38 protein-coding genes, 1 tRNA gene and 4 pseudogenes (1 of these 43 cut by a window edge) are annotated in these 41,312 nt (G+C 67.6%); 21 read left to right on the top strand and 22 right to left on the bottom strand.

Annotated features, from left to right (window positions below):
- The 4 genes and pseudogenes from T336_RS27355 to mfd all read right to left on the bottom strand — a co-directional run.
- A partial coding sequence (locus tag T336_RS27355) for a hypothetical protein (RefSeq protein ID WP_035225413.1) occupies positions 1 to 402 on the bottom strand: 402 nt, incomplete at its 3' end.
- 110 nt (positions 403 to 512) lie between these two features.
- Positions 513 to 2,060, bottom strand: a pseudogene (locus T336_RS24870) (methyl-accepting chemotaxis protein).
- Positions 2,061 to 2,314: 254 nt separating this feature from the next.
- Positions 2,315 to 2,950, bottom strand: a complete 636-nt coding sequence (locus tag T336_RS0107440; protein ID WP_026432059.1) for a hypothetical protein — start codon at positions 2,948 to 2,950, stop codon at positions 2,315 to 2,317.
- Positions 2,951 to 3,032: 82 nt separating this feature from the next.
- Positions 3,033 to 6,524: a transcription-repair coupling factor gene (mfd, locus tag T336_RS0107435; RefSeq protein WP_026432058.1), complete on the bottom strand. Its 3,492-nt coding sequence runs from the start codon at positions 6,522 to 6,524 to the stop codon at positions 3,033 to 3,035.
- Between the two features lie 154 nt (positions 6,525 to 6,678).
- Here mfd and ispD point away from each other — a divergent pair, with 154 nt between their 5' ends.
- Positions 6,679 to 7,503: a 2-C-methyl-D-erythritol 4-phosphate cytidylyltransferase gene (ispD, locus tag T336_RS0107430; protein ID WP_026432057.1), complete on the top strand. Its 825-nt coding sequence runs from the start codon at positions 6,679 to 6,681 to the stop codon at positions 7,501 to 7,503.
- A 21-nt stretch (positions 7,504 to 7,524) separates the two neighbouring features.
- Entirely contained in the window at positions 7,525 to 8,022 is a 498-nt protein-coding gene (gene ispF, locus T336_RS0107425) for a 2-C-methyl-D-erythritol 2,4-cyclodiphosphate synthase (RefSeq protein ID WP_026432056.1), read from the top strand.
- On the opposite strand, the gene T336_RS0107420 is transcribed toward ispF, so the two are convergent.
- Positions 8,003 to 9,520 (bottom strand): sensor histidine kinase family protein, encoded by a 1,518-nt coding sequence (locus T336_RS0107420; RefSeq protein ID WP_019702438.1) that lies wholly within the window; start codon positions 9,518 to 9,520, stop codon positions 8,003 to 8,005. The two genes, ispF and T336_RS0107420, sit on opposite strands and share 20 nt — an antisense overlap.
- 107 nt (positions 9,521 to 9,627) lie before the next feature.
- The gene (gene ompR / locus T336_RS0107415; protein WP_011794721.1) at positions 9,628 to 10,359 is read right to left on the bottom strand and encodes an osmolarity response regulator transcription factor OmpR; all 732 of its coding nucleotides are present in this window, start codon (positions 10,357 to 10,359) and stop codon (positions 9,628 to 9,630) included.
- A gap of 234 nt (positions 10,360 to 10,593) precedes the next feature.
- Between ompR and T336_RS0107410 the strand changes: the two genes are divergently transcribed.
- Entirely contained in the window at positions 10,594 to 11,313 is a 720-nt protein-coding gene (locus T336_RS0107410; protein ID WP_026432055.1) for an SIMPL domain-containing protein, read from the top strand.
- 26 nt (positions 11,314 to 11,339) lie between these two features.
- Here T336_RS0107410 and T336_RS0107405 read toward each other — a convergent pair whose 3' ends face one another.
- Positions 11,340 to 12,125, bottom strand: coding sequence for a 3-hydroxybutyrate dehydrogenase (locus tag T336_RS0107405; RefSeq protein ID WP_026432054.1), 786 nt, complete (start codon positions 12,123 to 12,125; stop codon positions 11,340 to 11,342).
- 70 nt (positions 12,126 to 12,195) lie between these two features.
- Between T336_RS0107405 and T336_RS0107400 the strand changes: the two genes are divergently transcribed.
- The 3 genes from T336_RS0107400 to T336_RS0107390 all read left to right on the top strand — a co-directional run bounded on the left by T336_RS0107400 (position 12,196) and on the right by T336_RS0107390 (position 15,583).
- Positions 12,196 to 13,170, top strand: coding sequence for an alpha/beta fold hydrolase (locus T336_RS0107400; RefSeq protein ID WP_026432053.1), 975 nt, complete (start codon positions 12,196 to 12,198; stop codon positions 13,168 to 13,170).
- Positions 13,167 to 15,428 (top strand): RelA/SpoT family protein, encoded by a 2,262-nt coding sequence (locus T336_RS0107395; RefSeq protein WP_026432052.1) that lies wholly within the window; start codon positions 13,167 to 13,169, stop codon positions 15,426 to 15,428. Before T336_RS0107400 ends, T336_RS0107395 begins: the two co-directional genes overlap by 4 nt.
- 78 nt (positions 15,429 to 15,506) lie before the next feature.
- A tRNA-Val gene (locus tag T336_RS0107390) sits at positions 15,507 to 15,583 on the top strand.
- A 59-nt stretch (positions 15,584 to 15,642) separates the two neighbouring features.
- Here the strand turns inward: T336_RS0107390 and T336_RS26545 are convergent.
- The gene (locus T336_RS26545) at positions 15,643 to 15,795 is read right to left on the bottom strand and encodes a hypothetical protein (RefSeq protein ID WP_156957812.1); all 153 of its coding nucleotides are present in this window, start codon (positions 15,793 to 15,795) and stop codon (positions 15,643 to 15,645) included.
- Positions 15,796 to 16,269: 474 nt separating this feature from the next.
- Between T336_RS26545 and T336_RS0107380 the strand changes: the two genes are divergently transcribed.
- The 5 genes from T336_RS0107380 (at position 16,270) to T336_RS0107360 (ending at position 22,756) form a co-directional block, all read left to right on the top strand.
- A complete protein-coding gene (locus T336_RS0107380) occupies positions 16,270 to 16,806 on the top strand; it encodes an RNA polymerase sigma factor (RefSeq protein ID WP_051647076.1) in 537 nt (178 codons plus the stop codon).
- A gap of 82 nt (positions 16,807 to 16,888) precedes the next feature.
- Positions 16,889 to 17,977 carry a FecR family protein gene (locus tag T336_RS0107375; RefSeq protein WP_026432050.1) on the top strand — a complete coding sequence of 363 codons (1,089 nt, stop codon included), beginning with the start codon at positions 16,889 to 16,891 and terminating at the stop codon, positions 17,975 to 17,977.
- Between the two features lie 170 nt (positions 17,978 to 18,147).
- The gene (locus T336_RS0107370) at positions 18,148 to 20,511 is read left to right on the top strand and encodes a TonB-dependent siderophore receptor (RefSeq protein ID WP_026432049.1); all 2,364 of its coding nucleotides are present in this window, start codon (positions 18,148 to 18,150) and stop codon (positions 20,509 to 20,511) included.
- A 230-nt stretch (positions 20,512 to 20,741) separates the two neighbouring features.
- The gene (locus T336_RS0107365; protein ID WP_026432048.1) at positions 20,742 to 22,286 is read left to right on the top strand and encodes a methyl-accepting chemotaxis protein; all 1,545 of its coding nucleotides are present in this window, start codon (positions 20,742 to 20,744) and stop codon (positions 22,284 to 22,286) included.
- A 188-nt stretch (positions 22,287 to 22,474) separates the two neighbouring features.
- Positions 22,475 to 22,756, top strand: coding sequence for a hypothetical protein (locus tag T336_RS0107360; RefSeq protein WP_019703420.1), 282 nt, complete (start codon positions 22,475 to 22,477; stop codon positions 22,754 to 22,756).
- A gap of 287 nt (positions 22,757 to 23,043) precedes the next feature.
- Here T336_RS0107360 and T336_RS0107355 read toward each other — a convergent pair whose 3' ends face one another.
- From T336_RS0107355 to T336_RS0107330, 6 genes are all read right to left on the bottom strand, one after another.
- Positions 23,044 to 23,523, bottom strand: a complete 480-nt coding sequence (locus tag T336_RS0107355; RefSeq protein WP_019703421.1) for an OsmC family protein — start codon at positions 23,521 to 23,523, stop codon at positions 23,044 to 23,046.
- A gap of 89 nt (positions 23,524 to 23,612) precedes the next feature.
- On the bottom strand, positions 23,613 to 25,049 hold the full coding sequence (locus tag T336_RS0107350; RefSeq protein ID WP_244883890.1) for an IPTL-CTERM sorting domain-containing protein: 1,437 nt from the start codon (positions 25,047 to 25,049) through the stop codon (positions 23,613 to 23,615).
- A 181-nt stretch (positions 25,050 to 25,230) separates the two neighbouring features.
- Positions 25,231 to 25,761, bottom strand: coding sequence for a hypothetical protein (locus tag T336_RS25730; RefSeq protein ID WP_026432046.1), 531 nt, complete (start codon positions 25,759 to 25,761; stop codon positions 25,231 to 25,233).
- A gap of 82 nt (positions 25,762 to 25,843) precedes the next feature.
- Entirely contained in the window at positions 25,844 to 26,023 is a 180-nt protein-coding gene (locus tag T336_RS0107340; protein ID WP_026432045.1) for a hypothetical protein, read from the bottom strand.
- A 16-nt stretch (positions 26,024 to 26,039) separates the two neighbouring features.
- On the bottom strand, positions 26,040 to 26,624 hold the full coding sequence (locus T336_RS0107335) for a type 1 glutamine amidotransferase domain-containing protein (protein ID WP_026432044.1): 585 nt from the start codon (positions 26,622 to 26,624) through the stop codon (positions 26,040 to 26,042).
- A gap of 109 nt (positions 26,625 to 26,733) precedes the next feature.
- Entirely contained in the window at positions 26,734 to 27,207 is a 474-nt protein-coding gene (locus tag T336_RS0107330) for a surface-adhesin E family protein (RefSeq protein ID WP_244883889.1), read from the bottom strand.
- Between the two features lie 221 nt (positions 27,208 to 27,428).
- Between T336_RS0107330 and phaR the strand changes: the two genes are divergently transcribed.
- Complete coding sequence (gene phaR / locus T336_RS0107325; RefSeq protein WP_026432042.1) at positions 27,429 to 27,968, top strand: polyhydroxyalkanoate synthesis repressor PhaR; 540 nt, start codon at positions 27,429 to 27,431, stop codon at positions 27,966 to 27,968.
- Positions 27,969 to 27,995: 27 nt separating this feature from the next.
- Here the strand turns inward: phaR and T336_RS24860 are convergent, their stop codons facing one another.
- The 4 genes and pseudogenes from T336_RS24860 to T336_RS27350 all read right to left on the bottom strand — a co-directional run.
- On the bottom strand, positions 27,996 to 28,874 hold the full coding sequence (locus T336_RS24860; protein ID WP_026432041.1) for a hypothetical protein: 879 nt from the start codon (positions 28,872 to 28,874) through the stop codon (positions 27,996 to 27,998).
- A gap of 461 nt (positions 28,875 to 29,335) precedes the next feature.
- The gene (locus tag T336_RS0107315; RefSeq protein ID WP_026432040.1) at positions 29,336 to 30,301 is read right to left on the bottom strand and encodes a sugar kinase; all 966 of its coding nucleotides are present in this window, start codon (positions 30,299 to 30,301) and stop codon (positions 29,336 to 29,338) included.
- 18 nt (positions 30,302 to 30,319) lie between these two features.
- Positions 30,320 to 30,560 (bottom strand): annotated as a pseudogene (locus tag T336_RS0107310) (altronate dehydratase); the annotation flags it as partial.
- 3 nt (positions 30,561 to 30,563) lie between these two features.
- Positions 30,564 to 30,695 (bottom strand): annotated as a pseudogene (locus T336_RS27350) (2-keto-3-deoxygluconate permease); the annotation flags it as partial.
- A gap of 57 nt (positions 30,696 to 30,752) precedes the next feature.
- On the opposite strand from T336_RS27350, the pseudogene T336_RS24855 reads away from it, so the two are divergent.
- From T336_RS24855 to T336_RS24850, 3 genes and pseudogenes are all read left to right on the top strand, one after another.
- Positions 30,753 to 31,516 (top strand): annotated as a pseudogene (locus T336_RS24855) (SDR family oxidoreductase).
- 52 nt (positions 31,517 to 31,568) lie between these two features.
- On the top strand, positions 31,569 to 32,426 hold the full coding sequence (locus T336_RS0107300) for a fumarylacetoacetate hydrolase family protein (RefSeq protein WP_026432039.1): 858 nt from the start codon (positions 31,569 to 31,571) through the stop codon (positions 32,424 to 32,426).
- Positions 32,427 to 32,546: 120 nt separating this feature from the next.
- On the top strand, positions 32,547 to 33,146 hold the full coding sequence (locus tag T336_RS24850) for an IclR family transcriptional regulator (protein ID WP_156957811.1): 600 nt from the start codon (positions 32,547 to 32,549) through the stop codon (positions 33,144 to 33,146).
- Between the two features lie 54 nt (positions 33,147 to 33,200).
- Here T336_RS24850 and T336_RS25985 read toward each other — a convergent pair whose 3' ends face one another.
- From T336_RS25985 to T336_RS0107280, 3 genes are all read right to left on the bottom strand, one after another.
- Positions 33,201 to 33,692, bottom strand: coding sequence for a DUF4189 domain-containing protein (locus T336_RS25985; RefSeq protein ID WP_084151384.1), 492 nt, complete (start codon positions 33,690 to 33,692; stop codon positions 33,201 to 33,203).
- 151 nt (positions 33,693 to 33,843) lie between these two features.
- A complete protein-coding gene (locus T336_RS0107285; protein WP_026432038.1) occupies positions 33,844 to 34,344 on the bottom strand; it encodes a YdeI/OmpD-associated family protein in 501 nt (166 codons plus the stop codon).
- Positions 34,341 to 34,766, bottom strand: coding sequence for a winged helix-turn-helix transcriptional regulator (locus T336_RS0107280; protein ID WP_026432037.1), 426 nt, complete (start codon positions 34,764 to 34,766; stop codon positions 34,341 to 34,343). The genes T336_RS0107285 and T336_RS0107280 overlap by 4 nt, the downstream gene beginning before the upstream one ends.
- Positions 34,767 to 34,861: 95 nt before the next feature.
- Between T336_RS0107280 and T336_RS0107275 the strand changes: the two genes are divergently transcribed.
- The 5 genes from T336_RS0107275 to rimO all read left to right on the top strand — a co-directional run bounded on the left by T336_RS0107275 (position 34,862) and on the right by rimO (position 39,933).
- Positions 34,862 to 35,842, top strand: a complete 981-nt coding sequence (locus T336_RS0107275; protein ID WP_026432036.1) for an aromatic alcohol reductase — start codon at positions 34,862 to 34,864, stop codon at positions 35,840 to 35,842.
- Positions 35,843 to 35,910: 68 nt separating this feature from the next.
- Positions 35,911 to 36,813 (top strand): SDR family oxidoreductase, encoded by a 903-nt coding sequence (locus T336_RS0107270; RefSeq protein WP_026432035.1) that lies wholly within the window; start codon positions 35,911 to 35,913, stop codon positions 36,811 to 36,813.
- A gap of 302 nt (positions 36,814 to 37,115) precedes the next feature.
- Complete coding sequence (locus tag T336_RS0107265) at positions 37,116 to 37,670, top strand: hypothetical protein (protein ID WP_026432034.1); 555 nt, start codon at positions 37,116 to 37,118, stop codon at positions 37,668 to 37,670.
- 86 nt (positions 37,671 to 37,756) lie between these two features.
- Positions 37,757 to 38,245, top strand: a complete 489-nt coding sequence (locus tag T336_RS25980) for a DUF4189 domain-containing protein (protein ID WP_081483722.1) — start codon at positions 37,757 to 37,759, stop codon at positions 38,243 to 38,245.
- A gap of 296 nt (positions 38,246 to 38,541) precedes the next feature.
- Entirely contained in the window at positions 38,542 to 39,933 is a 1,392-nt protein-coding gene (gene rimO, locus T336_RS0107260; RefSeq protein WP_026432033.1) for a 30S ribosomal protein S12 methylthiotransferase RimO, read from the top strand.
- A 24-nt stretch (positions 39,934 to 39,957) separates the two neighbouring features.
- Here rimO and T336_RS0107255 read toward each other — a convergent pair whose 3' ends face one another.
- Positions 39,958 to 40,779 (bottom strand): nucleotidyltransferase domain-containing protein, encoded by an 822-nt coding sequence (locus T336_RS0107255; protein WP_026432032.1) that lies wholly within the window; start codon positions 40,777 to 40,779, stop codon positions 39,958 to 39,960.
- 106 nt (positions 40,780 to 40,885) lie between these two features.
- On the opposite strand from T336_RS0107255, the gene T336_RS0107250 reads away from it, so the two are divergent.
- Positions 40,886 to 41,312: the beginning of an Nramp family divalent metal transporter gene (locus T336_RS0107250; RefSeq protein ID WP_026432031.1), read on the top strand. It continues 896 nt past the right edge of the window; only the first 427 of its 1,323 coding nucleotides appear in the window; the start codon lies at positions 40,886 to 40,888; its stop codon lies beyond the right edge, outside the window.

Raw genomic sequence — 41,312 nt, 5'->3', positions numbered from 1 at the left:
GAAGAACTGCGAGCGATGGCTCAACACCAGCTTGCAGTTCGTCCACCTAGCGTTCCTGGTTCTCCTGATCAGGAGACTTTGAACACGTTCTAAGACGCTACGCGTCACCGCCGACGAGTCCCATCGGTGCAGCGCGCCATCTGCCGGAATTTCGAGCACATGCGTGCCTCCGAAGAGCAACATCCGACCCCGGTACGCGGAGCAGATGTGATAGGCATCGCAAGTCTCGGCGGTATGCAGTTCCATACCCGATTCGGTGCGCATGCTCGATGCGGTGATGCCGCCGATGGACGCTCCCGAACTGCTCACGTCCAGCTCGGTGCTCGGCGCGGCCACCATCTTGATCGGCACGTAGACCGCAGACAGCTTCTGCTTCGCCTCGTCCATGTCGGTGGTCTTCAAATGAAATGTCCACGACTGGCCGTTCGACGACATACCCTTCGCATCCCCAAGTCATCCATCTGCGGTGCCTGCCCTCGACTGCGCAGGGCCCGTTCCCCGGCAATACTGCGTCACCCCTTGAAGACGCTCACCGATTCCGCCAGCCGCTGCGCCTGTGCTGCCAGCGACCCCGCGGTCACTGCGGACTCCTCCACGAGCGCGGCATTCTGCTGGGTCATGTGATCGAGTTGTGATATCGCGACGTTGACTTCATCGATACCCCTGGATTGCTCCACGGTCGAATGGTTGATCTGGCCGATCAGGTCGTTCACGCGGGCGGCCTGCGTCAATATGTCGGCCATTGCGCGGCCTGCTGCATCCACTTTCAGCGCACCGCTTCCCACCTTGTCCAGACTCGCGCCGACCAGGCTCTTGATCTCCTTGGCGGACGAGGCGCAACGCTGCGCGAGATTGCGGACTTCGCTCGCGACCACTCCGAAGCCTTTGCCCAGCTCTCCCGCGCGCGCTGCCTCCACCGCGGCATTCAGGGCCAGGATATTGGTCTGGAAGGCAATGCCGTCTATCACGCCGAGGATGCTGGAGATCTGCTGGCTGGCTGCCGAGATCTCCTGCATGACCTCCACGACTTCCCGCACGATGGCGCCTCCGCTGCTGGCGGCCTGGTTCGCTCCTTCCGCAAGTTCCGCGGCCTTGCATGCGATGGCCGCATTGTTCTTGACGGTGGAGTTCATTTCCTCCATCGCCGCCGCCGTTTCCTCCAGGTTCGACGCTGCATCTTCGGTGCGCGAGTTCAGGTCGTGGTTGCCATCGGCGATTTCGGAACTGGTGGTGAGCACACCGCCGACCTGTTCGCTGACGTCGTCGACCAGCGACCGCAGATTGAGGCCTGCCTGGTTGACGGCGCGCAGGATCATGCCGATCTCGTCGACACGGTTCAGATGCTTGTTCTCGATCGGCTGACCCGCTGCCACGCTGAGTGCCTGCCGTTGTACCAAATCCAGCGGGCGTGCGATCTGCGACTCGAGCCACAGTGACAGGGCGAGCGCGGCAGTGGCTGTCCCTGCCGCATAGGTGCCCAGGGCGTCTCCGGAGAGGCCGCAACCGGCGGCCGCTGCGCAACCCAGCGCGGCGCAGGCACAAAAGCCTGATCTGATTCTCCAGCGCACAGGCATCTTCTGGAACACCGACATCCATCCCAGCCAGCCCGTGCGGATGATCAGCCCCTGGTGGAAGGCCAGTGAGCCTGCCTCTCCCCGCCTGAATTTGCGGTACAGCGATTCCGCAGCCTCGATCTCGAAGCGCGAGGGCTTCGTCCGCACCGACATGTACCCCGTCACCTGCCCTCTGCGGATCACGGGCGTGGCGTTGGCGCGCACCCAGTAGTAGTCGCCGTTCCTGCGCCGGTTCTTCACCAGGGCCGTTCACGATTTTCCGAGCTTCAAAGTGGCCCACATGTCCGCGAACGCCTGTTTCGGCATGTCGGGATGGCGGACCAGATTGTGGGGCTTCCCCATGATCTCATCACGGTCGAAGCCGCTGACGGCGATGAAGGCCGCGTTGGCGTATGTGACGTGGCTCTGCGTGTCCGTCGTAGACATCAGGGTTGCATTGGCAGGAAAGTCAAACTCTCGCTGCGTGGTGAAGACGTCTTGTCGCATAACTCTTGCTCCTCCGGGCCTTCCGCCGCACAAAGGCATCGGCGTGTTGTCGTGCGTCACGTAATCGGTAACGGCTTGGAACAACTATGACGGAAGATCTGATCGCGCTACGGGCGTCTTCATCAATTGAGCGCAATCACCATCCAGTCGGCGCAAGACATTTCACCGAAAGCCGGTTTGAATCAACTTCATACGCTTTTCCTTGACCGACGGGGTGGCTTTTAAAAGTGAAAACGTCGGAGAAACAGTGAAAGTCAAGGCTGCAGGTACAGCCGGTCCGACCAGGTTGCCAGCCACTCGGGCCGGAAGGCCACGAACACCGCGCACAGCATGCCCGTGACCACCGCGTCGCCCCAGGCCATGAGCCAGCGGGCGACCATGGCCAGGCCCGGGTCCACGCCCGGCAGGCCATGGCCGCTGCAGAGCGCAAGGCCGCTGGCCGCGAACATGCACAGGGCCGTGCCGAGGAAGGCGCGGCCCAGCACATAGACGAAGAGGTGCGTGCCGGCCAGCCGGCGCAGCAGCGCACCCAGCAGCAGCGCCAGGGTGGCGGGCACCACGCCCTGCCAGGCCGCCAGGCCCAGCGCCTCGCTCCATGACAGGGCGGGCGAGAGCAGGGCCGCCATCGCCGCCACCGTGGCCAGCACCGGCACGGCCAGCGGCCAGCCCACCATCAGCACCACGAGGCAGGCGCCCGACATCTGCAGTTGCAGCGGCATGGCGTGCAGCGTGGGCAGGGCCCATATCCAGGGCAGGAACACCAGCGTGGCCAGCAGCGGCGTGAGCAGGGGCGATAGGGGGCGAGCGGGCCCGGCCGCCAGCAGGCGCCACGGGCGGGTGGCGGCCGCGGCGGCGAGGGCGGTCAGGACGATGGCGGCTTCGAGGGGCATGGGGGCATCCGTGGGCGGCTCCGGCAAACGGCGCTTCGGGCGCCCCTGCGGTCCGCGGTGGCCATGCCCCGCAAGCGTGGCGTCAGGCCGGAGCGCCCTGCGCCGCCCCCAGCGGCTGGCCCAGGCTGCGCAGCACGTCGCGCACCATCTGCGCCCGGTCCTTCGCGTCCGGCAGTTCGCGCTCGATGCGCAGCTTTTCGTTGCCCGCGAGCTTGATGTGCCTATTCTTCTGGATCAGGTGGATGATCTGCATCGGATCCACCGGCGGCTGGGGCCGGAACGTGATGTTCGTCACGCCCGGTGCCGCATCCACCTTGATGACCCCGTAGGGCTGGGACAGCACGCGCAGCCGGTGCACGTCGATCAGCGTCTGCGCTTGCGGCGGCAGCTTGCCGAAGCGGTCCACGATCTCTTCGAGCAGGGCGTCGATCTGGTCCGCCGTCTTCGCGGTGGCGAGCTTCTTGTAGAACGACAGGCGCAGGTGCACATCGCCGCAGTAGTCGTCGGGCAGCAGGGCCGGCGCATGCAGGTTGATGTCCGTGGTGACCGACAGGGGGCTCAGCAGGTCGGGCTCCTTGCCGGCCTTGAGCGACTTCACGGCCTCGCTCAGCATCTCGTTGTAGAGCTGGAAGCCCACCTCCAGCATGTTGCCGCTCTGGTTCTCGCCCAGCACCTCGCCCGCGCCGCGGATCTCCAGGTCGTGCATGGCGAGGTAGAAGCCCGAGCCCAGTTCCTCCATCTGCTGGATCGCGTCCAGCCGCTGGGCCGCCTGCTTGGTCAGGCCGTCCACGTCCGGCACCATCAGGTAGGCATAGGCTTGGTGGTGGCTGCGGCCCACGCGGCCGCGCAACTGGTGCAGCTGCGCCAGGCCGAACTTGTCGGCGCGGCTCATGATGATGGTGTTGGCCGTGGGCACGTCGATGCCGGTCTCGATGATGGTCGAGCACAGCAGGATGTTGTAGCGCTGCGCCACGAAGTCGCGCATCACCTTCTCCAGCTCGCGCTCGGGCATCTGGCCGTGGGCCACGGCGATGCGCGCCTCGGGCAATATCTCTTCCAGCTTCTGGCGGCGGTTCTCGATCGTCTCGACCTCGTTGTGCAGGAAGTAGCACTGGCCGCCGCGCTTCAATTCGCGCAGCACCGCCTCGCGGATCACGCCCGTGCCCTCGTTGCGCACGAAGGTCTTGATCGCCAGGCGCCGCTGCGGCGCGGTGGCGATCACGCTGAGGTCGCGCAGGCCCTCCAGCGCCATGCCCAGCGTGCGCGGGATCGGCGTGGCGGTGAGCGTGAGCACGTCCACCTCGGCACGCAGGGCCTTCATCTGCTCCTTGTGGCGCACGCCGAAGCGGTGTTCCTCGTCGATGATGAGCAGGCCCAGGTTGTGGAACTTGGTGGATTCGGACAGCAGCTTGTGCGTGCCCACCACGATGTCCACCGTGCCGTCGCCGATGCCCTTGATGGCGGCCGTGATCTCCTTGCCCGAGCGGAAGCGCGAGACCTCGGCGATCTTCACCGGCCACTTGGAGAAGCGGTCCACCAGAGTCTGGTAGTGCTGCTCGGCCAGCAGCGTGGTGGGCGCGAGGAAGGCCACCTGCTTGCCGCCCGTGACGGCCACAAAGGCCGCGCGCAGCGCCACCTCGGTCTTGCCGAAGCCCACGTCGCCGCAGACCAGCCGGTCCATGGGGCGGGGCGAGATCATGTCCTGGATCACCGCGTGGATGGCGGCGTTCTGGTCGGCCGTCTCCTCGAAGCCGAAGTCGTTGGCGAACTGCTCGTAGTCCTGGGGGCTGTAGCGGAAGGCATGGCCCTCGCGCGCCGCGCGGCGGGCGTAGATGTTGAGCAGTTCGGCGGCGGAGTCGCGCACCTGCTCGGCGGCCTTGCGCTTGGCCTTTTCCCACTGGCCGCTGCCCAGCTTGTGCAGCGGCGCCTCGTCGGCGGACACGCCCGTGTAGCGGCTGATGAGCTGCAGCTGGCTCACCGGCACGTACAGCACGGCCTTGTCGGCGTATTCGAGGTGCAGGAACTCCTGCATCGCGGGCGTGCCGTCGAGGTTCTTCTGGCCCACGTCCATGTGGATCAGGCCCCGGTAGCGGCCGATGCCGTGCGCGCTGTGCACCACCGGGTCGCCGAGGGTCAGTTCCGACAGGTCCTTGATGAGCGCCTCGACATCGCTCACCTGCTCCTGCTTCTTGCGCCGGCGCGTGGTGGTGCCGGCCGCGAACAGCTCGGTCTCGGTGACGAAATCGATGCCTTCTTCCAGCCAGGCGAAGCCCGTGGCCAGGGCCGCGGTAGCGATGCCGACCCGCTCGTCGGCCTGGCCCTGGAACTCGGCCAGCGAATCGAAGGCCGGCGGATTCAGCTGCGAGGCGCGCAGGAAGTCCAACAGGCTCTCGCGCCGGCCGTCGCTCTCGGCCAGCAGCAGCACCCGGTGCTGCGTGTTGCGGATGTGGGCATGCAGGCGCGCGAGCGGATCCTCGGCGCCGCGCACCACCGACAGGTCGCCCAGCTTCTGGAAGTGCGGGTTGCCCTCCACGTCCTCCACGCCCGGCCGCAGCGCGAGCTGTGCATGCGCATTGGCCCGGGTGTAGAACTGCTCGATGCCGAGGAACAGCGATTCTGGCGGCAGCGCCGGCCGGTCGGGGTCGCCCTGCACCAGGCGGAAGCGCTCCTTTGTGTCCTGCCAGAAGCGCTGGAAGGCCGGCTCCAGGTCGCCGTGCAATACCACGGTGGCGTCTTCTCCAAGATAGTCGAAGACCGTGGCCGTCTCGTCGAAGAAGAGCGGCAGGTAGTACTCGATGCCGGCGGTGGCCACGCCGTTGCCCATGTCCTTGTAGATGCGGCTCTTGGTGGGGTCGCCCTCCAGCAGCTCGCGCCAGCGGCTGCGGAACTTGGCCCGGGCCGCGTCGTCCATGGGGAACTCGCGGCCGGGCAGGAGGCGCACCTCGGGCACGGGGTAGAGGCTGCGCTGCGTGTCCGGGTCGAAGGTGCGGATGGAGTCGATCTCGTCGTCGAACAGGTCCACCCGGTAGGGCACGGGCGATCCCATGGGGAAGAGGTCGATCAGGCCGCCGCGCACCGCATATTCGCCGGGGCCCACCACCTGCGAGACGTGGCTGTAGCCGGCCAGCGTGAGCTGGGCGCGGAACTTCGCCTCGTCCAGCTTCTGCTTGACCTTGAAATGGAAGGTGTAGGCCGCGAGGAACGAGGGCGGCGCGAGGCGGTAGAGCGCCGTGGTGGCCGGCACCAGCACCACGTCGGCGCCGGTGTCCCGGTCCTTCTGGCTGATGCGCCAGAGCGTGGCCAGGCGCTCGCTGATGAGGTCCTGGTGCGGCGAGAACGTGTCGTAGGGCAGCGTTTCCCAGTCGGGGAACAGCGCGCAGCGCAACTCGGGTGCGAAGAACGCCATCTCGTCGATCAGGCGTTGCGCGTCGGTGGCGTCGGCCGTGACGATGGCGGTGGTGCGCCGGGCGGCCTTCTCGCGCTCCGCGACGCGCGCGAGCAGCAGGGCGTCCGCGCTGCCCACGGGGCGCGGCATGGTGAAACGTTTGCCGGGGATGAGTTTGGGGAGGTCCATGGGAAAGCGGGGACTGGCTGGGCGCACCGGAGCGCCGCGGGCCGCGCGCGTGTGGCGCGGCCATGCAGGCATTCTAGGGCGGTGGCCATCCCGGCGGGGCGCCCGGGGCATGCCGGCCGGCCACGGCGCGCCGCGCTCCTACAATGGCCGCCCCATGAGCGACCTGCTGCCGCCCCGACCGACCCTTTCGCCTCCGGCCACGCCGGGCCGTTTCTGGGCCCTGCTGCCCTGTGCGGGCACCGGCGCCCGCGCCGTGGCGCCGGGCGCCGCGGCCGGCGTGCCCAAGCAGTACCAGCCGGTGGCCGGGCTGCCGCTCGTGCTGCACACCCTGGCGGCATTCGCGGGCGTGCGGCGCCTGCTGGGCACCCTGGTGGCCGTGGCGCCGGGAGATGCCTTCTTCGATGCCCATCCCTCCGGCCTGCATTTCGCCGTCGCCTGTGGCGGCGCCACGCGCGCCGATACCGTGCTCGGGGGCTTGCGTGCGCTGCGCGAGCGCGGCGCGGAGGAGGGCGACTGGGTGCTGGTGCACGACGCGGCGCGCTGCCTGGTGACCACCGCGCAGATCGACGCCCTCATCGATGCCTGCGAGCACGACAGCGTGGGCGGCCTGCTGGCCCACAAGCTGGCCGACACGCTCAAGACGGCCAGCGAAGGCCCGGGCGGCGTGCGCGTCGCCTCCACGGTGGACCGCAGCGACAAATGGCTCGCCCAGACCCCGCAGATGTTCCGCCTGGGCGCCCTCGAATCCGCGCTCGTGCGTTACGGCGCGCAGGCCACCGACGAGGCCAGCGCCATGGAAGCCATGGGCCTGCACCCGCGCCTCGTGCCGGGTGGGGCGCAGAACTTCAAGGTCACCTATCCGGACGACTTCGCCCTGGCCGAGGCCGTGCTGGCACAGCGCATGCTGCCGGCCACCCTCGAGCGCTTCGGCGGGCCGCTCGCCCAGGGCGCGCCGCTGCCGGGCAAGACTTTCTTCTGACAGACAAGGACGGAACTGCCCATGACGCTTCCCCCATTCCGCATCGGCGAGGGCTGGGACATCCATGCCCTGGTGCCGGGCCGCCGCCTGGTGATCGGCGGCGTGGACATCCCCCACACCATGGGCCTGCTCGGGCATTCCGATGCCGACGTGCTGCTGCATGCGGTGACCGACGCGCTGCTGGGCGCCGCCGGGCTGGGCGACATCGGCAGCCATTTCCCGGACACGGACGAGCGCTTCAACGGCGCCGATTCCATGGTCCTGCTGGTGGAAGCCGCACGGCGCGTGCGCGAGCGCGGCCACGAGATCGGCAACATCGACAGCACCGTGATCGCCCAGGCCCCGCGCCTCGCACCGCACATCCCCGCGATGCGCGAAGGCATGGCCCGGTCACTGGGCCTGCAGCCCGACCAGGTGAACGTGAAGGCCAAGACCGCCGAGCGCATGGGCCCCGTGGGGCAGGGCCTGGCCATGGAGGCGCGCGCGGCCGTGCTGCTGTTCAGGCCTTCGCCGGCTTGACGGGCTTGCCGCCCTTGGCGGCATCGGGCGGCAGCTGGCGCTTGATCTGCGGACGCTGCAGCCGCTGCTTGGGGTCCTTGCCGGCGGGCAACTGCGAGGCGCGCTGCAGCTGGATGTGCGCCACCAGGCCGCCGGAGCCGGAATTGGCCAGCGCGAAGATGCCGCCCATGCGCTGCACGGTCTTGTCCACGATGGCGAGGCCCAGGCCCGCGCCCGCGGCCGCCGTGCGCGCGGAGTTGCCGCGGAAGAAGGGCTTGGTCAGGTTGCTCAGCTGGTCGGGCGGCACGCCCGGGCCGTGGTCGCGCACCTTCACCAGCACCCATTTCTCGCGCCCCTTGGCGGCGATCTCCACGGAGGCCGTGCCGCTCTCGGGTGTCTTGCCGTAGCGGCGGGCGTTCTCCAGCAGGTTGGAGATCACGCGCGCCAGCTCCACCTCGTCGGCCAGCACGATCAGGTCTTCCGGCACGCTCATGGAAATCTGCAGTTCGCGGTGGTCCTGCACCGCATAGACGCAGGAAGACACCACCCCGTGCAGGTTCACCGGCGTGAGGGTGACGTGGTCCGGCCGAGCGTAGTCCAGGAACTTGTCGATGGTGGCGTCGAGCTGCACGATGTCGGCCACCATGTGCTCGCGGGCCACGTCGTCGATCACGCTCATCTCGGTTTCCAGCCGCAGCCGCGCCAGCGGCGTGCGCAGGTCGTGCGAGATGCCGGCCAGCATCACCGCCCGGTCCTGCTCGAGCTTCGCGAGCTTCTGGGCCATGCGGTTGAAGCCGATGTTCACCTCTCGGATCTCGCTGGTCACCACCTCCTCGTCGAGCTGGCTGGCCGCGAAGTCGCCGTCGCGCACGCGGTTGGCAGCGTAGGAAAGCTGCTTGAGCGGCCGGTTGATGAGCCGCGCGATCGCCGCGGCACCCGCGAGCGACAGGGCGGCTGCGGTGATGAGCCAGATCAGCCAGGTCTTGCCGCCCGCCGTGCTCAGGCGCGAGCGGTCCATCAGCAGCCAGTTGGGATCGCCGTTGATGGTGAAGCCCACCCACAGTCCGCTCTCGCCGTTCACGCTGCCGGCCACGATGGTGCCCGGGCCGAGGCGCTCGGTGAGCTCTTCGGTCAGGCGCACGCCCAGCGCGGTGTCGTCCACAAGGTCGAAGCGGTCGCTGGGCTCGCGGGGCAGGATGCGCACGCCCTCCTGGTCCGCCATGGTCTTGATGAGCGAGACGCGGGCGATGGCGTCCGCATGCACCAGCGCGGCACGGCTCAGGTTCACGAGGGAGGCGATCTGCTGCGCGGTCTGCAGGGTGCGGGGCTCGAACTCGAGCGCGCGCAGCGTCTGCAGCCAGGCCAGGATGCTGCCCACCAGCAGCAGGGCGAGCAGGAAGAAGGTGCGCCAGAAAAGGTTCAGGCCGACGCGCGTGCGCTGGGACGCACGCCGGTCCGGCGTCGTCTCCAGTGGCGCGGGGCTGGTGGCGTCCGAAGACGCATCATGGGAGGCGCTCATGTCAGGTCAGGAGAAGAGCCGGGCCGCTGCAGGCCATGGAAGGGCAGCGGGCACCGGGCTGCACAGGGTGCCGGCCGGTGCCCGCGCGCGGGGTTGCCGGTCGCGGATCAGCTCGCTCCATCCGGCACGAACACGTAGCCCACGCCCCAGACGGTCTGGATGTAGCGGGGAGCGGCGGCATCCACCTCGACCAGCTTGCGCAGGCGCGAGACCTGCACGTCCAGGCTGCGGTCGAAGGGCTCGAACTCGCGGCCGCGGGCCAGCAGGGCCAGCTTTTCGCGCGACAGCGGCTGGCGCGGGTGGCGCACCAGGGCCTTGAGCATGGCGAATTCGCCGGTGGTGAGGGGCAGCTCCTCGCCGTTCTTCTGCAGGGCGCGCGTGCCCAGGTCGAAGGTGAAGGGGCCGAAGGTCACGACCTCGTTGTCGCCCGAGGGGGCGCCCGGGGCCTCCTGCGGCGGGCGGCGGCGCAGCACGGCGTGGATGCGCGCCAGCAACTCGCGGGGATTGAAGGGCTTGCCCAGGTAGTCGTCGGCACCCACTTCCAGCCCGACGATGCGGTCCACGTCCTCGCCCTTGGCGGTGAGCATGATGATCGGGGTGCGGTCGTTGGCCGCGCGCAGGCGGCGGCAGATGGAGAGCCCGTCCTCGCCGGGCATCATGAGATCCAGAACGATCAGTTCGACCGTCTCGCGCAGCAGGATGCGGTTGAGCGCCTTGCCGTCTTCCGCCACCATGACTTCGAAGCCTTCCTGGGTCAGATAGCGGCGCAGCAAATCACGGATGCGCGCGTCGTCGTCCACCACGAGGATCTTGTCGGTACGGTTGGTTGTAGAGGCCATGAGTTTCCTGGGTCCTATTTGTAACAGAGCCGATTCTGACCACCTTGCCGCCCGAAGTTCGCGTTTTTCCGGCGGGTCTGACCAAGTGTTACAAATTTTGCGGAGGCTATCAGCGGGGTTGCCCGTGCGACATCTCCCGGGGCCGCCGCGTGCGTTACCGTGGGCGGCCTGCCCGCATGCGCGTGTCCGGCATGTAGGTTTTCACACGATTTTTTCCATACAGGGAGTCCCTTCATGAAATTCCTCGCCCCCCTGGCAGCAGCCTGCGCCATCGCCGCCGTGTCGGGCACGGCGTTTGCCCAGAACGTGGCCACGCCGGCGCCCCAGAACGTGCTGCAGCTCGCCGCGAGCGGCTCGGTGGATGTCCAGCAGGACCTGCTGGTGCTGACCCTGGCGGCCACGCGCGAGGGCGCGGATGCATCCACCGTGCAGACACAGTTGCGGCAGGCGCTGGATGCCGGCCTGGCCGAAGCCAAGCGCGCCGCGCAGCCCGAACAGATGGAGGTGCGCACCGGTCAGTTCGGCCTGTACCCGCGCTACGGCAAGGACGGCAAGATCACCGCCTGGCAGGGTCGGGCCGAACTGGTGCTGCAGGGGCGCGACTTCTCGCGCATCACCACCACGGCCGGCCGCATCCAGTCCATGCCCATCAGCCAGATCGCGTTCGACCTGTCCAAGGAGGCGCGGGCGCGTGTCCAGGCCGAGGCCCAGACCCGGGCCATCGAGGAGTTCAAGAACCGCGCGGGCGAACTGGCCAAGGGCTTCGGCTTCTCGGGCTATTCGCTGCGCGAGGTGTCGGTCAACAGCGACGAGATGTCGCCCGGGCCGCGCCCGCCCCGCATGATGGCCATGCAGGCCAAGTCGTCCATGATGTCCGCCGACGAGTCGGTGCCGGTCGAGGCCGGCAAGACCCAGGTGGTGGTCCACGTCTCCGGGTCGGTGCAACTGCGCTGACCAGCGTGGGGGAGGGCTGTCGCGGCCTACTGCGCCGCCCAGCCCCCGTCCATGTTCCAGGCCACGCCGCGCACATTGTTGGCGGCCGGCGAGCAGAAGAACACCGCCAGATCGCCCAGCTCCTCGGGCGTGGTGAACTGCATCGAGGGCTCCTTCTCGCCCAGCAGCTGGCGCGTGGCTTCCTCGTTCGAGAGGCCGTGTTCGGCGGCCCTGGCGTCCACCTGCTTCTGCACCAGCGGCGTGAGCACCCAGCCCGGGCAGATGGCATTGCAGGTCACGCCCGTGGTGGCGTTCTCCAGCGCCGTCACCTTCGTGAGGCCCACGATGCCGTGCTTGGCGGCCACGTAGGCCGACTTCTGCGCCGATCCCACCAGGCCGTGCACCGAGGCCACGTTGATGATGCGCCCCCAGTTCGCGGCCTGCATGGCCGGCAGCGCGAGGCGCGTGGTGTGGAAGGCGCTGCTCAGGTTGATGGCCAGGACCGCGTCCCACTTCTCCACCGGGAAAGCCTCCACGCGCGCGACATGCTGGATGCCCGCGTTGTTCACGAGGATGTCCACCCGGCCGAACTGGGCGGCGGCGTACTTCATCATGTCCTCGATTTCCGCCACGCTGCCCATGTCCGCGCCGTGGTAGGCCACCTGCGCGCCCGCGGCATGCCCGGCCGCCAGCACCTCCGCCCTGGGGCCGTCCACGTCGCCGAAGCCGTTGAGGACGATGTTCGCCCCTTCGCGCGCCAGGGCCTTGGCGATGCCCAGTCCGATGCCGCTGGTGGAACCCGTCACGAGCGCAGTCTTGCCAGTGAGAAGCATGCCGGTCTCTCCGAATGAATTAGGATGAACGAAGGGCCATTATCGAGCGGCCCAGAGACGATTGCCCCCCATGACAGAGCCTACGCTGAACTACGTACATTGCCCCGGTGCCGCAGCATCCCCCGGGGGCGCATCCAGGGAGGGCGAGGGCGGGCACCGCATGGCGTACTGGGAGTGGAACGGCACGGGCGACCCCGCGCACCCCCACGTGGTCGTCTGCGTGCACGGCCTCACGCGGCAGGGCCGCGACTTCGACGTGCTGGCCCGCCGCCTCGCGCGGCATGCCCGCATCGTCTGCCCGGACGTGGCCGGGCGCGGCCGCAGCGACTGGCTGGCCGATGCCTCGCATTACCAGGTCCCCGTCTATGCGGCCGACATGCTCGCGCTGCTCGGCCACCTCCATGCTTGTGCGCCCGTGCGCGTGCTGGACTGGGTCGGCACCAGCATGGGCGGGCTCATCGGCATGGCGCTGTGCGGCCAGCCGGAGCTGCCGCTGCCCGCGCCGGTGCGCCGGCTGGTGCTCAACGATGTCGGCCCCACCCTGGAATGGGCAGCACTGCAGCGCATCGGCCAGTACGTGGGCCGCGTGGTGGATTTCCCCAGCGTGGCGGCCGCGGTCGAGGGGCTGCGGGTCGTCTCCACGGGCTTCGGCCCGCACACCGCCGAGGAGTGGCAGGCGCTGTCCGAACCCCTGCTGCGCCCGCAGCCGGACGGCTCCGTGCGCCTGCACTACGACCCTGCCATCGCCGAGAACTTCCGCGGCCTGACGCCCGAGTCCGCGCGGGCCGGCGATGCCCAGCTGTGGCAGCTCTATGACGCGATCCGCGCGCAGACCCTGGTGCTGCGGGGGGCGGAATCCGACCTGCTGCTGCCCGCTACGGTGCAGGCCATGGCGCAGCGCGGGCCGCGCGCGCGGGTGGTCGAATGGGCCGGCGTGGGCCATGCGCCCACCCTCGTGGCCGCCGCCCAGGTCGATGTGGTCGAGCAGTTCCTGTTCGGCACGCCCGCCGCGGACAGCCAGGGCGCGCGGGAGGCCCGTCCATGAGAAGTGTCGCCGCGCCCCAGCCACCGCATGCCCTGTCCGGCCAGGAGGCCGTGCCCCAGCTCATCGCCGCGACCTCGCTGTCGCTGCCCGAGCAGGCCGGCGCCCTGGCGCGCGCCCGGGCGTTCGCCGAGCCGCTGCTGTCCGGTGAAACGCTGGAGACCGGGGAGAACACCTTCGCCCACGCGGAGGCCGTCGCCGCCATCCTCAAGGCCATCGGCGGCTCGGAGGCCATGCAGGCCGCCAGCTATCTCGTGCATGCCTGCTCGCACCTGAACAAGCCCGAAGAGGTCATCGCCAAGGCCTTCGGCCAGAACTTCGCCACGCTCGCCGTGGAGACCACCAAGCTCATGCGCGTGCAGCACCATGCGCGCGAGGCACAGCTCGCCGGCCACGTGGTGGACGACCCGGCCACCCACACCGAGAACGTCCGCAAGATGCTGCTGGCCTTCTCGCGCGACTTGCGCGTCGTCATGCTGCGCCTGGCGTCGCGCCTGCAGACGCTGCGCTTCTACGCAGCCAGCAAGCGGCCCGTCTCGCCCTCGATCGCGCGCGAGGCGCTGCAGGTGTTCGCGCCGCTCGCCAACCGCCTCGGCATCTGGCAGATGAAGTGGGAACTGGAAGACCTGTCCTTCCGCTTCCTGGAGCCCGACACCTACAAGCAGATCGCCCGCCTGCTCGACGAGAAGCGCGCCGAGCGCGAGGTGTACATGGAGCAGTTGCGCGGCCGGCTCGAGTCCGAGCTGCGCGCGCGCAGCATCAGTGCCACCGTGCAGGGGCGGCCGAAGCACATCTACAGCATCGTCAAGAAGATGCGCGGCAAGTCGCTCGACTTCGACCAGGTGTTCGACATCCGCGCGCTGCGCGTGGTCGTGCCCACGGTGAAGGACTGCTACGCCGCGCTGTCTTGGGTGCATTCGCACTTCAAGCCCATCGACGCGGAGTTCGACGACTACATCGCCAAACCCAAGCCCAACGGCTACCAGTCGCTGCACACCGTGGTGCGCGACGAGGCCGGCAAGGCCATCGAGATCCAGATCCGCACCCAGGCCATGCATGACCACGCGGAGCATGGCGTGGCCGCGCACTGGGCCTACAAGGAGGCCGGCGCCAAGGGCTATGTGGGCGTGTCCGCCAGCAGCGAATACGACGCCAAGATCGCCGTGCTGCGCCAATTGCTGGCGTGGGAGCGCGACATGTCCGGCGCGGTGCAGCAGCGCGGGCTGTTCGAGGACCGCATCTACGTGCTGACGCCGAACGCCGAAGTGGTGGAACTGCCCCAGGGCGCCACGCCGGTGGACTTCGCCTACGCGGTGCACACCAGCGTGGGGCACCGCTGCCGCGGCGCGCGCGTGGACGGCGCCATGGTCACGCTCAACACGCCGTTGCAGAACGGGCAGACGGTGGAGATCACCACGGTGAAGGAGGGCCGGCCCTCGCGCGACTGGCTCAACCCCGAACTCGGCTACCTCACCAGCCACCGCGCCCGCGCCAAGGTGCGCGCGTGGTTCAACGCCCAGGCCACGCACGAGACCGTGGCGCGGGGCCGCGAGGCCGTCGAGAAGCTGCTGCAGCGCGAAGGCAAGACGGCCATCCGGCTGGAAGACCTGGCCGTGCAGCTCGGCTTCAAGACCGCCGATGCGCTCTTCGAAGTGGTGGGCAAGGATGAGTTCTCCCTGCGCACCATCGAGACCCTGCTGCGCCCGCCCGAGCCCGTGCTGCAGCCCGACGACTACCTGCTGCTCAAGAAGACGCGCACGCAGGAGAACGCGCCCAAGGGCGGCGTGCTGGTGGTGGGCATCGACTCCCTCATGACCCAGCTGGCCAAGTGCTGCCGGCCCGCGCCGCCGGACCCCATCCGCGGCTTCGTCACGCGCGGCAAGGGCGTGAGCGTGCACCGCGCGGACTGCAGCAACTTCCGCGAGATGGCTGCCCGCAGCGCCGAACGCGTGATCGACGTCGAATGGGGCAGCGCCGGCGGATCCGGCGGCGGGGCCCAGGGCAGCGGGCAGAGCGGCCACCCTGCCGCCCTCTACCCCGTGGACGTGGCCGTCGAGGCCGCCGACCGCCAGGGCCTGCTGCGCGACATCTCCGAAGTCTTCGCGCGCGAGAAGACCAACGTCATCGGCGTACAGACCCAGTCGGTGAAGGGCACGGCGTGGATGACCTTCACCGTGGAGGTCTCGGACTCCGGGCGCCTGAACAAGGTGCTCTCCATCGTCGCTGCCGTGCAGGGGGTGCGCTCAGCGCGGCGGCGGTGAGGGGGTTGCAGCGGGATTTCGCCACTTTGTCCGGAGGCCGGTTTTTTGCTGCTATACTCTCGCTTCTCGAATACACACAGGCGCGTAGCTCAGCTGGTTAGAGCACCACCTTGACATGGTGGGGGTCGTTGGTTCGAGTCCAATCGCGCCTACCAAGTTTCCCCTCTGAAGTTGACCAGGCTTCGGAACATCAGGGAACTCTTGGGGAACTTTCTCAGGTTCCAGTCCCGATCAAGCCGCCTCCTCCAGGCGGCTTTTTCATTTCCGCGAGCATCTGCTCGATCTTCGCTTTCTCCCGCCCTCGGTCAGCCCCGTCGATCCATTTGGCGTACACGGTGAACCGCATCTCGGCGTTCTTGTGGCCCATCTGGCGCGCGATGTAGGCCGGGTTGGCGCCAGCCGACAGCGCGTTGGTGGCGCAGGTGTACCGTGTCCGGTACGCACGGCGCCTGCGGATGCAGCACGCGCGCAGCGCCGGTTGCCAGAACGTGTCGCTCTGGCACTTTTCGTCATTCCACGGCCGGTCAGTGCTGGGGTCTCGAAGATCCGGCGGCCCAGCTCCTGATCGATCGCGTCCTGGCTGCCGATCACGAGTCCAATCGCCCGGGCCTCCGGAGTCCGGCTCGTTCGCCCATGCCCAGCGCAGTGGACCTGCCCAAAGCGGGATGCGGGTTCCTCGGGCATCTGGAAGGCCAGGGCTGGCTCTGCTGTTTCTCCGTAAGTCTGGCCATATGGTTGATAATGCGAATGGTTACTATTTTTTATACGTGCGCTGGATCCGCCTGCATGGTTGCCGCGAGCCAGGCTGCCGGGACGCCGTCACCCTCCGTTCCATCGATCCGTGGTCACACGCCATTACCGAGAGTTGCTGAACTTCCTGGCCCGTGCGGTCAGGGATCGCGACACTGCGCGTGATCTGGTGCAGGAAAGCTATGCACGGGTGCTGGCCGTGCAGCATTCGGGGAAGGCCATCGGCGACGCGCGCGCGCTGTTGTACCGGACGGCACGCAACCTGGTGATCGACCGGCACCGCCGGGCCGAGGTGCGGGCCGGCAAGTCTGCATCCTCCGGTGCCGAGAGCGAGGCCGATCCGATGGCTGTTCTGGAGGGTATCGCGGCTCCCGTTGCCTGCGAGCCTGAGGTCGCTGCCGCATCCGCGGAAACGGTCCAGGCGCTGCTCGCCGCGATCGGGGCGCTGCCGCTGCGCTGCCGGGAGGCCTTCATCCTGCACAAGTTCGACGGGCTCTCGCAGGCCGAGGTCGCCAACCGGATGGACATATCGGTGAAGATGGTGGAGCGGCACATACAGCGCGCGATGGAGGCGTGCCGCCTGTGCCTGCGCCGGATGGACGGTGCGGCCGAGGATGCACCCGAATGACCCGCTACCCGTGTTTTCCAAGCGTGGAGGTAGGGTTGGGGTGGGCTCGCGCGTCTTCATCCATGAACACCGGCATCTTTCCATGAGCCATCCGTCGTCCGCCGACTCCGCATTGAGCGACCTCGAACGCCAGGCGCTCGAATGGTTCGTGCGTCTGGAGGGTGGCCTTCCCGCCGCCGAGCAGCGCGCGTTCGAAGCCTGGCTGGCCGCCGACCCGGCGCATGGTCGCGCCCTGGGGCGATGGCAAGGCGACTGGAGCCTGCTGGATGGGCTTCCGCAGGAGGGCGTGGACGCGTTGCGCCGCGACCTTGCCGCTGACCAGGCGGCCGAAAGGCGGGCTGCCCAGTCTGCGTCCTCGCCTCGCCGTCCCTGGTGGCGCAGGCTGGGCGAACTGCTCCCGCAAGCTGCGCTGGCGGGCAGCGTGGCTGCGGCAGGCTGCGGCTATCTGGCCTGGGACCATTGGCAGCGCCAGCCGGTCTATTCCCAGAGCTTTGCCACCTTGCGCGGCCAGCAGCGCCTGGTGGACCTTCCCGACGGAAGCCGCCTGCGGCTCGATACGGCCACCCGTGCCGAGGCGGTGCTCTACCGGCATCGCCGGGAAGTCCGGTTGCCGGAAGGTCAGGCGGTGTTCAGCATCAAGGGCGACCCATCCCGTCCCTTCGATGTATTGGCCGGACCGCTGCGCATCACGGTGGTCGGCACCCGTTTCTCCGTGCGCTTCACGCCGGGTGTGTCCGGCCAGGGCGGTGTCCGGGTGGCCGTGGAGGAAGGGCATGTACGAGTGGCGTCCCTGGTGCGTGGCCGCAAGGGTGCCAGCCTGCCGCCGGCAGACGAGGCGCCCGGGGCCGTGGAACTGGCCGCGGGTCAGCAGGTCGCGAGCGATGCCGCTGGCGAACTCGGCCAGGTGACGGCCATCTCCTCCGCCGGCATGGCGCCCTGGCGCGACAACCGTGTCAGCTTCGACGATACGCCGCTGGGCGAGGCGCTGGCGGAATTCGAACGCTATGGGGACACCCGGCTGACGGTGGGCGATCCGGCGGTGGCGGCATTGCGCCTGACCGGAACCTTCGATCCGCACCGTCTCGACAGCTTCATCCGGGCACTGCCGCAGGTCTTGCCGGTGCGCCTGCGGGAGCATGACGGCACGACCGAGATTCTTCCGCGGAAGTGAAAGCGGGGCAGGGCGCAGGCAGGACGTTGGGGTAGAGCGGGCTCATGCGTCTACATGAGAAGGATTCTTATTCGTAGACCTTCCCGGAGAACATGCGCATGCACCGTACCTGCCCCAGGCCCGCCCCCCTCGCTCTTGCTGTCGCCCTCGCCATCGGCGCCACTGGAGCCTTGTCACAGCCCACAGCCAGCGCCGCGGCCGCGCGGGCCGTGCCCATCCGCATCGCCGCTCAGCCGCTGGCGGAGGCGCTCAACGACCTGGCCCGGCAGACACGGATGGAGTTGATGGTACGGCCTGCCCTGGTGGCGGGCAGGACCGCGCCCGCCGTATCGGGAAACATGACGCCACGGCAGGCCCTGGACCGGCTGCTCGCAGGCACCGGACTGGCTGCGGTACTGGATGGCGCAGGCATCGTCATCAAACCGGCCGGACCCGCCGACGCCATGTCCACCACGCTCCCGGCCGTGACGGTGTCGGCGGCGTCGGATCCCGAGACATCCACCGGTCCCGTCGCAGGCTATGTGGCCCGGCGCAGCGCGGCGGGTACCAAGACCGATACGCCGATCATCGAGACGCCTCAGTCGGTGTCGGTCGTGACGGCCGACCGCATCCAGGCCATCGGCGCGACCACCGTGCGCGATGCGCTGGGCTACACGCCAGGCATCACCATCTCGCCCTACGGCGCGGACTCGCGCTACGACTGGCTCAACATCCGCGGCTTCGATGCCTACAGCCCGGGCTTCTACCAGGACGGCCTGCCCCTGCGCAACGCCAACACCTTCGCCGTCTGGAAGATCGAACCCTATGGCGCAGAGCGCATCGACGTGCTGCGCGGCCCGGCCTCGGTGCTCTACGGCCAGGCGAGCCCCGGCGGCGTGGTGGATGTGGTCAGCAAGCTGCCCACGCCCATGCCGGTCCGCGAGCTGCAAGTGCAATACGGCAGCCATGGCCACAAGCAGGTCGCCGGGGACTTCTCGGGTGCGCTGGATGCGGAGGGGACGGTGCTCTACCGCGTGCTCGGCGTGGTGCGCGATGCCGAGTTGCCCGCGGGAGGCGAGCGCAACGACCGCACCTACTTCGCGCCATCCATCCAATGGAAAATCTCGGGCGACACATCGTTCACCGCGTATGCGCAGCTCATGCGCAACCGTTCGGGGGTCTATACCCGCACGCGCCCCATGGTGGGCTCGCTGGTGCCGACGGCCATCGGCAGCTACATCCCCAGCGAGCTGTTCGTGGGCAACAGCCACTTCGACCGGTTCGACCAGGACCAGGAACTGGCCGGCTACCGGTTCGAGCACCGTGTCAACGACGCTCTCACCTTCCGCCAGAACCTGCGCGCGGGCCACATGAAGCTGGACTACTCGGGACTGCAGTCGCCGATGTTCATCACGGTGGACCGCGGAGACCCATTGAACCCGGCCAACTACCAGACGCTGAGCCGGACGCTTTTCGGCAGCCGGGAATGGGCGAACACCTTCAGCGTGGACAACCAGCTGCAGGCCGACATGCGCTCCGGCGCATGGCGGCACAGGCTGCTGTTCGGCCTCGACTACCAGCGCAGCCGCTTCGAGTCGAGCACCTTCAGCGGGGGCAGCGCGCCGCCACTCGACATCAACGCGCCTTTGTATCCGAATGGACCATTCGAGGTGCCCGATCCCTACGCGATCGATTCCTCCCGCCTGAGGCAGATCGGCCTCTACATGCAGGACCAGATCAAATGGGCCGACCGCTGGCAGTTCACGCTGGGCGGACGTTATGACCGGGCACGAACGGACTATGTGGACCGGCTCGGTGGCGGGGCGGCCACCAGCGTCTCGAACGGCAAGTTCACCGGCCGCGCCGGGATGGTGTATCTGGCTCCCAATGGCCTGGCGCCCTACGTCAGCTATACCGAGTCCTTCAGTCCCGTCACTGCTGTCAACCCGGTGACCCAGCGGCCTTTCGAACCCGAATCCGGACGCCAGTACGAGGCGGGCCTGCGCTACCAGCCCGCCGGCACGCGCGACATGTACAGCATCGCGGTCTTCGACCTGCGCCGCCGCAATTACGTGACGTTGGACCCGAACTTCGTTCCCTACCAGACGGGCGAGATATCCACGCGCGGAATCGAGTGGGAGGTCAGCATGCAGCCGATGCCCCGCATGAATTTCACGGCCGCTTACAGCTACACGCCGCGGGCCATCGTCACTGCCAGCGCCAACCCCGAGCAGATCGGCAGGCAAGCCCTGGCCGTGCCCCGCCACCAGCTGGCGGTGTGGGCGGATTACCGCTTCGTCGGCGGCGTCAAGGTGGGCGCGGGCGCGCGCTACATGGGCTCGACCCGCGGCAACGGGGGCATCACGCCGGCCAAGGTCCCGGCGTATTTGTTGCTGGACGCCATGGTCGGCTACGATTTCCAGCAGTGGAGCCTGGCGCTCAATGTGCGCAACCTGGCTGACAAGACCTACCTGTCGAACTGCGACGGCGCTGCCCAGTCCTGCTTCTACGGAGACCAGCGCGGGCTGATCGCGACCGCGACCTATCGCTGGTGAGTCGTGCCGGCCATGCCCGGGGTGACGCCCTGGGCTCATCGATATCTATGCGCGAGGGCACTCGTGATGTGTTCCCGTGCATTGGGCAAGAGCCATGCTGGCTCGACAGCAAGTTCCATCGGCCGGAAGTCGCCAAAGGCTAAGCCCGCCATAGGCAGATCCCATCGCCAAGTCAGCATCCATTCAGGTGCGCGGTTTCCCAATAGGTACATCACCTCCCGGACCGCGCCATGAACCTCCAGCACCTCCGCATCGGCCTCAAGCTGGCCATCGCCTTCGCGCTCACCACCGCGTTGACCCTGGCCATGGGCCTGGCCGCCTGGACGCAGATGCACGCCATCCAGGCTGGTGCCGAGGACCTCGCCACCAACTGGCTGCCGAGCGTGCAGGCGATCGGCAACGCCCGCACCGCGGCCAACCGCGTGCGCCGCACCGAGAGCGAACTGTTCCTGCCGGAGCCGAACGAGACCACGGCGAAGCGCCGCGAGGAGCTTGCGCACCGCATGGCGCAGTTCGCGGAGGCCGAGCAGGTCTATGCTCCCCTGGTCACGCCCGGCGAGGAGCAGCGCCTGTTCGGCGAGTACCGTGCGGCGCGCGACGCCTATGCGAAGGTGCAGGCCCGCCTGCTCGCGCTGCCGCCCGATGCGCGGGCCGCAGCGACCCGGCTGTTCTTCGGGGAGTCGGAGCAGGCTTTCGATGCCATGGCCGGCGCGCTGGGCACGCTCGCCGATTTCAACCGGAAGTCCGCGGATATCGCCGAGCAGAACGTGCGCACGGTGTATGGCCGCGCCGTGTGGACGCTGGCGGGCCTCGTGGCGGCGGCCGTGGCCATCGCGGTGGCGCTGGCATGGTGGATCACGCGCCTGATCACGCGGCCGATCCGCGAGGCCGTGGTGATAGCGCAGGGCGTGGCCTCCGGCGACCTGACCATGTCCATCGTTCCCCAGGGCCGCGACGAGGCCGCGCAGCTCATGCAGGCCCTGGCCGGCATGCGCGACAGCCTGTCGCAGGTGGTCGGCGGGGTGCGCGCCAATGCCGAAAGCGTGGCCACCGCCAGCGCCGAGATCGAGCAGGGCAATATCGACCTGTCCTCGCGCACGGAAGAGCAGGCCTCGGCCCTGGAGCAGACCGCAGCGTCGATGGAGGAGCTCGGCTCCACCGTGCGCCAGAACTCCGACAATGCCCGGCAGGCCAGCGCGCTGGCGCAGGATGCCGCATCGGCCGCGGCGCGCAGCGGCGAGGCGGTGGGCACGATGGTGGGCACCATGCGCTCCATCGATGAAGCCTCGCGGCGCATTGCCGACATCATCGGCCTGATCGACGGCATCGCGTTCCAGACCAACATCCTCGCGCTGAACGCGGCGGTGGAAGCGGCCCGGGCCGGCGAGCAGGGGCGCGGCTTCGCCGTGGTGGCAGGCGAGGTGCGCAGCCTGGCCCAGCGCAGCGCGGCGGCCGCCAAGGACATCAAGGAGCTGATCGCCACCAGCACCCACCGGGTGCAGGACGGCTCGCAGCAGGCGGAGCAGGCGGGCTCCGCGGTGCAGGCAGCCATGGATCTCATCCAGAAGGTGGCGTCCATCGTCTCGGAGATCAGCATCGCCACGCGCGAGCAGAGCGACGGCGTGGCGCAGGTCGGAGAAGCCGTGACCCAGATGGACCAGGCCACGCAGCAGAACGCCGCGCTGGTCGAGGAAAGCGCGGCGGCGGCCTCCAGCCTCAAGGCGCAGGCCGACCAACTGGTGGGCGCGGTCTCGGTCTTCCGCCTGCCGGCCTGATGCTTCGCCGCGGGGGGGCGGCTGGCTGTCGGGGATGTCGCAGCCACGGCTGGGGCACCGCCCCTGAACGACGTGCACCGGGCCGCTGGGGAAAACGCTGCTATCGCTTTGACGCGCCGCCCTTGTGTTGCTGAATGTTTCCGTGCAGGATGCTCTCGCGCCTATCCCGGCGTGAGAGGAAACACAACATGAAGAAATCCCTGATCCTGGTCGCGGCGTTGTCGCTGTGCACCTTCGCCATCGCCAAGGGCGGTGGTGGCCACGGCGGTGGCCATTCCGGCGGCCATCACGCCTCCAGTTCCGGCAGCAGCCACGGCTCCAGCCATTCGGTGAGTGGCTACACCCGCAAGGACGGCACTTATGTGGCACCGAGCCACGCGACCAATCCGAACGGCACCAGGCTGGACAACTGGAGCACCAAGGGCAATGTGAATCCGCACACCGGCAAGGAAGGGACGAAAGAGCCATGAAGCGCCGCTTGCTGGGTTCTGCATTGATGGCTGCGCTCCTGGGTGCCGTGGCTGGTGAGGCGGCTGCGCGAGGCCGGCGGGGCGGCGGAGGTTCGTCACGCGGCGGCGGACAGGGCCGTACCCGCGGGCGGGCTTCGTTCACGGGTGGCGGGGGCGGCGGAGGAGGCCGGGGTGGTTGCGGTTCGCGTGGCGGGCCGGGCTACCGGAAGGCCGACGGCAAATGCGCCAGCCATCAGGACTGATGCTCCCGTTCCTGCCTGCAAGCAAAGCCCTCGAAAGAGGGCTTTTTAATTTCCGCTGATTTCCAGCACCGGCTCGCAGTCGATGCGCGTCTTCACGGAGTTCGCCAGGAAGCACGACGCGTGGGCCTGGTGGTGCAGGGCCTCCAGTTGCTCCGCGGTGGGCGCGTGCGCTGCATCGAAGCGCGTGACGGGGCGCAGCTGCACATGGGTGACGGCGATCTGGCCAGCCTCGTTTTTCGCCATGGTGCCGGTGGCCGCATCGGTGTAGCTGTCGAGGCGATGGCCCGCGCGGCTGGCGAAGTCCATGAACCACAGCATGTGGCAACTGGAGAGCGCGGCGATGTAGGCCTCCTCGGGATCGACCGCTGCCGCGTCGGAGTAGGGCAGGGGCACGACGTGGGGCGATGACGAGGCCGCCACCGTGGCCCCGCCATCGAACTGCCACGTGTGGGCGCGGTGGTATCGCCTGTCCAGGAAATCGTCGGTGCCGCGCTGCCAGGCGATGGTGGCGGTATGTGTGGCCATGGGGCTGTCTCTCTCTGCTCGGTGGCGATGGCCCGCCAGTGTAGGCCAGGCTGTCGCCGCAGGGCCCCGTGGCGGGGGCTGGCGGGGGATCAGCGCGTGCGGCGGCGGGCCGCGCCGATGCCCAGCAGCGCCAGCAGGGACGACATCAGCAGGATGCCCCATTCCGACAGGGTCGGGATGGCGAGGATGGCGGGAAGGGTCACGGTGACGTTGACGGTGGCTTCCGAGCAGGAGGCGGTGGGGTTGCCGGCCGATACCACCGTGCAGACCTTGTACGAGAACGAGTCCGTGCCGGTGAAGGCGGGGTTCGGCGTATAGGTGGCGGTGCCGTCCGCGTTGAACACCACGGAGCCGTTGCGCGGCGAGACGCTGCCCGCCGATGGCGTGCCGAGAGGTGCCGCCGCGGGGTTGGACGAGGTGTCGTTGGCCAGCAGGTTGACCGTGGCCGGGCGACCCATTTGTGTCGATGCCCTATCGTCGCCTGCGGCCACGGTGGGAACCGCCACGCTGACCGCGACGGACGCGGTGGAGCAGAACGGAGTGGGATTGGTCTGCGACGCCACGGTGCAGATGTCGTAGGAGAACGCATCGTTGCCGGTGTAGCCCGCGTTCGGCGTGTAGGTGGCGGTTCCGTCGTTGTTGAACACCACGGTGCCGTGCTGGGCCGGAGTATTGCCCTGGGAGGGCAGGCCGAGCGCAGCGGCCGTGGGGTTGGACGACGAATCGTTGGCTCGCAGCGCGATGGTGACCGGGCGGTCCGGCGGCGTCGTGCCGGTGTCGTTGACCGCCGTGACGGTGGGCACCGAGGTCGTGGGGCAGGTCACCTGGCCTGCAGCTCCTCCGCTCGCCTCCGCTATGGAAATGTCGTCCAGGAACAGGTCATTGCCGTTGGTCACCGGCGAGTTGTTCCGCACGCTGACCGCGTACTGCCGGGTGGTGCAGACGCCGGGCGTAGTGAAGTTCCAGGACAGGCGCACCCACTGCCCTGCGCCCGTGGAGCCGGTGGTCGTGAAACCCGGCGAGCTGCCCAGGCTGGCGGTATCGTCGGGCTCACGCAGTTCGAAGCCCAGATCCGTCGGGCCGTTGACCACTAACCGCCATGCCGCCAGGGTGTACGTCTTGCCGCCTTCGAGGGACACGATGCGGCGATAGACGGCGTTTTGCACATTGCCCGCGTTCACGATCAGTACGGCGCCGCCATCGCCCGTGTGGTCCGTGAAGGCGGAAGCCGGGCCCGTGTCGCCGTTGGCCCACCACGAGGCACCACCCGTGGCGATGACCTGGTTGGGGTTGAGTACGGCGTAGTACCCGTTGTCCAGATCGCGCGAGACCCCCGCCACCGTCGGATCGGCGAACTGGTAATAACTCACCGCGCCGGCTGCTGCGAATTGCGGGACGTACAGCGAGCGTTGCCGGGTGGCGGTCTTGCCGAAAGTTTCCAGAAACGTGTCGGAGTGTGCGGCGCCGGTAGTAAGCGCCAGCGCGAACAGGGTCCCCCTCGCCAGGCTGATAACGTACTTATTCATCATGCAAAAGATCGATAGCTTTATGAAATCGATCCTAGCAATAAAAAGTTACGTTGACGCGAGGCCTGCGCTCTCTGGGGCCGGCTGTTGCAATTTGCGTGTCGCGCAAAATACGGGATGGTGGGACTTCGCGGAATTCCAGGAAAAGAGTACCGCGACAGACACTTTTCCTGCGGCCTGCTCAGCAGCGATGCCTGGTGCGATGGCTGGGGGTGATGGGGGCTTGCGGTTCGCGGAGCGCCGGGGTTGTGCGGCTGCAGCCGGCGCCGAGGCCTTCTGGCCGGTGCTTTCGCCGCGGGTTCCCGGCCGCGTGCCTGCGGGGCGCAGGCGCCGCGAGCGCCGCCATCTGCCGGCGCTGGGCGATGGCGGCGGCGCGCTGCGCTTCCCATCGCATGCCTGCGGGCACGGTTTCGGTCCGGTCCACCCAGGCTCCATGTGCATGGCAATGCCGCGGCGTCCAGAACCTGCCGCCGGCCGGGGCGCGGCAGAGATAGACGATGGCGGTTCCCGGTGCAGGGCCGGACGTGATGGATTGCGGGGTGGTGTCCACCACGCGGCCGCCATCGCAGGCCTGCTGGCCGTAGGCATTGCCGCAGCGATAGACCGGCTGGGCGGCGCCCGGCGCGGCCAGGCAGGCCAGTGCGGCGGCGAGGATGGCGCGGCGGATGGCGCGGGCCGGTCCAGCCGGCAGCGCGGTTCGATACGGTGGCATGGTCCCTCCCTGGACAGGGCCCGGTGCGCGGGCCTCTTCGCATGGCGGGACGATGATAGGCCGGGGCGGCCAGCCTGCCGTTTCAGTCTGTGAGGCCGTCCTGGCGGTTGCCTTCCCGGTCCGGTTGCGCGGTGTCGCCGTGCGAGGGCGGGCGGGGCTTTTTCTCGATGCTGCGGCGGTCGTCCGTTTCCACGAAGGCGGGGCTGGGTCGGCTTGGATCCTTGCGGGGCTTGCCGTCGGGGGAGTCGAGCTGGGTCACCATGGTGCGTCTCCCCGGGTCAGCTGCGGGCTTCGCGTTCCGCGCCGGCGCCTTGCTGCAGTGTCTTCAGGATCTGCTCGTTGAACTGGGGGATGTCGTCAGGCTTGCGGCTGCTGATCCAGCGGCCCTCGACCTGCACGGGGCGGTCCACCCACTGTGCGCCCGCATTGCGCAGGTCGGTGGCGAGGCTCGGCCAGCTGGTCAGCGTCTTGCCCTTCACCAGGCCCGCATCGATCAGCAGCCAGGCGCCATGGCAGATTACCGCCACGGGCTTGCCGGCGCGGTCGATCGCCTGCACGAAGGCCCGTGCCTTCTCGTTGGTACGCAGTTCGTCCGCATTCACCACGCCGCCGGGCAGCACGACGGCATCGAACGTGTCGGGCGATGCCTGGTCCAGCGTCTGGTCCACGTCGAAGCGGTCGGCCTTGTCCACGTGGTTGAATCCCTGGACCTGGCCCGGCTTCGGGGCCACGATCTGCGCGTCGAATCCTGCGCGTTGCAGGGCGTCGCGAGGGCCGGCCAGCTCGGCCTGCTCGAATCCGTCGGTGACGAGCAGGGCGACGCGGCGGCGCGTGTTGGATGGATTGGGGGGTGACGATGCCATGGGGAAGCTCCTGTGAACGTGAAAGCTTCCAATCTAGGCACGGGGCGGGCCGGTGCCTGTCGGTCGATGGCGACGATGCCCGTGGGCTTTGGCGGGCCGGCCGTCTCCGCTAGCGCTTGCGGCAGGCCGCGCGGACGAGCTTGTCGGAGGGCTCGCCCGGCATGCCCGCGAAAGTCACGGAAGCCTCGTGCTCCTTGAAGTCGAGCCTGGCGGTGACGGGGCCCTGCCACAGCGGTTCCTGGTAGTACTGCAGGGACAGGTACCAGCCCTTGCGCCGCACGCAGTCGAACACGGCCATGCCCTGGTAAGACCGGTAGGGCACGTTGCGGTAGTTCAGGCGCATGCCGCTGCGCGATACGCGCAGATCCACCGCGATCTGGTCCTGCCACTGCTGGGCGGTCGGGTTGATCTGCACCAGGTCGCCGTCGGGCACCTCGGGAAAGCCGTGGATGGTGAGCCATTCCTCGGTGCGGCGGGCACCCTCCGGAAGCACCGCGGCGCCCGCCGCAGGCGCGGGCTGCGTGGGTCCGGCGCTGGCGGGCAGCGAGGCGGCCAACAGGGCCATGCACAGGGGTGCGAGCAAGAGGCCTCCGGGTATAGGTGCCGGTGGAAGGAAGGAGCTCGATCCATCTTACTATATGGATGGGCGCATGCCGCACAGCGGAATCGCCGTGGATGTGACCCCGCCGGCGCGTCAGGGTATTCCTTTGCGGCCCGGCAGTGCGCCCCTCCCTAGAATCGGGTGCACAGCCATAACGAAAAGTTCTGGGGCCCTCCTGGCCCCAGGTGCGCAAGGAGCCCGCCGTGTCCGAGTCCCCGTCCGAATCCCCATCCCCCCGCGGTCCGCAGCGGGTCATCAAGAAGTACCCGAACCGCCGGCTCTACGACACCTCCACCTCTACCTACATCACGCTGGCGGAGGTGAAGCAGCTCGTCATCGATGGCGAGGAAGTGGCCGTGCGCGACGCCAAGACCGGCGAGGACCTGACGCGCAGCATCCTGCTGCAGATCATCCTGGAAGAGGAGGCCGGTGGCGCACCGATGTTCACCGAGACGGTGCTGGCCAACATCATCCGCTTCTACGGCCACGCCATGCAGGGCTTCATGGGCGCCTACCTGGAGAAGAACGTGCAGATGTTCTCCGACTTCCAGGCGCGCATGGCGGAGCAGTCGCACGGCTTCACGCCCGAGATGTGGACCCAGTTCATGAACCCGCAGTCGCCGCTCTACCAGGGCATGATGGGCCAGTACCGCGACCAGTCGCAGGCCATGTTCACGCAGATGCAGGAGCAGATGCAGAAGCAGACCGAGCAGATGCTGAGCGCCTTCGGCATCAAGCGCTGAAGGCCTGGAGAAGCCGGGGGCCGGGCCTCAGGGGCGTGGGACGAGTATGGCGGTGAGGGAGGCCTTCCCCTCTGAGTGGTCGAGGTCCTTGAAGAAATCGTGCGTGTCCTTGAATTCGACGCACGTGCCGTGGAACGGGTCCCGGATCGTGATGCGGTAGCTTCCGCCTTCCTTCCTGACGTTGTCGAGCATCAGGTAGTGGTCCCCCTTTTGCAGGATGGCCGACCCCATGGTGCCGGTGTTGATGCTGGCAGCCATCTTCTCCCAGAAGGCGTTCCTTGCCGCGTGGCGACGGCCGAATTGGTGGAAATTGGCCTCGTGGGTGACCACCACCGGCTCCTGGCCGGTCATGGCCTTCAGTTTGCCGGTGACGCTTTGCAAGGAGGCACCGCGGTGGCCTGTCTCCGGTTCGAACTGGTGGGCTTCACCGGGGTGAAGGTGTCCCTGGTCCAGCAGCAGCATGAGCGCGCACGCCATCCCGCCCTGGTACTGGTCCGGCTGCAGGACCAGCAGCTTGCCGCCCGGCAGGGGATGGCCCTGGAATTTCCCCAGCTTCAGGGGGCTCACCGGGTGGCCTTCGACCATGAACGCTGCCCCTGTTTTGTCGGGGGTGAGCTCGATGCCGCCCATGCGCTGCTTAACGTGCGCTGCGGGAATGTCGCAAATGGTTCCATCGGGCATCCAGTCGCGACGGGCATCTGACATAGGGGGATAGCGGCGGACGGCTCCGTCGGCGGAGGTGGCCATGACATCCACGTCCATTCTCGTTTGGTCCCACGGCCTGGGCACGCCGGGTATGACGGGTCGAGTGAGGGCTTCGCGGACGAACGCCCCGACCACGTTCTTGTGAATCTTTGCCCCATCACGGGTCATCCCGGAGATCCGGTCCAGGGGGATCAGCGGCATCGTCGTCAGCGGCGTGAGTACCTCGACCTGCTGTGCAGGGCGGCCGGACGAAAGGACTGAGGGGCCTGAGGGGCTTGCCGCATGGGGAGGGCGGGTGGGCGAGCCAACGCCGTGCAAGGAGGCCCGGGGGCGCATCGCCGAGGGCGAGCCGGGCTCGCCCCGCCCGGGCGAGCCGGGCTCGCCCGGGCGGGGCGGCGTCCTCGGTCCGGTCGCGGGGCCGATGTAGAAACTCTCCGTACCGCCCGAGTGCGACCGGGAGGTGCTTCTGGAACTTTCGCCCCGTGCTTCCTGGTGCCCATGGGCGCGGTTGCTGCGAAACGGATTGCTAAAGGATATTTTTTTCATGGCTGGCCATGGGATGTCCGGATCACATCCATCCTATGGCCAGGTACCGGTGCACAGGGGCTGCCCCGCGAATCGATGGATAGCCGGGCGAACGGCCCCTTCCGGTTCCTGGCCTCTCAGCCCACTGCGCGTGAGTTCAGGGCTTCTTCGAGCTGGCCCCGCGTAGGCAGCCCGTCGCTGTCGCCGGGAAACTGCACCACGCGGGCGCCGATCGCATTGGCGCGCCGGGCGGCGGCGTGCAGGCCCAGCCCTTCCAGGCGGGCGCTGATCACGCCGACGGCAAAGCCATCTCCGGCGCCGACGGTGTCGATGACCCTGTCTACCGCAAAGCCCGGCACATGGGACGCGGTACCGCTCCGGTCGGCGCACCACGCGCCCTCGGCGCCGAGCTTCACCAGGACCTCGCCTGCGCCCGCGTCGAGATAGAACCGGGCGATGTCCGGGGCGCTGTCCCGGCCCGTCAGCATCCGTCCTTCCGTGACGCCCGGCAGCACGATGTCGCTCAGGCCCGCGAGCGTGTTGATCGTGCGGGTCATTGCTTCGGCCGAGGGCCAGAGGCGGGGCCGCAGGTTCGGGTCGAACGAGATGCCCATGCCCTGGCCGCGCGCCCAGCGCAGGGTGTCGAACACGAGTTCGCGGCAACCGGGTGACAGGGCCGGGCTGATGCCGGTCAGGTGCAGGTGCCGCGCGCGGACGGCAGCCAGGCGCTGCAGGTCTTGCGGCCCCATCGCGCTGGCGGCCGATCCGCGCCGGAAATACTCCACCTGCGGATCGCTGCCATCGTCGGAGCGGGACTTGAGCATGAAGCCCGTCGGCTGTGCCGGCGTCGTCTCGACCAGGGCGGTGGAGACGCCTTCCTGGCGCATCGCGCCCAGCAGGCTGCGGCCGAAGGAGTCATCGCCCAGGCGGCTGAGGTAGCCCACGCGCAGCCCCAGGCGCGCGAGGCCGATGGCCACGTTGAGCTCCGCGCCGGCGCTGAAACGCTGGAAACGTGCCACGCTGTCGAGCGCACCGGGCTCCTGCGCGGCGAAGAGCACCATCGCCTCGCCGATCGTCACTACATCGAAATCGGTTTCGTTCATCGCTGGGGTTGTGTCACATCACCGTGCCGACTGCCACGGCACGAATTCCTTGTCGCCCAGGCCGTGCGTCTCGCTCAGCGTGCCGTCCACCAAGTCGCCGGCGTTGAAGTCCATGTCCATGCCCATGTCGCGGAACAGCGTGGTGTTGGTGGCGAGCTGGCCGGTGGCGGATACCGGATCGTAGCCGGGGGTGTCCATGGACACCAGGCCCGCCGGCCTTGTTGCCGGGCGAAGGGTTGTTGTTCATGTTCGCATTGGCCGCTATCAGCGAGCCGGACTTGCGCAGCACCGTGCCGGTCGCCCGCACATGGATCGACGCCCCCAGGCAGAACAGCCAGACCGCGAGGATGGGCACCACGCCCGTGATGAGGCCGTTGGTGAACGAACCGAAATATGCTCGTAGCTCAGATTTGATTTCATTGGAGAAATCTACTTTCAACCAAGGATGCGCATGAAGCGAGTGCAAGGAAAGACGGCGCTGGTCACCGCTGCGGGCCGGGGCATCGGCCGGGCGAGCGCGCTGGCACGCGAGGGCGCCACCGTGTGGGCCACCGACGTGGACGAGCAGGCCCTGGCCGAACTGGCCGCCGAGGCCGCGGGCGAAGGGCTGGCCGCGCTGGAGACGGCACGCCTGGACGTGCTCGACACCGCCGCCGTCACAGCCTTCGCCGGGCGCACCGGCAAGCTGGACGTGCTGTTCAACTGCGCGGGCTTCGTGCACAGCGGCTCGATCCTGCAGTGCGAGGAAAAGGATTGGGACTTCAGCTTCGACCTGAACGCCAAGGCCATGTACCGCACCATCCGCGCGTTCCTGCCGGCGATGCTGGAAGGCGGCGGCGGTTCGATCATCAACATGGCCTCGGCCGCGTCGAGCGTGAAGGGCGTGCCCAACCGCTTCGCCTACGGGGCCTCGAAGGCGGCGGTGATCGGACTGTCGAAGGCCGTTGTGGCCGACTTCGTGCAGCAGGGCATCCGCTGCAACGCCATTGCCCCGGCACGGTGGAATCGCCTTCCCTGCAGGGCCGCATCCGCGTCCAGGCGCAGCAGGCCGGCACCGACGAGGCCTCGGTGCGCGCCGCGTTCGTGGCGCGCCAGCCCATCGGCCGCGTGGGCCGCGCCGAAGAGGTGGCCGCGCTGGTGGTGTACCTTGCGAGCGACGAGTCATCGTTCACCACGGGCACCATCCACATGATCGACGGCGGCTGGTCCAATTGACGCCCTTCGCCCCGCCCACGACCCACCCACCCTTCATCCCAGGAGATTGAACATGAAATTGGTACGCTACGGCCAGCCCGGCCAGGAAAAGCCGGGCCTGATCGACGCCCGGGGCCAGTTGCGCGACCTGTCGGCCCAGGTGGCAGACATCGACGGCGCCGCGCTGTCGCCCGCGTCGCTGCAAAAGCTCGCCGCCATCGATGCGGCGAGCCTGCCCGCGGTCGGCGGCCAGGTGCGCTACGGCCCGCCGGTCGCCCGCGTGGGCAAGATCATCTGCGTGGGCCTGAACTACGCCGACCATGCGGCCGAGACCGGCGCGCCGATCCCGGCCGAGCCCATCCTTTTCCTCAAGCCCAGCTCGTCCATCATCGGGCCCGACGACACGGTGGTGATCCCGCGCGGCTCGGTCAAGACCGACTGGGAGGTGGAACTGGGCGTGGTGATCGGCCGGAAGGCTTCGTACGTCACCGAAGCGGAGGCGCTGGATTACGTGGCCGGCTACACCATCGTCAACGACGTGTCGGAGCGTGAGTACCAGCTCGAACGCGGCGGCCAGTGGGACAAGGGCAAGGGCTGCGACACCTTCTCGCCCATCGGGCCGTGGATGGTGACGCGGGACGAGGTGGCCGACCCGCAGGTGCTGGCCCTGTGGCTCGAAGTCAACGGCAGGCGCTTCCAGGACGGCAGCACCCGCACCATGATCTTCGGCGTGGCGAAGCTGGTGAGCTACATCAGCGAGTTCATGTCGCTCCTGCCGGGCGACATCATCAGCACCGGCACCCCGCCGGGCGTGGGACTGGGCCAGAAGCCGCCCGTGTACCTGAAGGCCGGCGACACCATGCGCGTGGGCATCCAGGGCCTGGGCGAGCAGCAGCAGGCCACGCGCGCCTGGTCACGCGAACTGGAATGACCACTACTCCCGCCAACGGCTCCACGGACGAAGACCCGGGCACCCGGCGCAGCAGTCCGCATTACGCCGCTCCGGCGCTCGAGAAGGGGCTGGCTCACCCTGCAGCGGTGCGGCTACGTGATGGTGGACGACAACAACCGCTACACGCTCTCGATCAAGCTGTTCGAGCTGTCGCTCCGCCAGCATGCGCTGCGCTCGCTGGTCACCGTGGCGCAGCCCCTGCTGCAGGAACTGGCGCACCGCGCCCGGCAGTCGTGCCACCTGGCCATGTACCAGGGCGGGCGCGTGGTGGTCATCGCGCAGGTGGACAGCCCCGAGCGCTGGTCGTTCGGCCTCAAGATCGGCGTGATGCCGGGGCTCACGGACACATCGTCCGGCCACGTGCTGCTGGCTTTCCGCGACGAGGTGGAGCGCGCGCGCATGCTGGCCGCGCACATCAAGGTGAATGGGGAACTGACGATGGAGCCGGGCGAGCTGTTCGAGATCCTGCGCCAGGTGCGCGAGCACGGGCACGCCGTCATGCCCAGCCGCCAGATCCGCAGCGTGACCCATGCCGCCTTCCCCATCCTGGGCGTGGGAGGGCAGGTGATCGCCGCGCTCAACGTGCCCTACATCGAGCGCATCGACGCGCAGGCCAACCCTACGCTGGACGAGGTGAAGGGCATCGTGAGCAACATCGCTGCGCGCATCTCCACGTCGATGGGGTACCAGAGCGCCTGAAATTGAAGGTGTTCGCCAAAGCTGCGTGCCGGCGAAGCAGCCATGATGATCGGGCTAATACTTCACGAAGTACGGGACGGTGCAGTCGGAAAACTCGATCGTGCAATGTTGGTTGCCGCTCTCCTTGCACGATTTGAGTCCAACCGACTCAGCGGCTTCTTTGCTCCCGCTCTTGCCGATCGTGATCCCCTTTTGTTCATCCGAAGAGACCACCGCTACGCATTGATTGAAGTACGTGGTGTCCAGGCTGCAATCGGAGAAGCCCCTGGCTTGGCACCTGCCCAATGCGTCCTTCCGGGCGTCCGCTTCGGAGTCCTTTCCTTTGGACGACCAGGCTTCTTTGGCCTTGTTCGAGCTCACCAGCGCCCCCCAGGTCTTTACCCAGTAGCCTGTTGGCCGCGACGGCGCGCTGTCGCCGCTGTCGCCGCTCGGCCCGCAGAGCGCGCTGCCCGCGGCCACGCCGGAGGGGCATGCTGTCTGGGCGAAAAGGCTGGGAGTCAGCAGGGATGCGGCCAGAAGAAGTGAGCACGTGAATTGGGATTTCATGCGCCCGATTCTCTGCAGTGCGAGGTCATGCTGCAACTGGCCGGCGGGTCTGCGCACCGCGACGTTGCTATTGATGTCTCGCGATGGGTTCTGGCGTTCGGTCGCGTGCAGGACGTAGCACTGGTTAGTCGGGAGAAGCTGAACTGCGTCTTTACCGCATGGTCTTCAGCTTTTCTTGCCGCTCGTGCGCGGCCTCCACGCCCTCCTGAACCCTCCGGGAGCGCGTCTCCGCCCTGGCGGCTTCGTCGATGCGACGGACCAGAAAGCTTCGCTTGCCAGGGGGCAGGGCCTCGAAAGCCTGCAGCACACCTTCGGCCCGCAATGCAGCCAGCAGGTCATCCGGAACCTCCACATTGCCGCGTTCCAGGACGGTGACCTGCACTTTGATGCGGTCGCCAGTCCGGATGGACGCTTCCTTGCGCACCTTGGCCTTGATCCGGATGTAATGCCGACCCCCGCCGACGGGAAACAGGCTGATCTGGAACGGTTCTGAACCATTGACTCGCGCCAGAACAGGGACGGGGCCCTTGGTTCCGAGCTCCTCGGTGATCTCGGCCGGCACGGGAATGGCGCAGTAGTCCATCCCCTCGGCCCAGTTCTCCAGGACCGCGTCGAACGAGAATTGCTGCCCTGCGCGTGGAGTGGTTGTCATGGGCGTGAACCTGGGTTCGCACTGCGGTGTTGGCTGTCAAAACTTTGCCGGGCTTCCCGGAAGATGTCTGCATTCTCGACAATCCAGGTCCATAGCGGCACCATGCGCACGAGCAATTCCATGCCCGTGTCCGACAGTTCGTATTCGACCCGTGGCGGCACCTCTTCGAAGTCATGGCGCAGCACCAGGCCATCCCGCTCCAGCTGTCGCAAGGTCAGCGTCAACATGCGTTGCGTCACGCCGTGCATCCGCCTGCCGATCTCGGCGTGGCGGAGCCTGCCATACACGCCGAGCGTATGGACGATACCGAGCGACCAACGGCTTCCGGCATGGGCAAGCACCTCGCGTCGCACTCCGTCATCATCGTCCCGCAAGCCGTCGCAGACGGTCTGTGCATACTTGAGAATTTCTTCGTTGTTCACTGTGGTTTTGTTCCCGGTATCACGTGTGTACCTTCTTACGGCGCGAGCGATGGCTGGCTAGACTGGCCCCCGCTTTCTCTTCAGTGGGCTACACGATGAACCTGTCAGATCCTAACGCTACCTCCCGAAAAATTCTCGTCCTCGGTGCCGGCGAACTTGGCCTTCCGGTGCTGCGCAATCTGGCACGGCAGGCCCATAGCGTGGATGGCGCCAGGATCAGCGTGCTGCTGCGCGCCGGTGCCGTCGAATCCTCGGAGCCGGCCAAGCAACGGGACGTCGCGGAGATCCGGAACCTTGGGATCGAGATCGTCGTGGGCGATCTTGTGAAGAGCTCCATCGATGAACTCGCCGCGGTGTTCTCGCGGTATGACACGGTCATCGGTTGCGCAGGCTACGCGGCAGGCATCGACACGCCGATGAAGCTGGCGAAAGCCGCGCTGCTGGCCCGCATACCGAGGTATTTCCCATGGCAGTTCGGGGTCGATTTCGACGTGATCGGCCGTGGCAGTCCGCAGGATATCTTCGATGCGCAGCTGGACGTGCGCGAATTGCTGCGCAGCCAGCATCAGACGGAATGGGTCATCATCTCGACAGGCATGTTCATGAGCTACCTGTTCGAGCCGGAGTTCGGTGTCGTTGACCTGCACAACGATGCGGTCCATGCCCTGGGCAGCCTGCAAACCGCCGTGACGGTGACGACTCCCGGCGACATCGGGGCGCTGACGGCCGAGATCGTGTTCGCCACTCCCCGCATCCGGAACGAGATCGTGTACCTGGCCGGTGACACCGTGACATACGGTGAGGTTGCCGACAAGCTGCAGGCGGCCCTTGGTCGCCCCTTCAGCCGCTCGGAATGGACCGAGCAGTATCTGCTGGATGAGCTGGCGCGCGACCCGCACAACATGATGCGGAAATATCGTGCGGCTTTTGCCCAAGGGCGCGGCGTCGCCTGGGACAAGAGCAGTACGTTCAATCAACGTCGTGCCATTCCGGTGACCGATGTCGCATCATGGATTCATGCCAACCTGGCGCCGGACGGCAAGGACGGCCGTGCACATACATTGAAAATGCACTGATGGGTTTACTTTTTGCATGAAAAATCTACACTGCACGGTGTAGTGTAATTTTTGCAGGAGAAACTCAGATGTACAAGGTCCTTGACCAGCGGGGACGGCGGATCGTCATCACCGGAGCCAATAGCGGCACTGGCAAGGAGGCCGCCAGGCGTTTGGCGGCGGCCGGTGCCGACGTTGTCATGGCTGTGCGCAGCGAGTCGAAGGGCGACGCCGCGTGCCGGGACATACGCAAGGAGTTCCCTGGGGCGTCGATTGAGGTCCGCGCGATGGATCTCTCCAGCCTCGCAAGCGTGCGGTCCTTTGCAGGCCGGTTGCTCAAGGAAGGGCGTCCTCTCGATGTGCTCGTGAACAACGCGGGTGTCATGATGCCGCCGGAGCGCGTACTGAGCGCCGATGGGTTCGAACTGCAGCTGGCGACGAATTTCCTTGGTCATTTCGCACTCACCAATCTCCTGCTCCCCCTCCTGCTCGAAGCGAAATCTCCTCGCGTCACGACGATGACGAGCAGCGCTGTCATTGGTGCCAGGATCAACTTCGACGACCTCCAGGGTGAAAGGTCGTACAAGCCCATGGCGGCTTACGGCCAGTCCAAGCTCGCATGCCTGTTATTGGCAAACCGATTGGCAGAAATTGCGCGCGAGCGCAGCTGGCCGCTGCTCAGCACGAGTGCCCACCCGGGCCATACACCCACCAATCTGCAGACGAGTGGTCCCAACATGGGCACGGACTCGACCCGGAAGAGGCTGTCGTTCCGGCTTGTTCCCTCCATGGATGTGAAGTGGGCCACGGATTCGCTTCTGCAGGCGGCAGTCGACCCCACGGTGCACCAGGGCGCCTTTTATGGACCGCGATTTCTGCTCATCGGGAACCCGCATGTTGCGCGGCAGCCAGCATCGGCAAAGAGCGCGGATTCAATTCGCCTGTGGCAGGTGGCAGAGGCACTGACGGGGACGAGGCCTCCGCAACAGTGAATCGGTTCTCGCTCTATGACGCCTGCGTCGTGGCGGCGGCAGCGAGGGCGCCCTCCAGTTGGTCTCGGTCGGAAGGGGAATCTGGAGGAAGCAGGATGAAATGGCCCTGGGGCCGTACGGCGCCCGCACAGCAGTTGCAGGCGGATGCCGCCTGCGAAGTTCGCGGCCCAGCATCGCAAAACAGCCGGCGCCGCCGTGCCGGCGCCGCAGCAAACCCAGGAGTAATCTCCTTCAACCCAGCGGATTCCTCAAATCGATTGGTACGGGTTCTGGGGGCAGGTCAAACGGAAGAAAGTGAATCCATGCCTTCGCGATTCGATCCTCTGCCCGACATGCTGCTGCGCAACTTGGGCCGCTATAGCCGCCAGGAGCCGCTGCAGAAGGCGTTGATGTCGCTCAAGCCGCCGGTCAGGGACCTCCGCCGTAGCCGTGATACCGATCCGTATCACGTCAGCGTGGAGTGCCTGGGGTTGGATCTCATGCTGCAGTGCATGGACCCCACCCTGCCCGACCATGAGCAGTTGTGGGGCCTGCACGCCCTGACTTTCCATACTTCCTTGTCCCGGCCAGCGAAGGCCTGGAGTGGGGAGTGGCCCCGTGGATTGAACGTCGCTACCGCCACGTCGAGTGACGTCGTTGCTCTGCTGGCGCAAAAGGACGATGAGGCCGTTCTGGCCCTGCCCGAGATGGCCTGCTTCGTGGTGCCAGGTTTTGACGGCCAGGCCTGGGCCGTGAACTGCACGTTCGGCGGCCCGGACAAGACGCTCAAGACCATGAGTCTGGTGCGCACCGGGGATTGGGTGGGAGCCTCCTGGCTTCCTGGGCACAAGACCGCAGGTAGCTACATCGCGGCCTGATTTCCTCTGGAGAGACAATGCAGCGCCGAGGCGGCGCGTCCGATTGCTGCACGAGCCGGCATCTCCACACCTCAACGTTTCCTGCCATGACCTACATGAAACTGCTCGGCTCTTTAGCCGCTTCGATGACGATCTGCTGCAGCGCCGCTGCCCAGACGGCCTGTCCGGTAGGCGTTGCCCCCGGCAGCGCGCGCTGCGGCCCCAGCGGGGATGGTGGGGCAGAGCCGGCTCCTCGGCCGACGGGCGAGTGGATCAAGACGTGGGGTGCAATCGCCACCTCTCCCAGTGGCAACGGCGGGGTGAGCTCTCGGCAGTTGTCCGAAGACGCTGCACGCAAGAAAGCGTTGGAGAACTGCAAAAGCACGGGCACCCGGGAGTGCATCGTGGAGTTCGTCTACCAGAACCAGTGTGTTTCAGTTGTGTCTGCTCCGCAGGGCAATGGAGGCGTGTTCACGTCGGCCGCGACGATCGACGAGGCTGTGCGCCTGGGGAAGGCCAAATGTGCAGCACTGGGGAAGGGGGAGTGCGCGGTGAAGGTTTCCGAGTGCTCCGAGCCTGTTTTCAGGAAATTCTGAGCATTCGCTCGCATGTCGTTTCGCTTGGGCCATGGCAGATACCGAGCATTCCGCGAAGATCTGCGTGCTCACTCCCGGTACGAGCGCGGAAAGCTGTTGCGCTGGTAAGTTTGCGCCCGTGAGTCATCGCACGGACTGTTCTCGGTTTCAGCAACTCACGGCGCCCTGAAACTCTACTCGCCCGGATGCGTTCCCACCCGCCCCCCAGCGAGGTTGCGGATGGACATTCATGGCCTGGGGCGTGCGGCCCGATGCGTTCCCAGTCCTGCCCAGGCCGAAACTGGGACAATACGGGGATGAGCGACGTTCTCTCCCCCACGAAAACCCCCAAGGTCGGGTTCGTGAGCCTCGGCTGCCCGAAGGCCCTCACGGATTCCGAACTCATCCTCACGCAGTTGAGCGCCGAGGGTTACCAGACTTCCAAGACCTTCGAGGGCGCCGACCTCGTCATCGTCAACACCTGCGGCTTCATCGACGATGCGGTGAAGGAAAGCCTCGACACCATCGGCGAGGCCCTGGCCGAGAACGGCAAGGTGATCGTCACCGGTTGCCTGGGCGCGCGCGCGGGCGAGGGCGGTGGCAACCTGGTGCGGGAGATGCACCCGAGCGTGCTGGCCGTCACCGGCCCGCATGCCACGCAGGAGGTGATGGACGCCGTCCACCTGAACCTGCCCAAGCCGCACGACCCGTTCATCGACCTCGTTCCCGGCGGTTTCGGCGTGGCGGGCGTGAAGCTCACGCCCCGGCACTATGCGTACCTGAAGATCAGCGAGGGATGCAACCACCGCTGCACCTTCTGCATCATCCCCTCGATGCGCGGCGACCTGGTTTCGCGCCCCGTGGGCGACGTGCTGAGCGAGGCGAAGGCGCTCTTCGAAGGCGGCGTGAAGGAACTGCTGGTGATCAGCCAGGACACCTCCGCCTACGGCGTGGACGTGAAATACCGCACCGGCTTCTGGGACGGCAAGCCGGTCAAGACGCGCATGCTGGAGCTGGTGCAGGCGCTGGGTGAGATCGCCGAGCCCTACGGCGCCTGGGTGCGCCTGCACTACGTGTACCCGTACCCCAGCGTGGACGAGGTGATCCCGTTCATGGCCACGGGCAGGATCCTGCCTTACCTGGACGTGCCGTTCCAGCACAGCCACCCCGACGTGCTCAAGCGCATGAAGCGGCCGGCCAGCGGCGAGCGCAACCTGGAGCGCATCCAGCGCTGGCGCGAGGCCTGCCCGGAGCTGGTGATCCGCAGCACCTTCATCGCGGGCTTCCCCGGCGAGACGGAAGAGGAATTCCAGCACCTGCTGGATTTCCTGCGCGAGGCGCAGATCGACCGGGCCGGGTGCTTTGCCTACAGCGACGTGGACGGCGCCGTCGCCAACGAGCTGCCCGGCATGCTGCCGATGGAAGTGCGCGAGGAGCGCCGCGCGCGCTTCATGGCCGTGGCCGAAGAGGTTTCCATCGAACGCCTGCGCCGCCGCGTGGGCGCGACCATGCAGGTGCTGGTGGACCACGCCCCGGCGCTGGGCCGCAAGGGCGGCCGGGGCCGCAGCTATGCCGATGCGCCCGAGATCGACGGCGTGGTGCACCTGCTGCCGCCCGAGAAGATCAGCAAGCAGCTGAAGGTGGGCGAGTTCACGCGTGCGCAGATCGTGGGCGTGCAGGGGCACGATCTGGTGGCCCGGCCGATCTGACGGGCGCACCCGGAAGGCAGGGCCTCACCCGGCCGCTTCGCTGGATGGGGACGTCTTCTGCAAAATGGCCCTGTGCTGGTCGGCCATCCACGCCGCGAAGGCCTGCAGCCGCGCAGTGAATTCTTCACACCCGGCCGCGGGCTGGCTGGCTTCGGCCAGGAAGAAGGCGGTTTTTGCGGCCATACCGGGATGCCGCCTTCGGAAAAGCTGCGCATGGTCGTTCAGCGACCAGGGCCATTCCCCAAGGTACACGTCTTGAAGGATCTGGGTGGCGCGCAGCAGCTTGCGCGATGCGGCACGCTGCAGCACCCGCCTGTCCTGCAAGCTGCCGGCTTGGCCGAGGCGCGCCAGGTAGCCGCCCAGCACGGTTTCGAAATCGCCATTCATTGCCAGGGCGATATCTCGGGAAGGGCGGAAGGGCCCAAAGCTGCGCGACCGGTCTTCGCCCCAGAGGCAGCGGCAGTGGTGCCGCAGCCAGAAGCCCCAGCGGTACGTCTGGCCTGGGTCGAGCGCTTCAGCGCAGCTGCCGATGTCGAGGTCTATCTTCACCACATCAGGGTGCCGCGCTTCCAGCGCGCGGCGGAGGCCCTCCAGCCGTTCCCGCGCCGCCGGGGTGGGCGGCTCCCGCAGCAGTACCGTGAGATCGAGGTCGGAAACCCCGGCACGTGCTTCGCCCCGGGCGACACTGCCATAGGCGTAGATGCCGTCCAGGTTCGATGCCTGCGCCGCGAGCGTGCCGCAGACATCGTTGAGCAGAGGCATGAACGAGGGCTGCAGGCGCGCGTCCGCCACCGCGAGGATGAAACCCCGGTCATCGACCCCCGGCAGGGTGAAAGGGCTGCCCATGGGAAAGAAAATCTCCAGTAAGAAGCGGCGGCAAGGGTGCTGCGCCTATCCGCACGATAGCCGCACCCGGCTCCCTGCGCGCCCGTGGCCTGCATAAGATCGCGGAATGTTCTTCCCGCTGCCGCGCACCGCCACCGCACCGTTCTGCCCTTCGGAGGTGAAGGGTTCCGTCCGCATCGATCCGGGGCTGCCGTTCCACCGGAAGCTGCTGCGCTATGCCGGCCCGGGGCTGCTGGTGTCCGTGGGCTATATGGACCCGGGCAACTGGGCGACGGACATCGAGGCGGGGTCGCGGTTCGGCTACGGGCTGCTGTTCATCGTGCTGCTGGCCAGCCTGGCGGCGATGCTGCTGCAGGCCCTCTGCGTGCGGCTGGGGCTGGTGGCGCAGAAGGACCTGGCGCAGCTGTGCCGGGAGCGCTACGGGCCCGCGGCCAACCGTTTCCTGTGGGCGGGGGCCGAACTGGCCATCATCGCCTGCGACCTGGCCGAGGTGCTGGGCGGGGCGCTGGCCCTGCACCTGCTCTTCGGGGTGT

Origin of the sequence: Paracidovorax oryzae ATCC 19882, from assembly GCF_000687165.1 — a bacterium.
GTDB classification, from domain to species: domain Bacteria; phylum Pseudomonadota; class Gammaproteobacteria; order Burkholderiales; family Burkholderiaceae_C; genus Paracidovorax; species Paracidovorax oryzae.
The sequence above is the reverse complement of the archived record's forward strand: the minus strand, read 5'-3'. Positions and strand labels throughout refer to the sequence as shown.

Excerpts from the sequence above, each read along its gene's own strand:
- T336_RS0107440 (WP_026432059.1), bottom strand. The coding sequence starts at position 2,950 with ATGCCCCTCGAAGCCGCCATCGTCCTGACCGCCCTCGCCGCCGCGGCC.
- mfd (WP_026432058.1), bottom strand. The coding sequence starts at position 6,524 with ATGGACCTCCCCAAACTCATCCCCGGCAAACGTTTCACCATGCCGCGC.
- ispD (WP_026432057.1), top strand. The coding sequence starts at position 6,679 with ATGAGCGACCTGCTGCCGCCCCGACCGACCCTTTCGCCTCCGGCCACG.
- ispF (WP_026432056.1), top strand. The coding sequence starts at position 7,525 with ATGACGCTTCCCCCATTCCGCATCGGCGAGGGCTGGGACATCCATGCC.
- T336_RS0107420 (WP_019702438.1), bottom strand. The coding sequence starts at position 9,520 with ATGAGCGCCTCCCATGATGCGTCTTCGGACGCCACCAGCCCCGCGCCA.
- ompR (WP_011794721.1), bottom strand. The coding sequence starts at position 10,359 with ATGGCCTCTACAACCAACCGTACCGACAAGATCCTCGTGGTGGACGAC.
- T336_RS0107410 (WP_026432055.1), top strand. The coding sequence starts at position 10,594 with ATGAAATTCCTCGCCCCCCTGGCAGCAGCCTGCGCCATCGCCGCCGTG.
- T336_RS0107405 (WP_026432054.1), bottom strand. The coding sequence starts at position 12,125 with ATGCTTCTCACTGGCAAGACTGCGCTCGTGACGGGTTCCACCAGCGGC.
- T336_RS0107400 (WP_026432053.1), top strand. The coding sequence starts at position 12,196 with ATGACAGAGCCTACGCTGAACTACGTACATTGCCCCGGTGCCGCAGCA.
- T336_RS0107395 (WP_026432052.1), top strand. The coding sequence starts at position 13,167 with ATGAGAAGTGTCGCCGCGCCCCAGCCACCGCATGCCCTGTCCGGCCAG.
- T336_RS26545 (WP_156957812.1), bottom strand. The coding sequence starts at position 15,795 with ATGGGCCACAAGAACGCCGAGATGCGGTTCACCGTGTACGCCAAATGG.
- T336_RS0107375 (WP_026432050.1), top strand. The coding sequence starts at position 16,889 with ATGAGCCATCCGTCGTCCGCCGACTCCGCATTGAGCGACCTCGAACGC.
- T336_RS0107365 (WP_026432048.1), top strand. The coding sequence starts at position 20,742 with ATGAACCTCCAGCACCTCCGCATCGGCCTCAAGCTGGCCATCGCCTTC.
- T336_RS0107360 (WP_019703420.1), top strand. The coding sequence starts at position 22,475 with ATGAAGAAATCCCTGATCCTGGTCGCGGCGTTGTCGCTGTGCACCTTC.
- T336_RS0107355 (WP_019703421.1), bottom strand. The coding sequence starts at position 23,523 with ATGGCCACACATACCGCCACCATCGCCTGGCAGCGCGGCACCGACGAT.
- T336_RS0107350 (WP_244883890.1), bottom strand. The coding sequence starts at position 25,049 with ATGAATAAGTACGTTATCAGCCTGGCGAGGGGGACCCTGTTCGCGCTG.
- T336_RS25730 (WP_026432046.1), bottom strand. The coding sequence starts at position 25,761 with ATGCCACCGTATCGAACCGCGCTGCCGGCTGGACCGGCCCGCGCCATC.
- T336_RS0107340 (WP_026432045.1), bottom strand. The coding sequence starts at position 26,023 with ATGGTGACCCAGCTCGACTCCCCCGACGGCAAGCCCCGCAAGGATCCA.
- T336_RS0107335 (WP_026432044.1), bottom strand. The coding sequence starts at position 26,624 with ATGGCATCGTCACCCCCCAATCCATCCAACACGCGCCGCCGCGTCGCC.
- T336_RS24860 (WP_026432041.1), bottom strand. The coding sequence starts at position 28,874 with ATGCCGCTGATCCCCCTGGACCGGATCTCCGGGATGACCCGTGATGGG.
- T336_RS0107315 (WP_026432040.1), bottom strand. The coding sequence starts at position 30,301 with ATGAACGAAACCGATTTCGATGTAGTGACGATCGGCGAGGCGATGGTG.
- T336_RS0107300 (WP_026432039.1), top strand. The coding sequence starts at position 31,569 with ATGAAATTGGTACGCTACGGCCAGCCCGGCCAGGAAAAGCCGGGCCTG.
- T336_RS24850 (WP_156957811.1), top strand. The coding sequence starts at position 32,547 with ATGGTGGACGACAACAACCGCTACACGCTCTCGATCAAGCTGTTCGAG.
- T336_RS25985 (WP_084151384.1), bottom strand. The coding sequence starts at position 33,692 with ATGAAATCCCAATTCACGTGCTCACTTCTTCTGGCCGCATCCCTGCTG.
- T336_RS0107285 (WP_026432038.1), bottom strand. The coding sequence starts at position 34,344 with ATGACAACCACTCCACGCGCAGGGCAGCAATTCTCGTTCGACGCGGTC.
- T336_RS0107275 (WP_026432036.1), top strand. The coding sequence starts at position 34,862 with ATGAACCTGTCAGATCCTAACGCTACCTCCCGAAAAATTCTCGTCCTC.
- T336_RS0107270 (WP_026432035.1), top strand. The coding sequence starts at position 35,911 with ATGTACAAGGTCCTTGACCAGCGGGGACGGCGGATCGTCATCACCGGA.
- T336_RS0107265 (WP_026432034.1), top strand. The coding sequence starts at position 37,116 with ATGCCTTCGCGATTCGATCCTCTGCCCGACATGCTGCTGCGCAACTTG.
- T336_RS25980 (WP_081483722.1), top strand. The coding sequence starts at position 37,757 with ATGACCTACATGAAACTGCTCGGCTCTTTAGCCGCTTCGATGACGATC.
- rimO (WP_026432033.1), top strand. The coding sequence starts at position 38,542 with ATGAGCGACGTTCTCTCCCCCACGAAAACCCCCAAGGTCGGGTTCGTG.
- T336_RS0107255 (WP_026432032.1), bottom strand. The coding sequence starts at position 40,779 with ATGGGCAGCCCTTTCACCCTGCCGGGGGTCGATGACCGGGGTTTCATC.